55 protein-coding genes, 1 tRNA gene and 1 riboswitch (2 of these 57 running past the window's edge) are annotated in these 56146 nt (G+C 58.1%); of the genes, 32 read left to right on the top strand and 24 right to left on the bottom strand.

Features of this window, described 5'->3' with window-relative positions; genetic code table 11:
* Positions 1-269, top strand: partial view of a phosphoribosylamine--glycine ligase gene (purD, locus tag AC2FFD_RS10930; protein WP_496873073.1) — the 3' end only. 1000 nt of this gene lie to the left of the window's left edge; only the last 269 of its 1269 coding nucleotides appear in the window; its start codon lies off the left edge, out of view; its stop codon occupies positions 267-269.
* Between the two features lie 133 nt (positions 270-402).
* On the opposite strand, the gene AC2FFD_RS10925 is transcribed toward purD, so the two are convergent.
* Positions 403-1146 carry an FG-GAP repeat domain-containing protein gene (locus AC2FFD_RS10925; RefSeq protein ID WP_496873072.1) on the bottom strand — a complete coding sequence of 248 codons (744 nt, stop codon included), beginning with the start codon at positions 1144-1146 and terminating at the stop codon, positions 403-405.
* Positions 1146-1469 carry a 2Fe-2S iron-sulfur cluster-binding protein gene (locus tag AC2FFD_RS10920; protein ID WP_170346586.1) on the bottom strand — a complete coding sequence of 108 codons (324 nt, stop codon included), beginning with the start codon at positions 1467-1469 and terminating at the stop codon, positions 1146-1148. The genes AC2FFD_RS10925 and AC2FFD_RS10920 overlap by 1 nt, the downstream gene beginning before the upstream one ends.
* Positions 1470-1596: 127 nt before the next feature.
* Between AC2FFD_RS10920 and AC2FFD_RS10915 the strand changes: the two genes are divergently transcribed.
* A complete protein-coding gene (locus AC2FFD_RS10915; RefSeq protein ID WP_496873071.1) occupies positions 1597-1968 on the top strand; it encodes an OB-fold nucleic acid binding domain-containing protein in 372 nt (123 codons plus the stop codon).
* A 246-nt stretch (positions 1969-2214) separates the two neighbouring features.
* Positions 2215-2601 carry a hypothetical protein gene (locus AC2FFD_RS10910; protein ID WP_496873070.1) on the top strand — a complete coding sequence of 129 codons (387 nt, stop codon included), beginning with the start codon at positions 2215-2217 and terminating at the stop codon, positions 2599-2601.
* Positions 2602-2670: 69 nt separating this feature from the next.
* On the opposite strand, the gene AC2FFD_RS10905 is transcribed toward AC2FFD_RS10910, so the two are convergent.
* Positions 2671-3369 carry a glutathione S-transferase N-terminal domain-containing protein gene (locus AC2FFD_RS10905; protein WP_496873069.1) on the bottom strand — a complete coding sequence of 233 codons (699 nt, stop codon included), beginning with the start codon at positions 3367-3369 and terminating at the stop codon, positions 2671-2673.
* 121 nt (positions 3370-3490) lie between these two features.
* A riboswitch (SAM riboswitch) is annotated at positions 3491-3568 on the top strand.
* A gap of 62 nt (positions 3569-3630) precedes the next feature.
* Here AC2FFD_RS10905 and metZ point away from each other — a divergent pair.
* The gene (metZ, locus tag AC2FFD_RS10900) at positions 3631-4821 is read left to right on the top strand and encodes an O-succinylhomoserine sulfhydrylase (RefSeq protein WP_496873068.1); all 1191 of its coding nucleotides are present in this window, start codon (positions 3631-3633) and stop codon (positions 4819-4821) included.
* A 246-nt stretch (positions 4822-5067) separates the two neighbouring features.
* Positions 5068-6171 (top strand): GTP cyclohydrolase FolE2, encoded by a 1104-nt coding sequence (gene folE2, locus AC2FFD_RS10895; protein WP_496873067.1) that lies wholly within the window; start codon positions 5068-5070, stop codon positions 6169-6171.
* Between the two features lie 340 nt (positions 6172-6511).
* Here the strand turns inward: folE2 and AC2FFD_RS10890 are convergent, their stop codons facing one another.
* Positions 6512-7147, bottom strand: coding sequence for a hypothetical protein (locus tag AC2FFD_RS10890; RefSeq protein ID WP_496873066.1), 636 nt, complete (start codon positions 7145-7147; stop codon positions 6512-6514).
* An 11-nt stretch (positions 7148-7158) separates the two neighbouring features.
* Between AC2FFD_RS10890 and AC2FFD_RS10885 the strand changes: the two genes are divergently transcribed.
* On the top strand, positions 7159-8607 hold the full coding sequence (locus AC2FFD_RS10885; RefSeq protein WP_257600475.1) for a TrkH family potassium uptake protein: 1449 nt from the start codon (positions 7159-7161) through the stop codon (positions 8605-8607).
* On the top strand, positions 8607-10181 hold the full coding sequence (locus AC2FFD_RS10880) for a 5-guanidino-2-oxopentanoate decarboxylase (protein WP_496873065.1): 1575 nt from the start codon (positions 8607-8609) through the stop codon (positions 10179-10181). Before AC2FFD_RS10885 ends, AC2FFD_RS10880 begins: the two co-directional genes overlap by 1 nt.
* A gap of 53 nt (positions 10182-10234) precedes the next feature.
* On the opposite strand, the gene AC2FFD_RS10875 is transcribed toward AC2FFD_RS10880, so the two are convergent.
* Positions 10235-11974 carry a serine protease gene (locus AC2FFD_RS10875; protein ID WP_496873064.1) on the bottom strand — a complete coding sequence of 580 codons (1740 nt, stop codon included), beginning with the start codon at positions 11972-11974 and terminating at the stop codon, positions 10235-10237.
* 206 nt (positions 11975-12180) lie between these two features.
* Here AC2FFD_RS10875 and AC2FFD_RS10870 point away from each other — a divergent pair, with 206 nt between their 5' ends.
* The gene (locus AC2FFD_RS10870; protein WP_480684599.1) at positions 12181-13110 is read left to right on the top strand and encodes a glycine--tRNA ligase subunit alpha; all 930 of its coding nucleotides are present in this window, start codon (positions 12181-12183) and stop codon (positions 13108-13110) included.
* Positions 13111-13118: 8 nt separating this feature from the next.
* On the opposite strand, the gene AC2FFD_RS10865 is transcribed toward AC2FFD_RS10870, so the two are convergent.
* Positions 13119-13751, bottom strand: coding sequence for a MarC family protein (locus AC2FFD_RS10865; RefSeq protein WP_170346597.1), 633 nt, complete (start codon positions 13749-13751; stop codon positions 13119-13121).
* Positions 13752-13829: 78 nt separating this feature from the next.
* On the opposite strand from AC2FFD_RS10865, the gene AC2FFD_RS10860 reads away from it, so the two are divergent.
* From AC2FFD_RS10860 to glmM, 9 genes are all read left to right on the top strand, one after another.
* Entirely contained in the window at positions 13830-14351 is a 522-nt protein-coding gene (locus AC2FFD_RS10860; RefSeq protein ID WP_496873063.1) for a DUF6446 family protein, read from the top strand.
* 8 nt (positions 14352-14359) lie between these two features.
* Entirely contained in the window at positions 14360-15568 is a 1209-nt protein-coding gene (gene gltS / locus AC2FFD_RS10855) for a sodium/glutamate symporter (RefSeq protein WP_496873062.1), read from the top strand.
* A 9-nt stretch (positions 15569-15577) separates the two neighbouring features.
* Positions 15578-17812: a glycine--tRNA ligase subunit beta gene (gene glyS, locus AC2FFD_RS10850; RefSeq protein WP_496873061.1), complete on the top strand. Its 2235-nt coding sequence runs from the start codon at positions 15578-15580 to the stop codon at positions 17810-17812.
* An 89-nt stretch (positions 17813-17901) separates the two neighbouring features.
* Positions 17902-20442 carry a putative PEP-binding protein gene (locus tag AC2FFD_RS10845; RefSeq protein WP_425078043.1) on the top strand — a complete coding sequence of 847 codons (2541 nt, stop codon included), beginning with the start codon at positions 17902-17904 and terminating at the stop codon, positions 20440-20442.
* 187 nt (positions 20443-20629) lie between these two features.
* Positions 20630-21271, top strand: coding sequence for a cell wall hydrolase (locus AC2FFD_RS10840; protein ID WP_170346602.1), 642 nt, complete (start codon positions 20630-20632; stop codon positions 21269-21271).
* Between the two features lie 74 nt (positions 21272-21345).
* Entirely contained in the window at positions 21346-22719 is a 1374-nt protein-coding gene (locus AC2FFD_RS10835; protein WP_496873060.1) for a multicopper oxidase family protein, read from the top strand.
* 101 nt (positions 22720-22820) lie between these two features.
* On the top strand, positions 22821-23741 hold the full coding sequence (locus tag AC2FFD_RS10830) for a dihydroneopterin aldolase (RefSeq protein ID WP_170346604.1): 921 nt from the start codon (positions 22821-22823) through the stop codon (positions 23739-23741).
* Positions 23738-24736, top strand: coding sequence for a dihydropteroate synthase (folP, locus tag AC2FFD_RS10825; protein WP_496873059.1), 999 nt, complete (start codon positions 23738-23740; stop codon positions 24734-24736). The genes AC2FFD_RS10830 and folP overlap by 4 nt, the downstream gene beginning before the upstream one ends.
* 33 nt (positions 24737-24769) lie before the next feature.
* The gene (glmM, locus tag AC2FFD_RS10820; RefSeq protein WP_257600487.1) at positions 24770-26113 is read left to right on the top strand and encodes a phosphoglucosamine mutase; all 1344 of its coding nucleotides are present in this window, start codon (positions 24770-24772) and stop codon (positions 26111-26113) included.
* On the opposite strand, the gene AC2FFD_RS10815 is transcribed toward glmM, so the two are convergent.
* Both AC2FFD_RS10815 and ilvC read right to left on the bottom strand, forming a co-directional pair.
* A complete protein-coding gene (locus AC2FFD_RS10815; protein ID WP_496873058.1) occupies positions 26110-27012 on the bottom strand; it encodes a DMT family transporter in 903 nt (300 codons plus the stop codon). The genes glmM and AC2FFD_RS10815 overlap by 4 nt on opposite strands.
* A 134-nt stretch (positions 27013-27146) precedes the next feature.
* Positions 27147-28169, bottom strand: a complete 1023-nt coding sequence (gene ilvC, locus AC2FFD_RS10810) for a ketol-acid reductoisomerase (RefSeq protein WP_170346608.1) — start codon at positions 28167-28169, stop codon at positions 27147-27149.
* Between the two features lie 131 nt (positions 28170-28300).
* Here ilvC and AC2FFD_RS10805 point away from each other — a divergent pair, with 131 nt between their 5' ends.
* Both AC2FFD_RS10805 and AC2FFD_RS10800 read left to right on the top strand, forming a co-directional pair.
* Positions 28301-28756 (top strand): Lrp/AsnC family transcriptional regulator, encoded by a 456-nt coding sequence (locus tag AC2FFD_RS10805; RefSeq protein ID WP_496873057.1) that lies wholly within the window; start codon positions 28301-28303, stop codon positions 28754-28756.
* A complete protein-coding gene (locus AC2FFD_RS10800; protein ID WP_496873056.1) occupies positions 28753-29211 on the top strand; it encodes an Lrp/AsnC family transcriptional regulator in 459 nt (152 codons plus the stop codon). Before AC2FFD_RS10805 ends, AC2FFD_RS10800 begins: the two co-directional genes overlap by 4 nt.
* A gap of 6 nt (positions 29212-29217) precedes the next feature.
* On the opposite strand, the gene hutC is transcribed toward AC2FFD_RS10800, so the two are convergent.
* Positions 29218-29919, bottom strand: a complete 702-nt coding sequence (hutC, locus tag AC2FFD_RS10795) for a histidine utilization transcriptional repressor HutC (RefSeq protein ID WP_496873055.1) — start codon at positions 29917-29919, stop codon at positions 29218-29220.
* A 229-nt stretch (positions 29920-30148) separates the two neighbouring features.
* Here hutC and AC2FFD_RS10790 point away from each other — a divergent pair, with 229 nt between their 5' ends.
* The gene (locus tag AC2FFD_RS10790; RefSeq protein WP_496873054.1) at positions 30149-31276 is read left to right on the top strand and encodes an aminotransferase class V-fold PLP-dependent enzyme; all 1128 of its coding nucleotides are present in this window, start codon (positions 30149-30151) and stop codon (positions 31274-31276) included.
* A gap of 12 nt (positions 31277-31288) precedes the next feature.
* Here the strand turns inward: AC2FFD_RS10790 and AC2FFD_RS10785 are convergent, their stop codons facing one another.
* From AC2FFD_RS10785 to AC2FFD_RS10775, 3 genes are all read right to left on the bottom strand, one after another.
* Complete coding sequence (locus AC2FFD_RS10785; protein ID WP_496873053.1) at positions 31289-32485, bottom strand: UbiH/UbiF family hydroxylase; 1197 nt, start codon at positions 32483-32485, stop codon at positions 31289-31291.
* Between the two features lie 74 nt (positions 32486-32559).
* Positions 32560-32808, bottom strand: coding sequence for a hypothetical protein (locus tag AC2FFD_RS10780; RefSeq protein WP_496873052.1), 249 nt, complete (start codon positions 32806-32808; stop codon positions 32560-32562).
* Positions 32809-32893: 85 nt separating this feature from the next.
* The gene (locus tag AC2FFD_RS10775; RefSeq protein WP_170346615.1) at positions 32894-33538 is read right to left on the bottom strand and encodes a pyrimidine 5'-nucleotidase; all 645 of its coding nucleotides are present in this window, start codon (positions 33536-33538) and stop codon (positions 32894-32896) included.
* 100 nt (positions 33539-33638) lie between these two features.
* Here AC2FFD_RS10775 and AC2FFD_RS10770 point away from each other — a divergent pair, with 100 nt between their 5' ends.
* Positions 33639-34286 carry a GntR family transcriptional regulator gene (locus AC2FFD_RS10770; RefSeq protein WP_117869320.1) on the top strand — a complete coding sequence of 216 codons (648 nt, stop codon included), beginning with the start codon at positions 33639-33641 and terminating at the stop codon, positions 34284-34286.
* A 3-nt stretch (positions 34287-34289) separates the two neighbouring features.
* On the opposite strand, the gene AC2FFD_RS10765 is transcribed toward AC2FFD_RS10770, so the two are convergent.
* A complete protein-coding gene (locus tag AC2FFD_RS10765) occupies positions 34290-36167 on the bottom strand; it encodes a glycosyltransferase (RefSeq protein ID WP_496873051.1) in 1878 nt (625 codons plus the stop codon).
* A gap of 81 nt (positions 36168-36248) precedes the next feature.
* Positions 36249-37415 carry a glutamine-hydrolyzing carbamoyl-phosphate synthase small subunit gene (carA, locus tag AC2FFD_RS10760; protein ID WP_257600496.1) on the bottom strand — a complete coding sequence of 389 codons (1167 nt, stop codon included), beginning with the start codon at positions 37413-37415 and terminating at the stop codon, positions 36249-36251.
* Positions 37416-37598: 183 nt separating this feature from the next.
* On the opposite strand from carA, the gene AC2FFD_RS10755 reads away from it, so the two are divergent.
* A complete protein-coding gene (locus AC2FFD_RS10755) occupies positions 37599-38084 on the top strand; it encodes a GatB/YqeY domain-containing protein (RefSeq protein ID WP_170346618.1) in 486 nt (161 codons plus the stop codon).
* Between the two features lie 18 nt (positions 38085-38102).
* Here the strand turns inward: AC2FFD_RS10755 and AC2FFD_RS10750 are convergent, their stop codons facing one another.
* The 3 genes from AC2FFD_RS10750 to ctaD form a co-directional block, all read right to left on the bottom strand.
* Positions 38103-38594 (bottom strand): DUF2244 domain-containing protein, encoded by a 492-nt coding sequence (locus AC2FFD_RS10750; RefSeq protein ID WP_496873050.1) that lies wholly within the window; start codon positions 38592-38594, stop codon positions 38103-38105.
* A 44-nt stretch (positions 38595-38638) separates the two neighbouring features.
* Positions 38639-39238, bottom strand: coding sequence for a 2-hydroxychromene-2-carboxylate isomerase (locus AC2FFD_RS10745; protein ID WP_170346620.1), 600 nt, complete (start codon positions 39236-39238; stop codon positions 38639-38641).
* A gap of 122 nt (positions 39239-39360) precedes the next feature.
* A complete protein-coding gene (ctaD, locus tag AC2FFD_RS10740) occupies positions 39361-41019 on the bottom strand; it encodes a cytochrome c oxidase subunit I (protein WP_257600497.1) in 1659 nt (552 codons plus the stop codon).
* A gap of 305 nt (positions 41020-41324) precedes the next feature.
* On the opposite strand from ctaD, the gene AC2FFD_RS10735 reads away from it, so the two are divergent.
* Complete coding sequence (locus AC2FFD_RS10735; protein ID WP_496873049.1) at positions 41325-41744, top strand: HIT family protein; 420 nt, start codon at positions 41325-41327, stop codon at positions 41742-41744.
* On the opposite strand, the gene AC2FFD_RS10730 is transcribed toward AC2FFD_RS10735, so the two are convergent.
* On the bottom strand, positions 41745-42167 hold the full coding sequence (locus tag AC2FFD_RS10730; RefSeq protein WP_496873048.1) for a MerR family transcriptional regulator: 423 nt from the start codon (positions 42165-42167) through the stop codon (positions 41745-41747).
* Positions 42168-42249: 82 nt separating this feature from the next.
* Here AC2FFD_RS10730 and AC2FFD_RS10725 point away from each other — a divergent pair, with 82 nt between their 5' ends.
* Complete coding sequence (locus AC2FFD_RS10725; RefSeq protein WP_496873047.1) at positions 42250-43191, top strand: cation diffusion facilitator family transporter; 942 nt, start codon at positions 42250-42252, stop codon at positions 43189-43191.
* A 315-nt stretch (positions 43192-43506) separates the two neighbouring features.
* Here the strand turns inward: AC2FFD_RS10725 and lipB are convergent, their stop codons facing one another.
* Together lipB and AC2FFD_RS10715 are read right to left on the bottom strand one after the other, a co-directional pair.
* Complete coding sequence (lipB, locus tag AC2FFD_RS10720; RefSeq protein WP_170346625.1) at positions 43507-44163, bottom strand: lipoyl(octanoyl) transferase LipB; 657 nt, start codon at positions 44161-44163, stop codon at positions 43507-43509.
* A gap of 39 nt (positions 44164-44202) precedes the next feature.
* Positions 44203-44862: a DsbA family oxidoreductase gene (locus AC2FFD_RS10715; protein WP_170346626.1), complete on the bottom strand. Its 660-nt coding sequence runs from the start codon at positions 44860-44862 to the stop codon at positions 44203-44205.
* A gap of 141 nt (positions 44863-45003) precedes the next feature.
* Here AC2FFD_RS10715 and AC2FFD_RS10710 point away from each other — a divergent pair.
* Positions 45004-45090 (top strand) — tRNA-Leu (locus AC2FFD_RS10710).
* A 4-nt stretch (positions 45091-45094) separates the two neighbouring features.
* Here the strand turns inward: AC2FFD_RS10710 and AC2FFD_RS10705 are convergent.
* Positions 45095-45232, bottom strand: coding sequence for a hypothetical protein (locus tag AC2FFD_RS10705; RefSeq protein ID WP_170346627.1), 138 nt, complete (start codon positions 45230-45232; stop codon positions 45095-45097).
* Between the two features lie 210 nt (positions 45233-45442).
* Positions 45443-46195 carry a TylF/MycF/NovP-related O-methyltransferase gene (locus AC2FFD_RS10700; protein ID WP_257600501.1) on the bottom strand — a complete coding sequence of 251 codons (753 nt, stop codon included), beginning with the start codon at positions 46193-46195 and terminating at the stop codon, positions 45443-45445.
* A gap of 366 nt (positions 46196-46561) precedes the next feature.
* On the opposite strand from AC2FFD_RS10700, the gene AC2FFD_RS10695 reads away from it, so the two are divergent.
* Positions 46562-47392: a class I SAM-dependent methyltransferase gene (locus AC2FFD_RS10695; RefSeq protein WP_480684579.1), complete on the top strand. Its 831-nt coding sequence runs from the start codon at positions 46562-46564 to the stop codon at positions 47390-47392.
* A 32-nt stretch (positions 47393-47424) separates the two neighbouring features.
* On the opposite strand, the gene AC2FFD_RS10690 is transcribed toward AC2FFD_RS10695, so the two are convergent.
* Complete coding sequence (locus tag AC2FFD_RS10690; protein WP_496873046.1) at positions 47425-48522, bottom strand: acyltransferase family protein; 1098 nt, start codon at positions 48520-48522, stop codon at positions 47425-47427.
* Positions 48523-48839: 317 nt separating this feature from the next.
* Here AC2FFD_RS10690 and AC2FFD_RS10685 point away from each other — a divergent pair, with 317 nt between their 5' ends.
* From AC2FFD_RS10685 to AC2FFD_RS10670, 4 genes are all read left to right on the top strand, one after another.
* Positions 48840-50723, top strand: coding sequence for a glycosyltransferase family 2 protein (locus AC2FFD_RS10685; RefSeq protein WP_496873045.1), 1884 nt, complete (start codon positions 48840-48842; stop codon positions 50721-50723).
* Between the two features lie 94 nt (positions 50724-50817).
* Positions 50818-51489 carry a class I SAM-dependent methyltransferase gene (locus AC2FFD_RS10680; protein ID WP_170346632.1) on the top strand — a complete coding sequence of 224 codons (672 nt, stop codon included), beginning with the start codon at positions 50818-50820 and terminating at the stop codon, positions 51487-51489.
* Positions 51490-51511: 22 nt separating this feature from the next.
* Positions 51512-52564, top strand: coding sequence for a glycosyltransferase family 2 protein (locus AC2FFD_RS10675; protein WP_496873044.1), 1053 nt, complete (start codon positions 51512-51514; stop codon positions 52562-52564).
* Between the two features lie 27 nt (positions 52565-52591).
* Positions 52592-54487 carry an ATP-grasp domain-containing protein gene (locus AC2FFD_RS10670; RefSeq protein WP_496873043.1) on the top strand — a complete coding sequence of 632 codons (1896 nt, stop codon included), beginning with the start codon at positions 52592-52594 and terminating at the stop codon, positions 54485-54487.
* Between the two features lie 49 nt (positions 54488-54536).
* Here AC2FFD_RS10670 and AC2FFD_RS10665 read toward each other — a convergent pair whose 3' ends face one another.
* Positions 54537-54839 (bottom strand): DUF6476 family protein, encoded by a 303-nt coding sequence (locus AC2FFD_RS10665; RefSeq protein WP_224855318.1) that lies wholly within the window; start codon positions 54837-54839, stop codon positions 54537-54539.
* On the opposite strand from AC2FFD_RS10665, the gene AC2FFD_RS10660 reads away from it, so the two are divergent.
* Together AC2FFD_RS10660 and rpoH are read left to right on the top strand one after the other, a co-directional pair.
* Positions 54838-55872: an RluA family pseudouridine synthase gene (locus tag AC2FFD_RS10660; protein ID WP_257600506.1), complete on the top strand. Its 1035-nt coding sequence runs from the start codon at positions 54838-54840 to the stop codon at positions 55870-55872. The genes AC2FFD_RS10665 and AC2FFD_RS10660 overlap by 2 nt on opposite strands.
* Positions 55873-56017: 145 nt before the next feature.
* On the top strand, positions 56018-56146 hold the beginning of the coding sequence (gene rpoH, locus AC2FFD_RS10655) for an RNA polymerase sigma factor RpoH (protein WP_170346637.1). The gene runs 768 nt beyond the window's last position; the window shows 129 of its 897 coding nt (coding positions 1-129); its start codon is at positions 56018-56020; the stop codon falls past the right edge of the window.

Here is a 56146-nt window from a genome sequence, read left to right as displayed (position 1 = left end):
CCAATGGCTATCCGGGTACTTACAAGAAAGGCACTGCGATCAAAGGGCTTGAAGGCCTGCCGGAAGACAGCCGGAACATGGTGTTTCACGCTGGTACAAAGAGTGCCGATGGGCAGGTGGTTGCATCGGGCGGGCGCGTGCTGAACGTGACCGCCCGTGGGAGCACACTGAAGGAGGCGCGCGACCGGGCCTATGAAATGGTTGAAGCCGTGGATTGGCCTGACGGGTTTTACCGGCGCGATATCGGATGGCGTGCATTGGATGGTTGATCGGGCAGGGGGTTTGCCCCTCGGCCTTGCGGCCTCCCGGCGCTGCGCGCGTTCGCGGTCGAAATCGTCCACTGGACGATTTCCTTTCAACCGCTCATCCCTCAGGATTTTTTTGGCCAGATGAAGAGGCGGATCAGCAGTTCAGGGCTTGGGCTAGGCTTTTGCGGCCGTTGAACGGGCCCCGGTCGGATGTGATCCAGCCGTTGTCGTAAGAGACGCTGACGATCCGCGTCCAGTCGGCGCTGGCCACGATCAGTTCCGGGCGGTCGCCGCAGGTGCGCAGGCCGCCGGAGATGAAATCTTCACCGATCCTGTGGTTGGTCAATCCGGGCAGAGCCGCGATTTCGCTCAGGGCGTTGTCTTTGTAGCGCCAGATGCGCAGTGTTTTGGCCAGATGAGGACGGTCGATATAAGCGATTTCGATATGCCCGTCGCCGTCCAGGTCGGCGGCCCCGATCGGGGCAAGCCAGCGGAAGCGGGTGCCGATATGAGGCGTGGCCGCGATCTTGTCTCCGGCGGCGTCGTAAATCGCAAGTTGAGCCCCTGTTTTGTCGTGGGATTCAACGGCAATTGCTTCGCGTGCGCCGTCCAGGGTGACGTCTGCCAAGCGCGGGGCGATGTCTTCGAACACACGATCCTGCGGCAGACGAATAGTTACGACCGTACTGTCGGTCGTGAATTCCAGCGCGCCATATTCGATCGTGTCACCCAAAACGCCATGGGCGTAACGAGTGGTTGGTTCTGTGAAGCGGGCGTCGTTTATGGTATCTGCCGTGCCAGCTTGTGGCAGCGCGAGCCAAAGTCCGAAAGATAGCAAAGCGCCGCGTGCCCGACGTTGCCAAAAGCGGCGGGGCAGGCGCGGCGCCTTGTTGTGCATCAGATCTGCTTTTCGGGCATCTGAACGACCAGCCCGTCCAGCGCATCGGTGACCTTGATCTGGCATGTCAGGCGCGAGCGGGCCGGATCGGGCTCGAACGCAAAGTCCAGCATGTCTTCTTCCATGTCATCCTTGGCCGGAATTTTCTCGACCCAGTCGGGGTGGATGTAAACATGGCAGGTCGAGCAGGCGCAGGCGCCGCCGCAATCGGCCTCGATGCCGGGGATGTTGTTGTCACGGGCCCCTTCCATGACGGTCAGTCCGTTGGCGACCTCGACTGTGTGTTCGGTACCGCCGTGCTCGACATAGGTGATCTTTGCCATTGCGTGCGTCTTCCTTTTGCGATGTTCGATTTCTTCCTTAGTGAAGGCATTTAGGTCTTTCCAGCCTCATTTGCGACTCAGCGCGCCATGTCTGGACTTTCTTGTTGTTTGTTCTATTTTTGTTCTCATGCTTGTCGCACCCATTCGCCCTGTGGTTTCAAACCGGGATTGGCCGCGCCCGCCGTCCTGTCTGCCTTCCAGCCAACTGGTTTCCCCGCCCGAGGGCGCGCGCGTGGCTGTGGCCGGGCTTGTGATCCTGCGGCAGAGGCCGGGAACGGCCAAGGGCGTGATCTTTCTGACGCTTGAAGACGAGACCGGGATCGTGAATGTGGTGGTCTGGCGCAAAATCTACGAACGGTTCCGCCGTGCGGTGATTTCGGGGCGGTTGCTGAAGGTGACGGGCCGGATGCAGCGGGCGCATTCAGTGACCCATGTGATTGCGGAAGAAATCGAGGATATTTCGGGGATGCTGGATATGCTGGTGCGGGGCGAGGGGTAGGCCTGCTGTGACGGACAATAGCGGGCGGCTGCCTTGTTGCCTTGCGCGCAACAAGACCTGTACGCCGATGAATGTCGGTAAGTTTCCGCATATCACGCTGGGTCAAAGGCGCTTTTCCGCCAATTCGGCATTGGTCGGTCGACTCTTCGATGCCGTGTTAGTACTGCGGGCATCTCTATGCGTCGGCCTGTGTCTGAACGCAGGCGCGACGGCACGCCACTCAACATCTTCTCAGAGTCAGTTCAGATGCCTGAAGTAACACGAAATGGATCGTTCGAAAAAGCCGTCCAGATGGATGAGAGCCAGATTGCCGGTCGCCTTGGCGAACTGTTGGAGCATACGCGTTCAAAAGGATACGTGCATACCGCCAGAATGATCGAGGAAGCATTGAGTGCCCACTCTTTCGAGCGCAGACACCTTGGGAACACCCAAAAATACCTCTCGGAATTGCAGCGTCTAAAGCGCAAAGAGATGACACGCTTGGTGCGGGAAACGGATGGGAAGAAGCAGGCGGCTTTTGTCCTGACGCCCCGGATGCGCGTTGACCACAGAAATCCTGCCGCGCTGCGCAGTGGGGTTTGGAGGAACACCCCGATGCCTTTCCTGGCGGAACCCGAATTCAAGTTTCGCTAGCCGAACCTGCCGTGGCCAAGCCAGCCAGGGCTGATGATCAGCGTCAATCCAGATGGGTTTTCAACGCAGTCATCGTTTGAACAAGACCTCCTGCGCCTGCTTGTCACGATTGTCTCCTCGTAGCTCTGCGTGCAGAGCGCGCCCGGCCTGAACACCGGGGCGGGCGCCGACGGCCTTCAGCCAGCGCGCAAAGTGGGGTTTGTCCTCCAGCACTTGCTGCTGCCCTTCCCACAGGCTGGCCCAGCCCCAGATCGACATGTCTGCAATCGAATAGAAGTCTCCGGCAACGTATTCGTTCTCGGCCAGCCGTCTGTCGAGCACCCCGTACAGACGACCGACCTCGGCCCGGTAACGATCTTTGGCATAGGGCAGGTCCTGTGGCGGGTTCAGTTGCGGGGCGTATTTCAGGAAGTGATGCGCCTGACCGGCCATCGGGCCAACACCGCCCATCTGCCACATCAGCCATTCTTCGACGGCGATCCGATCACGCTCGGTCTTGCCATAGAACTGCCCGGTCTTGCGGGCCAGATACATCAGAATTGCCCCGCTTTCAAAAACCGAGATCGGTGCACCATCCGGCCCGTCAGGGTCCACGATTGCGGGCATACGGTTGTTCGGGGCGATCTTCAGGAACTGCGGGTCGAACTGATCACCTTTTCCAATATTGACCAGACGCGTGGTGTAGGGCAGCCCCATCTCCTCCAGGGCGATGGACACTTTCCAGCCGTTTGGCGTGGGCCAGAAATACAGATCAATCGGGTCAGCCATGTGTTCTCCTGATGTTGGGGGGATCATGCGGGTTTCTGCCGGTTCGGCAAGGGCCGCTTACGAAAGCGTGACCGAATGCAAGCCGGGCTTGACCGCAAACCGCCCGAGGCGTATTGCCATCCCAAAGCTACGTGGCGATTTGTTACCGGATTGCGGGCCACGCTAAACAACACCGCTAAAAGGTCAGGATGAAAGACCCCTTTCGCTTGGCCGCGTCTGGGGTTTTTTGTTTGCCTCCGCCGGAGGCTGAAAGGGAATGAGATGAGCGAGAACTGGAACAAGCGCACACAAGCCGTCCATGGCGGTATCCGCCGCAGTCAGTACAACGAGGTGAGCGAGGCGATTTTCCTGACGCAGGGCTTTGTGTACGAAACTGCCGAACAGGCCGAAGCCCGGTTTCTGGAATGCGGCCCCGATGAGTTCATCTATGCCCGCTATGGCAACCCGACCGTGTCTATGTTCGAACAGCGCATCGCGGCCCTTGAAGGTGGCGAGGATGCGTTCGCGACGGCCTCGGGCATGGCGGCGGTCAACGGTGCGCTGACCTCGATGCTGAAGGCCGGGGACCATGTTGTTTCAGCAAAGGCATTGTTCGGGTCCTGCCTGTATATTCTCGAGAACATCCTGTCCCGATTTGGCGTCGAAGTGACCTTTGTGGACGGCACGGACCTGAATCAGTGGCAGGCAGCGATCCGCCCGGATACCAAGGCGGTCTTTTTCGAATCGATGTCGAACCCGACACTTGAAGTGATCGACATCGCATCCGTGTCCAAGTTGGCCCATGCCGTTGGGGCGATTGTGGTGGTGGACAATGTGTTTTCGACGCCCGTCTTTTCGCGCGCGATGGAACAGGGCGCGGATGTGGTCGTTTATTCGGCAACCAAGCACATTGACGGGCAGGGCCGTGCGCTGGGCGGTGTGATCATCGGCACCAGGGACTTCATCCGCGGAACCGTTGAGCCCTATCTGAAGCATACCGGCGGCGCGCTTAGCCCGTTCAACGCCTGGGTCATGCTCAAAGGTCTGGAAACCATGGCGCTGCGCGTCAATGCGCAGGCCGACAGCGCGCAAAAGATCGCAGAGGCGCTTGAAGGGCATCCCGCGCTGGAGCGTACCCTTTACCCAGGTTTGAAGACTCACGCGCAAAATGCTCTGGTTCAATCGCAACTTGGCGGAAAAGGCGGAACCGTATTGTCCCTGGATATCAAGGGCGGCAAGGACGCGGCTTTTGCGTTCCTGAATGCGATGACCATTCCTGTGATCTCGAACAATCTGGGCGATGCCAAGTCGATCGCGACGCACCCGGCGACCACAACGCACCAGCGTCTGAGCGATGCGCAGAAAGACGAGCTTGGCATTACGCCGGGGCTGATCCGTTTTTCCGTTGGCCTGGAAGACGTCGGGGACCTGCTGGCGGACATCCAGCAGGCATTGGAGGCTTCGCAGAAATAAACTGGAGCACAGTAAAGAACCTCTTGCCGCTGGGGGCATCGCGTTGTCTGTGAACGCGGCGTCTTTTCGGGCGGTATTCGCGGTTGAAGCCTGGTCTTTGTGCCTGCAAAAGGCGTATTTCGTTGCAGAATGACGGTTTTGCGCCGGTTTTTTCAATCCGGACTGCTATTGCCTGCGTATTGGGTTAAACTGGTAAATCACCTGTAGTCGTATATATTCCTACGACCAATCGAGGAACCGCAGCCGATGAACATTCACCCGCGCGACATTGATGAGACCCCGGATCAGGAACAAGCCGCCGAGGCCCTGAAAGTTCTGCGGCAATGGGCGGAATCTGCGACGGCATCCGAGATCAGCCAGCTGGATCCGGCCATTGCGCGGCTGGTGCCCGGCCTGACGCAGGTGAACTATCCTTCACTTTCGCGCGAGTACCCGGAGGGTTTCTCGGTTGACGCGGATTACCGCGCGTCATTGCCCGACTTGCAAAACGGTCCGTCCAGCCTGATCCGCGGTGCCAAACAGCAGATTCAGCATGTTGGCATCTCGAATTTCCGCCTGCCGATCCGTTTCCACCGGAAAGATGGGGAAGACCTGACGCTTGAGACGTCTGTTACGGGCACCGTCAGCCTTGAGGCCGAGAAAAAGGGCATCAACATGTCCCGGATCATGCGGTCATTCTACAAACATGCCGAGCGTACTTTCAGCTTTGAAGTCATGCAGGCGGCGCTTGACGACTACATGACTGATCTGGACAGCTTTGACGCACGTATCCAGATGCGGTTTTCCTACCCCGACAAGATCAAGAGCCTGAGATCGGGTCTGGAAGGGTACCAGTATTACGACATCGCTCTGGAACTGGTGGAATCCAACGGTGTACGCCAGAAGATCATGCATCTGGACTATGTCTATTCCTCGACCTGCCCATGCTCTCTGGAGTTGAGCGAGCATGCCCGCGTCATGCGGGGACAATTGGCGACACCGCATTCACAACGTTCCGTCGCGCGAATTTCCGTGGTCGTGGATTGCGATGCCGATTGTCTTTGGTTTGAAGACCTGATCGGGCTGTGCCGACGCGCGGTTCCGACCGAAACGCAGGTCATGGTCAAACGTGAAGATGAACAGGCTTTTGCCGAGCTGAACGCCGCCAATCCGATTTTTGTCGAAGATGCGGCGCGCTTGTTCTGCGCTGAATTGCTGGCAGATCATCACGTCGGTGATTTTCGGGTTGTCGCCAGCCATCAGGAAAGCCTGCACAGCCACGACGCCGTGTCGATTCTGACCGAAGGTCCAACCTTTGCGGCCTCCAGCCTGGATCCAAGACTGTTCACCACCCTGTTTCACGTTGGGTGAATACACCTGCGTAAGCGGCTAGAAATTAATCAGAGATTTCATCTGTAAGCGTTCTTTTGCCGCAACGCAGCAAAAATGCTGCATCTGCGCTGTTCTTGTTGTATATCCATAGGGAATGCAGCAGCCGTTTGTATGCCAATTGAATGGTGAACGGCCCCGAAAGGAAGCCGAGACGTGAGACGCCTTGGACTGCAAGACCGCGATCACCGTTCGAGAAATCGAAGCGGACAAGCCACTTTAGTCACAAATCTCGGGCTGCATCGTTTTTACAGGAGAAACATGTAATGAATCCGATTACCCAACCGCTGGAGTTTCAAGCTGCGGCAATTCGCATGGCTGGTTACGCAATGGTCAACCAGATGAAGATCATGCAGATCGTGACCCGTTCAGCGTTTGAATTGCCGATGGCGCCTGTGCACGCGTTGCACGTGGCTGCGGCGTCTCCGGAAAAGCCGGTGGAAAAGGCGCCGGTCAAGGTAAAAGCCACCGCGCCGCGTGTGCCAAAACCTGCCGTCAAAAAGACCGCAGCAGTGAAAAAAACCGTAAAGAAGGTTGCCGTCGTTGAACCCAAACCGGCGGAGTTCTCCGCGAAGCCACGCGCTGCTGTCACGCCACGGGCTGAACCTGCGGCGAAAGCAAAGCCTGCACCCAAGCCGGCGTCGCAGCCAAAAACCCATGCGAAACCGGTTGCAACTGTAGCCAAGAACGCCAAACCGGTTGCGCGGAATACAGCCCCCGCCGCGTCTTCCACTGCTGCGGCGACCCCGCCGAAGAAATCTCGGGCCCGTCCGGCGGCTTCGGCGACCAAGGCGTCTTCTGCTGCGCAGTCAAAACCTGCGGCAGCGGCAGAACAAACAAAATCGCAGGCGCGCAAAACGCGACCGCCGTCGAAACCGCCCGCAATGCCGGGGGCAGATACCAAAACAGACACGTAAACCGAGATCATCTGCTTGACACGGTCGGGCTGGCGCGCCAACGCTGCGCGTCATGATGGATCTTCGCCCGGTCGGATATGTGATTGGCTTGCTGGTCGCCATTCTTGGGGCGACCATGCTGTTTCCTATGCTTGCGGACATCATCGAGGGTCGCGGCGAATGGAATGTCTTCCTGGAAAGCGCGATCATCACGATACTGACCGGATCCGTTCTGGCGATGAGCTGTTCCAACGGCGTGGGCGAGGGCTTGACCATTCGGCAGACCTTTCTGTTGACAACAGGGGTCTGGGTTGCGCTGCCGGTCTTCGGGGCAATTCCGTTTCTGTTCGGTGAAACCGAGCTGCGCTTTGTCGATGCGTATTTCGAGGCGATGTCAGGTCTGACGACCACAGGTTCGACCGTGATATCAGGGTTGGACACGCTGCCAAAGGGTCTTTTGTTGTGGCGGGGCATCCTGCAATGGCTGGGGGGCATCGGTATCATCGTTGTTGCGATGGTGTTCCTGCCGGAATTGCGGGTTGGCGGCATGCAAATCTTCCGTTCGGAAGGGTTTGAGACCATGGGGAAAATCCTGCCTCGCGCGCAGGAGATTGCGGGGCAGATTTCCCTGATCTACGTCTTCCTGACAGTTGTATGCGTGCTGGTCTATGCCGCGTTTGGGATGAGCTTTTTTGACGCGTTGGTCCATGCTTTCACGACGGTGTCCACGGGCGGTTTCTCGAACTATGATGCCTCGTTTGGTACATTTTCAGGCCCGGCCGAATATGCTGCATCCGTCTTCATGATCTTGGCGGCTCTTCCCTTTGTGCGTTATGTGCAATTGGCCAATGGTCATACATCTTCACTGTTGAAAGACAGTCAAATTCGGGCGTTTCTGGCGACCATTCTGGTTCTGGTTGTCATCATGTCAGTCTTTCTGACCTCGGTCTTTCCCCATCACTGGGAACAGGCGTTCCGCGAGTCGTTGTTCAATATTACCTCGATCATCTCGGGGACAGGATATGCCAGTGTCGATTACATGGGGTGGGGCAGCTTTCCGATCATGCTGTTTTTCCTGATCGGATTGATCGGTGGATGCGCGGGGTCGACGGCGTGTTCGATCAAGGTTTTCCGGTATCAGTTGCTGTTTGCCTCGATCAAAAGCCAGATCAAACGGATCCGGTCCCCACATGGCGTGTTCATGCCGCTCTATGATGGAAGGCCGGTCGGACGGGACGTTCTGACCTCGGTGATGAGTTTCTTCATGTTCTTCGTTCTGTCGATGGGCGTATTGTCCTGGGCGTTGGCACTGACAGGTCTGGACTTCATTACTTCGGTGTCCGGGGCCGCGACAGCGCTGGCCAACGTTGGCCCGGGTCTTGGCGATCAGATCGGACCGGCGGGTAATTTCGCAGGTCTCAACGATACGGCCAAATGGCTGCTGACAACCGGAATGCTGGTCGGGCGGCTCGAGCTTTTAGCGGTATACGCGATCTTCACCGTTCAATTCTGGAGAGGCTGATGAAAAGACCCCTTGGCGCGCAAATTTCGCATATGCTCAAGGATCGTGGCGTGGATGTGATTTTCGGCATTCCCGGTGTCCACAATCAGGAAATGTATCGTGGTATCGAAGAGGCCGGGATCACGCATGTTCTGGCCCGGCACGAGCAGGGGGCTGGATTCATGGCTGATGGTTACGCGCGCGCGACCGGCCGCCCTGGCGTCGCCTATGTGATCACCGGTCCCGGTTTGTGCAACATCATGACCCCGATCGGACAGGCCTACAGCGACTCGGTTCCGATGCTGGTTCTGTCTTCCTGTCTGGATGAAACGCAGGCTTTACGGGGGCAGTTGCACCAGATGAAAGATCAACGTGCCGCCGCCGGTACGGTTGCGGATTGGTCTGTACAGGCCAACTCCGCCGAAGCTGCCTATGGGCTGATAGAACGGGCGTTTGAAGAATTCGAGCTTTCGCGCCCGCGCCCCAAGCACATTCAGGTGCCCATCGCGCAGTTGCAGGCCGAGGCCGACCCGGCGCCGTTCCCCAACCAGCCCGCGCTGCGCACCAAAGCCTTGCCGCCTGACGTGTCATCGGTCGTGTCCATGTTGAACCTGGCCCGAAGGCCGCTGTTCATTCTGGGTGGGGGCTGCAAATCCAATGAATGGCGGCAGATTCTGACGCAGCTGGGGGCGGCGTGCTTTACCACCTATGCCGGGCGCGGGCTGCCGGGCGCTAACTATCCGCTGGATTTCGGGTCCATGTTGCCGCGTCCCGGCAGTGCCGAGGTAATCGCCTCGGCGGATCTGGTAATCGCTGTCGGGGCCGAGCTGGGCGAGGTCGATTTATGGCGGCAGGATTTGGGGCACAAGGCGACCTTGATACGCGTTGATCTCGACCCCGAGGTTCTGTCTGATCGCCACCGCGCCGCCATCAAGCTGCAAGTCGACAGCCAGAGCTTTGCCCGCGCCCTGTGGCACGCAACCCAGGAGATGAAACCGGCAACAGGCTGGTCACCCGAGGAAGTGGCCGATGCGCGCGCGCGCTGGCATGCTGACGTGGATGCCGAGCGGCCCGGAATCGTACCGATCGCAGATGCCCTGCGCGCGGCCATGCCGGCCGATACGATGATCTATTCGGACATGACCCAATTTGCTTATGTTGCAAAAGAGGTCTGGGACATGGCCTACCCCCATCATTGGCACCACCCGACGGGGTTTGGCACTCTTGGCTACGGGTTGCCCGCCGGTATTGGCGGGGCGGTTGCCCGACGCGGCAAACCCACGGCGGTTATCGCCGGGGATTACGGGTTCCATTACACGATGCAGGAACTGGGCGTGGCGGTTGAACTGGGATTGTCGCTTCCGATCATTCTTTGGGACAATGGCAAGCTGAAGGAAATCGAAGACAGTATGGTGCGCAGCCAGATCGCCCCCAATGCGGTCATGGCCCACAATCCTGATTTCTGCAAACTCGCCCAAGCCTTCGGTGCGCGCTCTTCAGCACCTTCGAATGTGGCAGAGATGCAAAGTGCCGTCCGAGCCGCATTCGATGCGCCTGTGCCGACCTTGATCCACGTGACACCTGACATTCTGTAACGAAAAAGCGCCGCATTTTCATGCGGCGCTTTTTTTGTTGATGTGCTGTCGGATCAATCCCAGCAGTGAACCAGAACCGTCATGCCGGTTGCGCGCCGGTTCAACTCATTGGGTGAGATCCGTGTGGTTTCCTCGCTCGACTGACCGGACACTCCGGCCTCTGCCAGAATTTCCGTCAACCGATCAACGGTGGCCGCAAGGCTGACCGAAGCGGGCAGGGTGCGCCCTTCGGACGGTGTGGGCAACAACATTCCGACGACGTTGCCGCTGTCGTTGAAGACGGGGCCGCCTGCATCGCCGGGTTGGGCATTCAGCGCCAGACGTTTTACGCCGGTCTCACCGTTCAGCCCACGAACGTCCGCGACCTGCCCGTAGGTCAGAGAGGGGCCGCCCAATGCGCCCTGATAGGAAAAGCCGGACACGGCCACCTCTGACTGGATGCGCGGCTTGGCGGCACTGAACGCGGCGACGCTCATGGGGGCGAGAGTCTTTGCAGGGCGCAGGACTGACACGCCAAGTTCAGGGTCCGTCAGGGCCAGTTGAACCTCGTGATCACCATCCAGAGTGATCCGCGTGCAGCTGTCCGCGGCCTCGGAAACCGTCAGTACTGTCCCATTCTCATCCGCAAAGAAACCAGAGCGCGTCAGTCGGGGCTTGCGGACCTGAAGGCCCGACACCAGATCGATGCGCTGTTCTGCGGATGCACCGGCGGAGGCATCCAGAACCGCATCCGTCGTGCTGAAGCTGGAGGTCATCGCTGACAGAACCCGCAGGCGACGTGCTTCGTCTCCTTCGGGCCAGACAAGGGTGAAGCCCTTGATTTTTCCATCCGCCAATTGCGCTTGCGTAAAGGACACTATGCCGTTGCCGCGCCCTTCAAGGGTAAACCGGTCGCGGCCCAGTTCACGAGGGCCATTCAGCGGAACGATCTCAAGCGATTGCATCACCTCGTAAAGCGCGCGGAGCGTGTTCTTGTCCCCCTCCTGGCTGATCAGGAGCGCCTTGGCGTTCAGGTCAGAGATGCTTTTGAAATGTGCAAACGGGGCTTGATAGCGATCAAGGCTCACAGCGCCCAGAGGCATGTCGAGCACAATCCCGGCCTTGTCGTCGGAATACCGCTCCATTCCGACAGAGATCAGCGGCGCGTTGTACTCATCCATCAGGGCCTTGCGCTGCAACGTGGTCAGAACACCCGTGGCGTCAAACCCGTTATAGCGCTGCCAATCGCTCATTGATCGGCGGGTGCCTTGCCCGAACGCACCATCAATGGTCGAGTTGTAAAACCCCGCCGCGCGCAGAGCCGTTTGCAGATCCTTGCGTTCCTGCGCGGTCAACAGACGTTCGGACTGAAGCGCCTGTGCACGGGTTTCATCGGAATCCTGTGGTGTGGCGACTGCCGGAGCCTCTTCCGGTTGTGCCACAGGTTCAATGGGTGCCGCGACGGCGCCGCGGTTCAGCACGTTTGCCCCGACGGGCCAGAACTGTTGCCCCATCGCGCTGGAAAACGCGATGTAACTGTCGCGCGGGATCTGGCCTTCGGCCCGATAGACGCGCAGCACCTGTTCGGCGTCGGTACGAGCATAGGGGCCGATCACGATCGCGTACCAGCCGCTGTTCAGACGAAACCCGTTCACGTCCGGCAAGGTGCCGGCATAGGCCTGTGCCCGTTCCTGCGCTTCGCGCAGTGATGGCTGGGCCTCGACCTGGACCCAGACGCCGGGATCTTGTTGTGCGGTTGCGGCGCGCAGGCCGACTAGAAGAAACAATAGGATTGCTGAAAATACGCGTGTCATAGTCTGCCCGTCTTATGCAGTGTTTGTGCTTTGGTGCAGAATACGCGAATTCATTTGCGAAACGCCATGCCGCGAATGCGGGGAATTTCCGGTGTGGCTCCGCAGATACAGGCTTGGACCCAAGCCCCGTTGACGCCCCTTGGCCCCTTGCATAGGAAGGGCAAAACCGACCGGAACCGGGCGCAGAGGCGCCCAGAGGGAATGCCATGACCGAACCGACCAGCGCACCGCGTTCATTTCAGGAGATCATCCTGCGGCTTCAGACTTATTGGGCGTCGAAAGGCTGTGCGATTCTACAGCCCTACGACATGGAAGTCGGGGCCGGAACGTTCCATCCCGCGACGACCCTGCGCGCGCTGGGGTCCAAGGCTTGGGCCGCGGCTTACGTTCAGCCGTCGCGCCGCCCGACGGATGGGCGTTATGGCGAAAACCCGAACCGGTTGCAGCACTACTATCAGTATCAGGTACTAATCAAACCCAGCCCACCGGATTTGCAGGAACTGTATCTGGGAAGCCTTGAAGCCATCGGCATCGACATGGACCTGCACGACATCCGGTTCGTCGAGGATGACTGGGAAAGCCCGACACTCGGCGCGTGGGGTCTGGGTTGGGAAGTCTGGTGTGACGGAATGGAAGTCAGCCAGTTCACCTATTTCCAACAGGTCGGCGGGCATGACTGCGCGCCGGTATCAGGCGAGCTGACATATGGGCTTGAGCGTCTGGCCATGTATGTTCTGGGCATCGATCACGTGATGGACATGCCGTTCAACGATCCCCAGTCGCCCAGTCCTTTGACATACGGCGATATCTTCAAGCAGACCGAAGAGGAATATGCCCGCTGGAACTTCGACGTGGCCAACACCGAGGTTCTGCTGCGCCACTTCGAAGAGGCCGAGGCCGAGTGCGCCGCAATTCTGAGCCAGGAGCATGTGGATCCGAAGACGGGCAAGCGCATCATCATGGCGCACCCGGCCTATGACCAGTGCATCAAGGCCAGTCACATCTTCAACCTGCTGGACGCGCGCGGCGTGATCTCGGTGACCGAACGGCAGGCCTATATCGGGCGTGTTCGGGCGCTGGCCAAACAATGTGCGGATGCGTTCATGCAGACCGAGGCCGCCGGGTTTCAGGCCTGATGAGGCAATCAGGCCAGTCCGGGCAAAAGTGCTTTGAGTCCGTCTGCGATCATGCTGACGGCAATGGCCGCAAGGATCATGCCCATGAAGCGGCTCATGATCACGCGCGCGTTGCTGGACAGGCGTTCAGCCAGCCATGCGGCGTTCCAGAAGGTGATCAGAAGCAGACCAACTACGGTGAGGAATACTGCTGCATAAACAAAGGCTTCGACCGGAGTTTTGACCTGATGTGCATACAGGATCAGGGTGGTTATCGTGCCAGGGCCGACCAGGATGGGAAAGGCCAGCGGGTAAAAGGCCACAGTGTCTGGTTCGGGGTAAGCTTCCTTTTCGCCTTTCGTTCCGTGGTGAGAGGTGCTTTCATTCCCGTTCAGCATATTGAGGCCGATCATCATGACCACAAGGCCACCGGCGACGCGCAGGTGATTGACGCTGATGCCAAAAAGGCCAAGCGCCTGACTTCCGACCAGCGCAAAGGCTCCACCAAGGATCAGGCAATAGATCACCGTCTTCACCGCGATCTTGCGCTGGTCGGCGGCAGGCAGATCCTGAGTGACGCTCAGAAACACCGGCAGGTTGGAAACCGGGTTCATGATCGCAAACAACGCGCCGAAAAAACCGACAGCAAGCGTGGAATCCATGGTGTTGACCTCATTGATGCCTGTACCCGGATGAAACCTGTCCTATTTTACAAGAACTTGAAAGAGGCGGCTTAAGAGATGACGGGAAAACTGCTGGCAATTGTCCTGTTGCTGTCGGCCCTGGCGGCCGGGGCCGGAATGTATTATTTGCAGATTTACGGTTTCTACTATGAGGTCGAACCGCAACCCGGTCAGGACGTGGTCCTGATGACGGAAAAAGGCGATATGCCCGTCCCGATCCCCTATTCAGAATTTCAGGCGATCGATGCAGACAGTTCTCCGATCCGCTACCGTGGCTGTTTCGAAACGGATCTGAAACCGGATCAGATGGACGGGTTTATGCCTGTCGAAAACCCCGAACCCTTGACCGCGCCGGGTTGGTTTGACTGTTACGATGCCGTGTCGCTGGGCGATGCACTGAAATCGGGGCAGGCGCAGGCGTTTTTGAGTGAGAAGAACATCCATTTCGGCGTCGACCGGATCGTGGCGATTACCAGGGATGGCAAGGGATATGTCTGGCACGCGTTGAACAACTGCGGTGAAAAAGCCTATGACGGTACGGTGGTGGGTGAGGAGTGCCCGAAACGCCCTGAAAACTGAGGAAAACCATGGCTGATGCCGTTTTGATCCCGGACTTCATTACCGCGACTCTGGGATTTGCGGTGTATTTGCTGGGTGCCCGGATCAACGGCAAAGTCGCAGTTCTGAGGCAGTTCAACATTCCTGAACCGGTCACAGGCGGCCTTTTGGCCTCGCTCGTGGTTTTGCTGCTCTATCTCGTTGCCGATGTAGAGCTGTCATTCGAGTTGCAGACCCGGGACGCTCTGCTGGTTCTGTTCTTTGCCGGGATCGGACTGAACGCGCGGCTTTCTGACTTGATTGCCGGTGGTAAGCCTTTGTTGATCCTGCTGATTTTGACGTTTGTTACGATTGTTGCGCAGAACGTTATCGGCGCGGCAGGTGCGTCCTTGTTTGGCTATCCTGCGCAAGCTGGCGTTCTGTTCGGTTCGGCCGCGTTGATTGGTGGGCACGGTACCGCAATCGCATGGGCACCCGAAGTTGCCAGCGCAACGGGTCTGGACGGTGCAACCGAACTTGGCGTTGCTGTGGCGACGCTCGGACTGGTGCTTGCCGCGCTGGTAGGTGGTCCTATTGCACGTCTTCTGGTGGAAACACGAGACCTTTCGCCGAACCGACCTGACGAAGAACACACGGTCGGACTGCCGGAAAAAGCGACCGTGGCCACGGAAATTGACCATGTGACCATTATGCGCGTGCTGCTGCATCTGAACCTTGCCATCATTCTGGGCTATGCGCTGGGCGAGGCGATTTCGGCCGCGGGGCTGAAGCTGCCGCTGTTTGTGCCCTGTCTGATCATGGGCATCGTGATCTCGAATGTCCGAACGGCCATTGCTCCGTCCGCGCCGCCGGTTGCGCGTACACCGTCGCTGGCATTGCTGTCTGAATTTGCTCTTGGTGCCTTTCTGGCAATGTCACTGATGAGTTTGCAGTTGTGGACCATAGCGGAACTGGGTGTGGCAATTGCCGTGATCATGTCGGCGCAAACTCTGTTCACGGTCGTTTTCGTGATATGGGTGCTGTTTCCCCTGATGGGCTCGAATTATCGCGGAGCGGTGCTGGCCGCGGGCTTCGGAGGCTTTGCCCTGGGCGCCACACCCACGGCGATTGCAAATATGACGGCAGTAACCAAGCGATATGGGCCTTCGCCTATTGCCTTTATCGTGCTGCCCCTTGTATCCGCCTTCTTTGTGGATATCGCCAATGCCATCGTCATTCAGACGATTGTGAACTTCTAAGGACCGACTATGCCCGACCTGCTGATCGAACTGTTTTCCGAAGAAATTCCTGCGCGGATGCAAACCCGTGCCGGTGAGGATCTGAAAAAGCGGATTACCGATGGTCTGGTCGAGGCCGGCTTGACCTATTCAAACGCTGCCGCACTGACCACACCCCGCCGCCTGACATTGGCGGTGGAAGGTCTGCTGGCGCAAAGTCCGACAATCCGGGAAGAGCGCAAGGGACCCAAGGTCGGCGCGCCGGACAAGGCGATCGAAGGTTTCCTGCGGGGCGCGGGCCTGACCCGCGACCAACTGGAAGAGCGTGAGACCCCCAAGGGCGCCGTTTACTTCGCCACCATCGAGAAACCGGGCCGTCCGGCCGCCGAGATCATTGCCGAAGTGCTGGAGGCCACCATTCGCAATTTCCCATGGCCCAAATCCATGCGTTGGGGCAGTGGCAGCCTGCGGTGGGTCCGTCCGTTGCATTCCATTCTGTGCATCCTGTCGGATGATTCCGGGGCGCAGGTTGTTCCGATGGATGTCGACGGCATCCGTTCCGGAGACACCACAGCCGGTCATCTTTTCATGGCCCCCAACCGGTTCCCGGTTACGTCTTTCGAGGACTATGCCGCCAAGCTGAAACGCGCATTCGTGATTCTCTCGCCGGATGAACGTGCTGAACACATCTGGAATGATGCACAGAACATGGCTTTTGCCGCAGGTCTGGAAATCGTCGAAGACAAGGGCCTGTTGGCCGAGGTTGCCGGGCTGGTGGAATGGCCCGTGGTTTTGATGGGCCAGATCGATGACGAGTTTCTGGAACTGCCGCCCGAAGTGTTGCAGACCTCGATGAAAGAGCATCAGAAGTTCTTTTCGGTGAAGAACCCCAAGACAGGTCGGATCGAACGGTTCATCACCGTCGCCAACCGCGAAACCGCCGACAACGGCGCAACCATTCTGGCGGGGAACCAAAAGGTGCTGTCGGCACGTCTGGCCGATGCCAAGTTCTTTTGGGAGAACGACCTGCGCATTGCCAAGTCGGACATCACCCAATGGACCCGCGCGCTGGAGAATGTGACCTTCCACAACAAGCTGGGCACTCAGGCCCAACGTATCGAGCGCATCGCCGCGCTGGCCCGCGAACTGGCCCCGGTGACGGGCGCCGACCCGGATCAGGCCGAGAAAGCCGCGCGCCTGGCCAAGGCCGATCTGAGTTCAGAGATGGTCTATGAATTCCCCGAACTTCAGGGGCTCATGGGGCGGTATTACATCGAAGCCGCCGGCGAGGATGCCGCGGTGGCAGCTGTGGCGCAAGAACACTACTCGCCGCTGGGGCCGACGGATGATGTGCCTGCGGCACCTCTGTCGGTCGCCGTGGCGCTTGCGGACAAACTTGATACTCTGGCCGGGTTCTGGGCGATCGATGAAAAGCCCACCGGGTCGAAGGACCCGTTCGCGCTGCGTCGCGCGGCCTTGGGGGTGATCCGGTTGATCCTGAACAATGATCTGCGGCTGAAGCTCGACCGTTTCTTCGACGCGCAACTCGTTCGGGCCGAAGCGGCTTCGAACGAAGCCTTGCACGACGGGCATGTCGCAGAGCTGTTGGATGAGATTGCCGACCACGGTGTTTTCGGAGCAGCGTTCCGTACGGTGAAGGAGAAGCTTGCGGGCGACAAGGCCGGGACGCACCAAATGGCGGACTTTCTGCATCTTGAACGGAAGGTACCCGATACGTCAGATGACCTTTTGTCCTTCTTCCACGACCGGCTCAAAGTCTTCCTCCGAGACGAGGGCATCCGCCATGACATCATCGACGCCTGCATCGCGATGGAGGGCAATGACGACCTCAACCTGCTGGTCAAACGTGCGCGCGCGCTGAATGCGGTGATCGCGACCGAGGATGGGGAAAACCTCGTGCAGGGGTTCAAGCGGGCCAACAACATCCTGACCCAGGCCGAGGAAAAGGACGGCGTGGAATACTCTTACGGTGCGGATGTGAAATTCGCCGAGACCGAAAGCGAGAAGGCGCTTTTCGCGGCTTTGGACAGGGCTCAGTCGCAGATCGATGTGGCTCTGAAGTCCGAAGACTTCGCAGCTGCCGTGGCCGCCATGGCCGCGCTGCGCGGCCCTGTGGATGGTTTTTTTGAGGACGTGCAGGTCAACACCGACAATGATGTGATCCGCCGCAACCGGCTGAACCTGCTCAGTCAGATCAGGCAGGTTTGTTCCAGCGTGGCCGATCTTTCGCGGATCGAAGGTTAAAACCTCGGGCACGCAGCGATGCGTGCCCACAACGCCCTTGCACGAAGGGCGCAAGCGCTTATGCTGCACGCAAATCAAAAGGTGCTGCAGTGCAGAATAATCCGCATACCACGCTCATTACGCCCGATGCTCCGGTCACGGCCCATACCCATGGCGGGCGGGCCAAGTGTCTGCAACGACTGGTTCGACTGGACCTGCCGGTGCCCCGGACCGTCGCGTTGTCGTTTGATGCGGTCCATCAGATTGCGGAAGGCGAAGTTCCGAACCTTGACGCGATCCTTGAGCAATTCGATCCGGCGACCTTGCTGTGCGTCCGACCAAGTTCCGAAGATCCCGACTGGGGCGGGCCCGGTGCGGTTCTGAACATTGGCATGAATGATGCACGCTATGTGGACCTGTCCGATACGATGGGGGCAGAGGCCGCTGCAGCGCTGTATCTCAGGTTCGTTCAAAGCTATGCGATCCACGTGGCGCGGCTGGACGCGGACGTGTTCGATGACATCGACATGGATGGCAGCGAAGGTCTGCGCCATTCCCTGCGCGCGTACGAAGATGAAACGGACGAAGCCTTTCCGCAGGACCGCGGTGAACAGCTGATCGGTGTTTTGCGCTCGATGGCCCGCGCATGGGACGGGACATCCGCTCGGCTGTTGCGGCAGGCCAAGGGCGCCCCGGCAGATGCCGGTCTTGGGCTTGTCATTCAAGAGATGATCCCGGGGGTCGGGCAGGGTGAATGCGGATCAGGTGTGCTTCAACTGGTCGACTCGACCACAGGAATGCCGCAGATCACGGGGCGCTACCTGAGCCAGAGCCAGGGCCGTGATGCGCTGGGCGAAGATGTGGCGGCGCTGTTTCTTGAAAAAGACCCGCGTGGACCGTCGCTTGAAGAAGTCGCACCCAAAGCCTTTGCCGAGTTGAAGCAACAAGCTGCGCTGATGCGTGAAAAACTGCGCGAAGAAATGCAGGTCGAGTTCGTCATTCAAAACGGCAACGTGCATATTCTGGACGGCGTCCGGGTTCAGAGAACGTCGCGCGCGGCGATGCGGATCGCCGTTCGTCTGGCCGAAGACGGGATCATACCGCCGCAAGAGGCGGTGATGCGCGTGGACCCCCACGCGCTGAATGAACTTTTGCACCGGCAGGTCCATCCGGAAGCGCGGCGTGACGTGCTGACGACGGCCATCGGTGCCAGCCCGGGCGCTTCAACGGGAAAGATCGTGTTTACATCCGCAGAAGCGCAGGCCAGTGCCGCGCGCGGCGAGGCCTGCGTTCTGGTCCGCCGCGAAACCTCGCCCGAGGATGTGCGCGGGATGCATGCGGCCGTTGCGGTTCTGACGGAAAAAGGCGGGATGACCAGCCACGCCGCCGTGATTGGCCGTGGACTTGGCTTGCCCTGTATCGTTGGTGCCTCAGACATGCGGTTCCAGACCAAAAAGAAGATGCTGACCGCACCCGATGGTCGAGTTTTCAAGACCGGCGATATTCTGACCATCGATGGCAGTTCCGGTCAGGTGCTGGCAGGGCAGCCCGCCATGCTTGAGGCCGCGTTGGATGATTGTTTTCAGACCTTGATGGCGTGGGCCGATGCCGAGCGTGATATTGACATCCGCGCCAATGCCGACACACCGGCCGATGCGCAAACGGCGCGCAATTTTCAGGCGCAAGGGATCGGCTTGTGCCGGACAGAGCATATGTTCTTTGAACCCGGTCGCCTGATCGTGATGCGCGAGATGATTTTTGCGCAAACGTCTTCGGGCAGGGCGGCTGTGCTGGAACGTTTGCTTCCGATGCAGCGTGAAGACTTTGTTCAGCTGTTCAGAATCATGGAAGGGCAGCCCGTCTGCATTCGCCTGTTCGACCCGCCCTTGCACGAATTCCTGCCAACCACACGCAGCGGCCAACGGGAATTGGCCGAGGCGCTGGATTTGCCGGTTTCCGATGTCGAGCGTCGGGTTGATGCGATGACGGAATACAATCCGATGCTGGGCCTGCGCGGTGTTCGTCTGGGCGTGACCGTTCCCGAAATCTATGACATGCAGGCGCGGGCGATCTTCGAAGCCACGCTGGATGCCAGAAAGAACGGCGCCCCCGTCGTGCCCGAAGTGATGATACCGCTGGTATCCGCGAAACGAGAGGTCGAACTGGTCAAGTCCCGCATCGATACGGTGGCGGCGGCGGTCGCGTCAGAACGCGGGCAGGAGTTTGAATATCGGCTGGGTGTGATGGTCGAAACCCCGCGCGCCTGTCTGCGCGCAGAAGAGATCGCCCCGCAGACCGCGTTCATGAGTTTCGGAACGAATGACCTGACGCAGATGACCTATGGTCTGTCCCGCGACGATGCCGGCCGTTTCATGTCCGCCTATGTTCGCCAGGGTGTCTTCGGCGAAGATCCGTTCCACGTTCTTGATCCGGATGGGGTCGGGGAACTGCTGAAGCTGGGAGCCGAGCGGGGACGAGCCGCGAAACCGGATGTGACCCTGTCTGTTTGCGGAGAACACGGCGGAAACCCCGAATCAATCGCCATTTGCAGGGATTTGGGGTTCGACTATGTTTCGTGTTCGCCGTTCCGGGTTCCGGTCGCTCGGCTGGCTGCCGCTCAACTGGCGATTTCCTCCAGACTTGGGGGTTGACAGGGCCTGAAAACCCAAGGATTAGTGGGTTATCTGGACACTCGTAGGCGAAATTTATCTTCGCTACGGGCAAGATTCCACTTGCATTTTCCGAAAGACTGGACCTTTGCGCTCGATTGCGCTAAATGCCTCGTCGCGCCCGCCGGGGGAGGGTATGGCGCGTGAAGTGCCTGTGCGAGGTTATCTGATGCTACGTTACATAATGGCTGTTGCCACAATGGCGGCAACCGTGCTGCCCAGTGCGTCCTTCGCCGAGAGGGAAGCAATTGATACTGCAAAGAAAGAGCTTGTCGCCCGCAGCGAATTGCCGGCGCAAAGCTTTCGCGACTATTTCAAACTGTTCCAACCGCGTAAGGCGGCCAAACCAGTTGAAGTAACATACTCCAAGGACTGGCTTGACCAGCAACCCAAGGCAACCGGTGACGAAAACTGGAAGTGCCTGTCCGAGGCATTGTACTTCGAAGCCCGTGGCGAAAGCGTGCGTGGCCAGTTTGCGGTGGCCGAGGTCATCTTGAACCGGGTCAAAAGCAGCCGCTTTCCAAGCTCTCTGTGTGGTGTGATCCGCCAGGGCACCGGCAAGAAATACCAGTGCCAGTTCACCTATACATGTGACGGTCGCAAAGAGGTCATCCACGAGAAGAAGGCTTATGAGCGCGTATCCAAGGTCGCTCGGGCAGCCATTGATGGTATTGGCCAAGAGCTGACCGAAGGGGCGACCCACTACCACACGACGGCGGTTCGGCCATCTTGGTCGCGGGTCTATAAACAGACCGCGCGGATCGGTGTGCACATTTTCTACCGCCACAACTATCGGACAGCGAGCAACTGATTGACGCACCCGCGCTGGAAGCTTGGTGGCGCGCGGCAGGTTGCAGTCTATATTGCGGGCCCAGGAGGCCCGTAATGCTTTTCACTCGACGACACATTCTGAAAACAGCCGCCGCCGCCACAATTCTGCCGGTCGCGGCCCGCGCCGGTTATCCGCCGCTCAAGGCGCATCTGAGCCGGCAGCGCGTTGCACCCGAAGGGTTTCCTGACACAACGGTCTGGAGTTACGGTGACACTGTCCCCGGAACGGTCCTAAGGGTCGAACAGGGCGCACGCGTTCAGCGCAAACTGGTGAATGACCTTCCGCAACCAACATCGGTCCACTGGCACGGGATCCGCATTGACAACGCCATGGACGGTGTACCCGGTCTGACGCAGGATGCCGTCGCACCGGGCAGTTCTTTCGACTATGACTTCGTTGCCCCGGATGCGGGCACCTATTGGTACCACGCGCACAATCGGTCGATGGAACAGGTGGCCCGCGGGCTTTACGGGCCGCTGATCGTCGCAGAGGCCACGGCACCGGATGTCGATCAGGATCTGGTGCTGATGTTGGATGATTGGCGGTTGAACCCTGAGACCGCGCAGATAACGGATGATTTCGACAATGGCCATGATCTGAGCCATGCAGGCCGGCTTGGAAACATCCTGACCGTCAACGGATCATTCGATCCTGCGTTTGCGGTGCGAAGAAACGAGCGACTGCGACTGCGATTGGTCAACGCCTCCAATGCCCGGATATTTGATCTGGATCTTGATGGTCTTGCGGGGTGGATCGTTGCCTTGGATGGAATGCCCTTGGAAACACCACTGAGGCTGTCGGGCTCTTTCCCGCTGGCACCTGCGCAGCGCGCGGACCTGATTTTGGATGTCATCACCGAGGATGAAACGGCAAGCCTGGTCAGTGTCGAAAGAGATGGCTCCTATGGGCTGGCGCGGTTCGAAGTCGGTGGAACCGCTGCCGGGGCGCGCAGGCAGGGCGTGTCAGCATTGCCGCCTAACCCCTTTCCTGAGATCGGAAATATTCAAGAAGCACAAACGCACCAGATGCGTCTGCATGGTGGTGCAATGCGCTGGCTGGAAAGTGCCCGGCTGGGTGAAACGGAACTGTCTGGCCGCGAGTTGGCGCAGTTGGGCAAGTTCTGGGCACTGAACGGGTACGCCGAGCGCCCCGAAGACCCTTTTCTGGATGCAGCCGTCGGCAGTTTGCACAGGATCGAGTTCGTGAATGAATCCGCGTTTGCGCACGCGATGCATCTGCACGGGCATCACTTCCGATTGATCCTGGGTGATGGTTCTCTTGGCCCCTGGCGTGATACCGTTCTGGTCGGGCGGGGACAGACACGCCAAATCGCATTGCTCGCGGACAATCCGGGGAACTGGTTGCTGCATTGCCATATGCTGGGGCACGCCGCGTCCGGGATGATGAGCTGGTTTCGGGTCTCGTGACGCCGCATTCGGCGGTTGGAATGGCGCTTGTTTGAATGCTATAGGCCCTCGCAACGCCTATAGTGGGCGAACTTTGAAACGAGCCCGAAAAGGCCTGACCCATGAGTTCTGAAATCCGTCTGGCATTCGCACACCCGTCCGAACGGTCCGAGGCGACGTCTCCTCGGGGGCCGTTGGATCGTATTTCGTTGCGCGACCATATCGTCGAAGTCGAAATCGGTGCCTTCCAGGCCGAGCGGGGAACAACCCAGCGGATCTGTTTCAACATCGTGGTCGAAGTCCGGCCTCTGACGGACCCGATTGATGATGATGTGGATCGCATCCTGTCATATGACCGGGTAACGGAATCCATCGCCTATGAGCTGGCGGCCGAACGCCTGAACCTGCTTGAGACATTGGCCGAACGCGTTGCGGAACGCATACTGCTTGAGCCTCAGGCTGTAAGGGTCTTTGTCCGCATCGAAAAACTGGATCGAGGCCCGGGTGCGTTGGGGGTTGAGATCGTGCGCGGAAAAGACTCGGTCCATCATGAGGTGGCCGAAGAAGAACGCCCGCATCCCCGCCTTGTCTTCCTGTCGAATGACGCCATCGCCTCGGAAAACCTGAAGGGTTGGATCGATCAGTTGGAGAACCGCCAGCGCCCGCTGATCCTGTGTGTCGGGGCGTCGGAACTGGCGGCTCCGCAAACGGGTCATGCGATGACACAACGCCGAATTGACCTGTTGGCAATTGAACAGAATGCCTGGGTTCTGGCGGCACGGGATCATCGCTGTGTGGTAGTCTCAACGCGGACCGAATTGGATTGGGCGATGAAGAATGGCCAGATCTGTGTCTGGGCGCCATCCAAGATCGTACTGGACGCCGTTGACGGCCCGTCTGCCGCCCCGTCGGATGCCGTGGCGCTGGCTGCATGGTTCGCGGCGACCTTTGAAGCGAGCGAAATGATGGTGATCGGCGGCGCATTGCCGACGGAACCCAAAACGCCCTTGCGCGCTGTTGCGGTGGATCAGGCCCAGCTGTGAGAACCTATTTCAGACCACTAGTCCAGCATGGAGCGACCCGTCCCGCAGGCGCTGTGCCGCTGGCGGGGCAACCCCTTTGGTTCACCCATGTCGAGGCCCTGCGGCGCGGATCTGAACCTGAAATCGTCGCGGCCTCGGACGTTCCGTCAGATCACCTGAGCCGTTTGAGCCAACCGCGGGCTGACATGGCGGGCCTTGATATGCAGGTGCCTCATATCATGGGGATTCTGAATGCCACGCCGGACAGCTTCTCGGATGGCGGTGTTCACAGCTCGGTAGATGCTGCTCGCGAGGCTGCGGTGAATATGGTGGCGCAGGGTGCCGCGATTCTGGATATCGGCGGAGAGTCCACCCGTCCGGGTGCGGATTTTGTCCCGGCCGAGGAAGAAATCGCCCGAACCCGTCCGTTGATCGAAGCGATCCGGTCGGAAACAGGCGCATTGATTTCCATCGATACACGCAAGGCAGATGTCGCCAAGGCTGCCTGCGAGGCAGGGGCAGGTTTGGTCAACGATGTCTCGGGCTTCACCTTCGATCCCGAATTGGCGCCGTTCTGTGCCGCGCAGGGTGTGCCTGTCTGTGTCATGCACATGCAGGGTGATCCGGCGACGATGCAGATCAATCCGCGGTACGACAATGTTCTGCTGGATGTTTACGATTTTCTCGAAGGCCAGATTGCGCTGCTGGAACGTCTTGGCCTGAGCCGCGATCAGATCGTCGTGGATCCCGGGATCGGGTTCGGGAAGACCGAGGATCACAATTTGACCCTTCTGCGCAATATCAGCCTGTTCCACGGATTGGGCTGCCCGATCCTGTTGGGCGTGTCGCGCAAGGGCTTTATTGGTACCATCGGAAAAGAGCCTTGCAAGACTGCCCGCGCGCCGGGATCAATTGCGGTGGCTCTGGCGGGATTGTCTCAGGGCGTGCAGATCATTCGCGTTCATGACGTGGCCGAGACCTCTCAGGCCTTGCGCCTATGGGCTGCTGTCCGGTAATCCGGTCGCACGACAAATCACGGAGTGACACCTATGCGCAAGCTGTTCGGAACCGACGGGGTGCGGGGCACCGCCAACACGCATCCGATGACGGCAGAGATGGCGTTGCGCATCGGGGCTGCGGTCGGGCGGTATTTCCGACGCGACGCGACAGGGGTGCACCGGGTTGTCATCGGTAAGGATACGCGCCTGTCCGGCTATATGCTGGAAAACGCGCTGACGGCCGGTTTGACGTCCACGGGAATGAATGTGTTGCTGCTGGGGCCCGTTCCGACACCCGCCGTTGGTCTCATGACCCGGTCCATGCGGGCTGATCTGGGCGTCATGATCTCGGCCAGCCACAACCCTGCCGAAGACAACGGGATCAAGTTCTTTGGGCCCGACGGCTACAAACTGTCCGATCAGGCCGAGGTCGAGATCGAAAAGCTGATCGACGAAGGCGTCAGACCCGCCCAGGCGCAGAATATCGGCCGGGCGCGCCGGGTTGATGACGCCCGGTTTCGCTATGGTGAACGTGTAAAATCGTCGTTGCCGCGGAACGTGAGTCTGGATGGTTTGAAAGTGGTGATCGATTGTGCAAACGGCGCAGCCCACCGCACCGCGCCGGAAGTTCTGTGGGAGCTGGGCGCAGAAGTGATCCCCGTGGGAATCGCGCCCAACGGCAAGAACATCAATCTCAACTGCGGATCGACCAAGCCTCAACTGGCCGCTGAAACCGTTGTCGCGCATGGTGCCGACGTGGGTATTTGTCTGGATGGCGACGCGGACAGGGTGGTTGTGGTCGACGAAACCGGCCAGGTGGCTGACGGCGATCAGCTTATGGCTTTGCTGGCGACGGCATGGAAGAAATCGGGCCAGTTGAAGGGCGACGCTCTGGTCGCGACCGTCATGTCCAACCTGGGTCTGGAACGCCACCTGACAGCGCAGGGTTTGCGCCTCGAGCGAACGGCCGTCGGCGATCGCTACGTGGTCGAACGGATGCGTGAAGGTGGGTTCAACCTTGGCGGGGAACAGTCCGGCCATATCGTGATGAGCGATTATGCTACCACCGGTGACGGGTTGATGGCTGGCCTGCATTTCCTGGCGGAAATGGTTCTGTCGGGGCGCAAGGCGTCGGATCTGTCCAAACAATTCGAAACCGTGCCGCAGTTGCTGAAGAATGTACGTTATTCCAGCGATCAAACCCCGTTGGAGGTGCAAAGTGTACAGGCGGCCATTGCCGATGCCGAGGCACGGTTGAATGGGCAGGGCCGGTTGTTGATCCGCAAATCCGGGACCGAACCGTTGATCCGCGTGATGGCTGAATGCGAAGATGATGGGTTGCTGACCCAAGTCGTTGACAGCATCGTCGCCGAGGTCGAGGCCGCCACAAGCTAGTGCCCGAACAGAACCTTGCGCAGGCTGAACCATTGACTGATGGCCATGCCTGTCAGGATCAGCGCAAGGGCGATGAAAAAGCGCAGGGGCAGGGCCTCGGACAGAATCCAGGCGCCGAATACCATTGACCAAATGGGCACCTGATAGTTCACCAGTGTCAGAAACACGGAACCTGCGCTGCGGGTGATGGACACGCGCAGCAGGGTGGCGAACGCCGTTGGCACCAAGCCCAGCACGATCAGAGCAAGTGTGGGGCGCGTGCCTTGCCATTTGGGCAAGCCTTCGGTCATCAGCATGATGGGCACCAACAACGCAGCCCCAACCAGCAGGGTCAGCGCAGCAAGCGCCAACGGGTCGACAGGCGGACAGCGACGGGTCAAAATCGACGAAGACGCATAGCTCAATGCGGCAGTGATACAGGCCAATTGGGCCAGAGGCTCGGCCCCTTGGCCAAGCTGTGCCAGACCGGGGCCGATCAATACCAAAGCTCCCGAGAAGCCCAGACACACGCCCAGCAGGCGACGTAGATTGAGCGGCTCGTCAGAAAAGAAATGCGCAAGTGGCAATACCATCAGCGGAATGGCGGCCATGGACAGCCCCGCAAAGGCTGATGGCACGAATTGCTGCCCCCAGCTGAGCAGCATGAAGGGTACGGCAGTAGACAGCACGCCGATAAGGACAATCGAAACACTCAGCGCCGGCGTCAGAACCGGCAGCTTGCGACCGGTCACCGTCATCATCAGCAACAGGGTAACAGCGCCCAGCGTGGTTCGTGAGGTGGCGACCGTGATCGGCCCATAGCCTTCCAGCGCCATGGTGACGACCATGAAGGTCGCGCCCCAGATCAGGCCCAGCGTGAAGACGCCGCTCCAGTCCTGTCTTGTCGGCTGTTGCACCATTGGTTTGTCCTGTCGGGAAGCGCAAGTTCGCGAAATAGATTGGTCTGATCGGGCGTTTATGTGCCGCGCCACTTTTTTGTGCAAACGAAAAAGGGCGACCGCCGTGGCCGCCCTTATGCTGACTAAGGTCAGGCTTAGTTCTTTTCTTTGTCGACCATCTTTCCGGCCGAGATCCACGGCATCATGCCGCGCAGCTTGGCGCCGGTTTCCTCGATCATATGCTCGTCATTGGCACGGCGCGCCGCTTTGATGGTCGGCTGGCCTACGGCGTTTTCCAGCATGAAGTCACGAACGAATTTACCCTGCTGGATGTCGTTCAGGACCTCTTTCATACGCGCTTTGGTCTCGTCGTATTTCAGGATACGCGGTCCGGTGACGTACTGGCCGTATTCGGCGGTGTTCGAGATCGAGTAATCCATGTTGGCGATGCCGCCTTCGTAGATCAGATCGACGATCAGTTTCACTTCGTGCAGACACTCGAAATAGGCCATTTCAGGGGCGTAACCGGCTTCGACCAGAGTTTCAAAGCCGCAGCGGATCAGTTCGACCAGACCACCGCACAGAACGGCCTGTTCGCCGAACAGGTCGGTTTCACATTCTTCACGGAAGTTGGTTTCGATGATGCCCGAGCGGCCGCCGCCGATGGCCGAGCAGTAGGACAAGCCGATTTCCAGCGCTTTGCCGGTTGCATCGTTGTGGACAGCGACCAGGCAGGGCACGCCGCCGCCCTTGGTGTATTCGCCGCGCACGGTGTGGCCGGGGCCCTTGGGGGCCATCATGATGACGTCGACGCCGTCTTTCGGCTCGATCAGGCCGAAATGTACGTTCAGGCCGTGGGCAAACGCGATGGCCGCACCGGGCTTGATGTTGTCGTGGACGTATTTTTTGTAGGTCTCGGCCTGAAGCTCGTCGGGCATGGTGAACATGATCACGTCACACCAGGCCGCCGCTTCGGCGATGCCCATGACTTGCAAACCTTCGGCTTCGGCCTTCTTGGCGGAAGGCGATCCTTCGCGCAGGGCGACGACCAGGTTCTTTGCGCCCGAGTCGCGCAGGTTCAGCGCGTGAGCGTGACCTTGCGAGCCATAGCCGAGAATGGCAACTTTCTTGTCTTTGATCAGGTTGATATCGCAATCGCGATCGTAATAGACGCGCATTTCGCCGGTCCTTTCTGGTTAGGTTGCGGCGGTTGTATCTGCCTGTTCGCCCAATGGCGATAGGGTTGGGCTTGAGTATTTGCAAAAAAGATGAAGAATAATTCGCGATAACAGGAGAAAATAAAAAAATCATGCTTGATGATATTGATCGACGCATTCTGCGCCACTTTCAAGCAGACCCGAGCCTGACAACAGCGGAACTGGCCGATCTTTGCCGGATCAGCGCGGGTGTCTGCTGGCGGCGGATCGAAAAGATGCAGGCCGCAGGGATCATCCAAGGGCAGGAGGCCGTGATAGACTGGGCCGCGATGGGATATGCAGTCGAGGTCTCGCTTCGGATCACGCTTGACAAAACGCAGGCCCGAGCTTTCGACGATTTCACGCAGTCGGCGCGTGACGTGGCAGAGGTGATCGAGATCCAGACCTTTCTGGGTCGGGTCGATGTTCGTCTTTCCGTCATTGCAAGAGATATGAAGCACTATCAACAGCTCTATCGCGACCGGATTCTGACCCTGCCTCACATCGCCGATATCGAGGCCCTGATGCATATCGCGAGGGTCAAGCGGGACGAGGTGCTGCCGGTATGATCGATCTGGATGAGATTGATCGTCGTCTTCTTCGCGCACTGCAACAGGATTCCACGCAAAGTGCGGGAGCATTGGGGCGCAGGTTCGGGTTATCCCAACCCGCCACGTGGCGTCGCATTCGCCGGTTGGAAGAGGCAGGAATAATCAAGGGCCGTCGGCTGCGTCTGAATGCCGAAGCGCTGGGGTTCGGTGTTACCGTCTTTCTGGGCATCAAGCTGGGGCGCAAGGGCCAAGTCAGTCTTGAAGATTTTGAGCGCGCTGTCAGTGCCATTCCCGAGGTGCAGACAGTCGAGCATGTGCTTGGACTGTATGACTATCGACTGCGTGTGGTGGCCCGAGACCTGGCCGATTTCGAGCGTGTATTGCGGCGCCGGATCATGACATTGCCGGGTGCGGGCGATGTCGAGGCAAACGTGCTGCTGAGCGAAGAACGCCTATCTGGACCGATCGGTTGAAAACGCTCAGTATTTGGTGCGGATGCAATAGCCCGGATGATGCGTCATGCGCGCAAAAGTAAGCGGCCTGTCTTCTTTCCAGGTGGTGCGCTCCATTTGAATCATGGACGTTCCCGCCGTGGTGCCCATGAATTCTGCCAGTCGCGCATCTGCGGATATGGCGCAGAAAGCGACCTCGGCGTCGGTGAAAGGTGCGGCCGTCAACAGCCACTCGTGTGGCCCCTGTTCGACCAGGTCCGCGTCCTCTACATCTGGAACAGCCTCGATGTTGATCCACCGTTCTTCCATCTGGAAGGGCCGATTGTCTGCATAGTGCATACAGATTACATGTAGAACACGCGCATCCGGTGCCACGTTGATCTGCGAGGAAAGCCATCCAGGGCTGGTGACCACATGTCTTTCAACAAGCGCATAACGATAATTTGCATTCTGGTTTTCGACCACTTGCCGCGCCAGTGACAATTCGAGTTTGGCGTGTTTGCTGGGCTCTTTCTTGACGCGTGTGCCGCTTTTGCGTTTGCGCTCGACAAAGCCTTGGTCGGCCAGTTCTCTCAAGGCTCTGTTCACAGTGGCCCGGGCGCAATTGAACTCCTCTGCCAGCTGGGTCTCCGTCGGCAAAAGCGATCCTTGTGGCCAGACACGGCTTTCAATGCGTCGTTTTACTTCGTCTCGAACGAACTGGAAGCTGATCCGCTTTTGTATCGTCACGGGTGAATCTATCCCTTCAAGTATAAAGTGTGCGCATCTGTTCAGAAGCAAGTAGAAGTGTAAAGGGGAAGTGACACTGGTTGGCGTCATTTTCCTGTTCTCAGGAAACTAAGTGAGAAAAATTAAGTGTTTGTTAAGCTTTACGTCAGGTCAAATTTCGCCGCGAAAAGGCTTTACCCGCACTGACAAAGCGGACAAGACTTCGAAAACGCTTTGGAAAGGATGCGCCATGCCAGGCTTGCTGGAAACCGTTGACCCGGACGGGCTCGAAGAATTCTCGGTCGTATTTACCGACCGTTCGTTGAACCATATGTCGCAGAAGTTTCAGCAGGTGATGCGCGACATTTCGGACATGCTGAAAGACGTGTACAACGCGGATGGCGTTGCCGTTATTCCCGGCGGTGGAACCTATGCCATGGAAGCGGTCGCCCGACAGTTCGCACGCGGCGCGGATGTGCTGGTGGTTCGCAACGGATGGTTCTCGTACCGGTGGAGCCAGATCATTGAGAGCGGTTCCCTGACAAACTCGACCACGGTCATGAAAGCGCGAGAGACTGGCAATGCCAGCCCATCGCCTTTTGCGCCTGCTCCGATCGAAGAGGTCGTCGCCGCGATTCGCGAACAAAAGCCCGGCGTTGTTTTTGCGCCGCATGTCGAAACCTCGGCGGGGGTCATTCTGCCGGATGATTATGTGACCGCGCTGGCAAGCGCGGCGCACGAGGTGGGTGCATTGATGGTGTTGGATTGCATTGCGTCGGGTTGCGCCTGGGTGGATATGAAAGCCACCGGTGTCGATGTTCTGATCTCGGCGCCGCAGAAAGGGTGGAGCGCGTCGCCATGTGCCGGTCTGGTCATGTTGTCTGAACGGGGCGAGGCACGTCTGGAGCAGACCAGTTCCGACAGTTTCGCCATTGATCTGAAGAAATGGCGGCAGATCATGCAAGCCTATGAAAACGGCGGCCACGCCTATCACGCCACGATGCCGACCGATGCTTTGCTGGCTTTCCGCGACACCATGGCAGAGACGCGTGAATACGGGTTCGAAAAGTTGCGTGCGGCGCAATGGGCGCTGGGTGACGGTGTGCGGTCGATGCTGAAGGACAAGGGCGTCGTTTCGGTCGCGGCCGACGGCTTTGGCGCGCCTGGAGTTGTGGTCAGCTACACCTCGGATCCCGAAATTCAGAACGGCAGGAAATTTGCGGCGCTGGGTATGCAGATTGCCGCTGGTGTCCCGTTGCAATGCGATGAGCCAGAAGGGTTCAGCACGTTTCGGTTGGGTCTGTTCGGGCTCGACAAGCTGTACGACGTGGACGGCACCATCGCGCGTTTGAAACGAGTGCTGGATCAGGTTCTGTAAGCGGACCGGGCCTTAGTGAACGCCGAGGCCCATCTGCATCAACGTCTTGCGCACTGGTGGCAGGGAATAAAGTGCGCTCAGCCCCATCGCCCGTGCATCCCGCAGCGGGCGTGCCTCGATCATCGAGGCGCGGTTCAGCAGATCAATGCCTTTGACACGCATCTCGACCTCGGTGTGACGGGCCTTGTGATAGGCGTCCAGCATCTGTGCGTCTCCCAGACTTTCGGGCCGGGCCTGCGCCAAATCCAGCAGGCAACGCAGATCGCCCAGCGACATGTTCAATCCCTGTGCTCCGATAGGTGGCACCACATGCGCGGCCTCAGCCATCAGGGCGATGCGTTCCCCCGCCAGCCGTTCCGCCGATTGGCTGATGATCGGCCAGATCGTTCTGCGGGATGCCAGTTTCAGCGGGCCGAACAAACCGCAGGACCGAGAGGTCATTGCGGCCTCGAATGCCTCGGGTTCCAGGTTCAGGAGTTCAACGGCTTTCGGTCCGCGTTCCATCCAGACGATGGCGGACGAGGGCTGCCCTTCCCAGTCCGGCAGAGGCACCAGCGTGAACGGTCCACCCGACCTGTGAATCTCGGTCGAGACATTCTCGTGTGGAATTGGGTGTGTCACCGCAAAGGCCAGAGCCTTCTGCCCATATCGTGTCGTGTGCACTTTGATTCCGGCGGCCTCGCGCATAGGTGAGTTGCGACCATCGGCGGCAAGCACCAGTTTGCACAGGACGCGGCTTCCATCGCTCAGGCCCACGCGGGCCTCGGCGGTTCGGGTGAACAGGCTGGTGGTTCCGGTGCCGGTGCGGAAATCGACATTGGGCAATTCAGCCAGTCGCGCCACCATTTCTCGGCGCAGCAACCAGTTGGGCAGGTTCCAACCGAAAGGGTGGTCAGAAATGTCGGCTGCGTTGAAGTCGCGGACAACGCGCGGCTCGGGCACGTCGCCCCCCGCGTCAACGATCCGCATGATTTGCAGCGGAGCCGCGTGGGCATCCAGCCTGGCCCACAGACCGCATTGTTCCAGCAGGCCGCGCGCAGGCTGCAAAAAAGCCGTGGTGCGCAGGTCCGACCCGTCCACGTCCCGCTCGGTGATCGGAGGGCTCGGATCAACGCAGATCACTTGAAAACCTGCCGTTCCGAATACCGCCGCAGCGGTCAGGCCGGCGATCCCGCCACCGGAAATCAGGATGTCACAGCTGTCGGTCATGGCGCCTCTCATCATTCCGGGCAGAACCTAATTCGGATCTGCCCCGAGTGCCAAGTGACATCCTGTCCCGTATTTCAGCCGCGCGAAATCAGCACGAGGATCAGAAACATCACCGGCACCATCATAAGGGCAGGGATGTAGAGACCGGGAAGGCCGAACAACATGATGGAACAGCCCCACATGCTGAAAATCGCAGCGGTGGTGTAATACAAGTCTTCTGACTTGGCGTTGACCGCGTCGCGCGCCAGCCATCCAAAAACGGGAATTGCAAAGAAAATGCGCTGCCAAATCGGCAGGCGCAGCGGCATGTCAATCGCGCTCATCGGGGTCTCCATCTGTTCGTCGCTGACGCGCATATAGGTATGCAGATGCAGGTGCGGAACGTGCAGATCGTCGCACTGTGACAGGCTATCGCAGGCGGGCCAAAAACGCGGTCAGATCGTCCGTATGGTGATGAATGTGATCGGCTTCATGCGGGTCGGGGGCAACATGCACCGTACGCATTCCCATCTCGTGCGGGGCCGCGAGATTGCGTGGGTCATCTTCGAACATGGCCGCCATTTCGGTCTGGAGGCCATCCTTTTCAAAGATCGCTTCGAATGCAGCTTTTTCCGGCTTTGGTCGATACCCTGCGTGTTCGACACCGTAAATCGCGTCGAACAGGCCTGTCAGGCCGCGTGCTTCCAATACACGTTCCGCGTAAGGCGCGCTGCCGTTGGTGTAGACGATCCTCCGACCTGGAAGGGCGCGTATATGGTCGGCCAGTTCCGCATCCGGGTCCATGTGGCTCATGTCAACCTGATGTACCGCATGCAGATAAGGGTCGGGGTCCAGATCATGCTCGGCCATCAACCCGGCCAGCGTGGTTCCGTATTCGCGCCAGTAATGCGCGCGTAACCTGTCGGCCTCGGCCCGGTCGACACCGATGGCTTGCACCACATAGTCCGTCATCAGAACTTCGATCTGATCGAACAGCCGCATCTGCGGCGGATACAGGGTGTTATCCAGATCGAACACCCATTGGGTGACATGACTAAAGGAAGGTTTGACCATGGCTTGGGTTTAGGGCGCAGTCGGGCGGTTTTCAATGCCGTACTTGATCGCCGCCCCCTGACACGGCTAGACATGTCCGAACGAGGAGACAAACGATCCCATGAGCCAGACCCGATCCCCGACCAAGGACGCCTACAGCCTTATCCTGGAAGCCATCGATGTGGGCGTCTACAAGCCCGGTGATCGGTTGGTCGAAAGCGAACTGGCTGAACGGTTCGGCGTGTCGCGCACTCCGATCCGTGAAGCGCTGCAACGCCTGGAAACCCAATCCTTGCTGGAACGGGACGGGAGGTCATTGATCGTGGCGTCTCTGGACCACAACCAGATGGCCGAGCTTTACATCGTGCGCCGGGAACTTGAAGGTCTTGCCGCACGGCTGGCCGCAAAACACGCCACCGAAGAAGAAATCAAGGTTCTTCAGGACATGGTCGTCGAAGACGACAAGCTGATCGATGACCCAACGGCTTTGTCGCGCGCCAATCGACGGTTTCACGAACAGATTCATCTGGCGTCACACAACCGCTACCTGGTTCAGCAGCTTGATCTGGTCCATCGGACCATGGCTTTGATGGCGACCACTTCGCTGGCTGTTCAGGGGCGTGGCGAGATTGCGCAAAGTGAGCATAAGGGAATCGTCGAGGCCATCGCCGCCCGAGACGAGGAAGCCGCAGGGCGGGCGCTGAAGGAACATATTTCAATCGCCTTCATGACACGTCTGAAACAGGATGCCAGTCGTCGCGATAAATGAACGTCAGGCCAGCGGAACGTCTTCGCTGGCCTGTCCGTGTTGGGTTTTGTCCCAAAAAAACGGATTTGTCGCCAGTTCCCACAGCGCTTTGTAACCGGCAACCACCCCCAGAGGGAAATACAGACACATCGTCGGGACCCACGGCAGCAAAAACCGACGTTCACGCGCGGAAACGGCGATGACCCCAACGCATATGTTCAGCGCCTCGGTTGCCAGAAACAGGCAGATCAGCGCCGTCGTGATCTGTTGCGGCAGGATTTGCTCCATCGGATTGGGCATGCCCAGGGCGAATAGCCAGAAAATCCATAGAACAGGGGCCAGCAGGAACTGACCCAGAGTGCCCAGAAAGAACGCCTGTAGGCCGAAAAACTTCGCCGCACCCAAATCAGCATACAATTTCCGCGGGTCGCGCATGTGCACAAGATAGGTGACCATGAACCCCTTGAGCCAGCGTGAGCGTTGCTTGACCCACGGCCAGGCGCGGAAATTCGCCTCTTCGAATGTCGTGGTATCCACCATCTCGGTCCGATAACCGGCCCGGCAAAGCCGCACACCCAAATCGGCATCTTCGGTGACATTGTGGGCGTCCCAGCCGCCCAGTTCCAACAGCTTTTCGCGGCGGAAAAAGAACGTCGTTCCTCCAAGCGGGACGACCAGCCCCATACGTGCGATGCCCGGCAGGATCACGCGAAACCAGCTGTTGTATTCGATGGTAAAACAGCGTGACCGCCAGTTCGTGCGGGGGTTGTAGTAATCCAAAATACCTTGCAGGCATACCACCTCGGGCGAAGCTTGGGTAAAATGCGCAACGACACGTTCCATCTGATCTGGCTGTGGTGCGTCTTCGGCATCCCAAACGCCAACGATGTCACCACGACAAAAATCCAGCGCGTAATTCATGGCGCGCGGTTTGGTGGTCAACCCGTTCAGTTCCGGGACTTCAACAACACGCATCCAACTGGGCAGCGCCACCCGCGCAAGGGCGTCGCGCGTCACGTCATCGGTTTCCTCAAGCACGAGAATGACGTCCAGCAGCGCTTTGGGATAGGTCAGCCTTTGAAGCCGTTGCACCAGAGCACTCGCGATTTCTCGTTCCTTGTACAGCGGCACCATGATGGACACGCAGGGGTGCCGAAGTGCGATTGCCGCCTCGGGTGGCTCGGTCGGCTTTTTCATGTGGTCGCTGAGACAGGCCAGCGCGCCAATTATCCGAAAGGCGGCAAAAAGAACCAAACTGCCTAGGGCTGCGCCCAACAAAACCATCAATCCAAACGAAGGGAACAGGGCGAAAAGAAACAGCACACCCAGCGTTGTTGCAGATGATACGAGCCGGGGCCCGGCGGTCCAGTTGCGGCAGCTTTGAGCGGCGTTCACCCGGGTTTCGGCCGCTTTTGCAAGTGTCCGCGAGAAGTGCTGTGCAATGACCCGGTCGATCTGATGAGAATCCGCAAGAACCGGCAGGATGGCATAGTCGCAATCCTGCATCTCGGCAACCACGGTTGCAAAACGATCGGGCCGGGCAGTGGCGACCAAAACCAGAGGGCCGATGCGCATCCAGGGAATGACATTGTGCTCAAGCCAGAAATCCACCGGCTTCAGGTTGCACAATCCGGGCATCGGTGGAATTTGTTCGAGGTCTGCGATCTGCCACCCGAACTGCGTGGATAGGGCCTTCAGTACGTCCTGCCTGGTGGCATAGCCCTCGCCAACCAGAATTTCGCCAAGCGGCGCTTTCTGCCTGGTCTGTAAGCTCAACGCATGGTCCAGTTGCGAGCGCGTGATGACCTCGGTTTCCAGCAGGCAAGTTCCCAGCGGTTTGCGAAATCCGGGCGCCGGGATCGGGGCAGCGGTTGTAAAGTCCTGGAGATTAAGTTCAACCATAAAGAAACCCTGGCACAGTTACCTGCGCTCAGGGTTGATCAAACAAGGTTAATGTGCCGTTAACTCTGGTAACTTAAGGGTTTATGCCTGCTCTTTTTTCTTTTCCATCGCATCGGCGAAACGCTCGAACAGATAGAAACTGTCCTGGGGTCCGGGTGACGCTTCGGGGTGGTATTGTACCGAGTATACAGGTCTGTCAGTCATTCGGATACCGCAGTTCGAGCCGTCAAACAGCGATCTGTGTGTCTCGACCACGCCTTCCGGCAAAGACTGCGCGTCCACGGCAAAACCGTGATTCATCGAAGTGATTTCGACCTTGCCGGTTTCCAGATCCTTGACCGGGTGGTTCGCGCCGTGGTGACCGTGGTTCATCTTGACTGTCTGACCGCCCAACGCCAGCGCCAGCATCTGGTGGCCAAGGCAGATACCAAAGACGGGCAGATCGGTTGTGTCCAGAATTTCCTTGATCATCGGCACAGCATAGGCACCCGTTGCAGCCGGGTCTCCGGGACCGTTCGACAGGAAAACGCCATCCGGCTGATGGGCCAGCACTTCGGCAGCGGTCGCCGTCGCTGGCAACACGGTTACATCACATCCAGCCGAGGCGAGACAGCGCAGAATGTTGCGCTTGGCGCCGTAATCGACAGCCACGACTTTATGGGCAGGGGCCTCTTGTCGCTTGTACCCGTCAGGCCACGCCCACCGCATTTCATCCCAGCGATAGCTTTGGGCACAGGTGACTTCCCTGGCCAAGTCCATACCTTCTAGACCGGCAAAACCGCGGGCCGCAGCAACCAAGGCTTCGATATCGAAATTGCCCTCCGGGTCATGCGCCAGCGCCACATGCGGCGCGCCCTGCTGGCGGATGGCGCGGGTCAGTCGGCGGGTATCAACGCCGCCGATGGCGATGCGTCCACGGCGGGCAAGCCAGCCCTTGAGTTCCTCGGCCGAGCGCCAGTTTGACGGCTCGGTCGGATCCCATTTGACAACCATGCCAGCGGCGACCGGATCGCCGGTTTCGTCATCCTCCGGGTTCACGCCGACATTGCCGATATGGGGGAAGGTAAAGGTGACGATCTGCCCGGCATAGGATGGATCGGTCATGATTTCCTGATATCCGGTCATGGCTGTGTTGAAGCAGAGTTCAGCCACGGTCTGTCCGGTTGCACCGAAACCGAGGCCGTAAAACAGCGTTCCGTCGGCCAAAGCCAGACATGCGGTGGGCTTGGACGGGGCGTTCTGGGCCATGGCGCGACTCTCCTGCAAGGTAAACCGGCGCATACCTAAGGGGGTTAAGCGCCTGGGTCAAGTCTGTTCAATTTTTGGGCTATCGTTATTTTTCAATGGGTTAAGCCTGATCGCCCCCGGTTGTATCACGCTTTTTGTTTAGATATGTTCGGGGTTCCGTTGTCATGGGGATGGACAAGCCAAATGGATATGCGATCACGGGTGAATGCCGCCCTGAAGCAAGCTATGAAAGACAAAGCAGCCGAGCGTCTGTCGACACTGCGGTTGATCAACGCGGCCATCAAGGACCGCGACATCGCCGCGCGCGCCTCGGACAATGAAGAGGTCAAGGGCTGCGGTGATGCAGAGGTGCTTGAAATTCTTGGCAAAATGACCAAGCAACGCAAGGAAAGTGCGCGCGCCTATGAAGAGGGCGGTCGCCTGGACCTGGCCGAACGCGAGATGCAGGAGGTCGCCGTCATCGAAGAGTTTCTGCCCAAGCAGCTGGATGATGAAGAAGTGTCAAAGGCGATTCAGGCCGCGATCACTTCAACCGGTGCCGGTTCCATTCGGGACATGGGCAAGGTCATGGGCGAGCTGAAGACCCGCTATACCGGGCAGATGGACTTCGGCAGGGTCGGACCCATGGTCAAAGACCAACTCTGTGCCGCATCAAACGGCGATTGCTGAGACATCAGGCTGAAACACCTACTGCGCGACAGGATCGCGCAGTTTCCTGGCCAGGTCGTCGTAGAGCGTGATACGCTCGTCTTCCGACAGAAACGCCCCGATTTCCACCTCACGCCCGTCTCCGACGAGCGTGACGTAATGTGGAACCGGGCCGCCTTTTTCGTACATTTCAGGTCGAGCCCAATAGCGATTGCACGACCATTCCTGTTGGTCCTTGCCAGGGGTGTGATGCACCAGGCGGGCTTGTGAATCGGACAAGGTAAAAACCTCAAACGTACTGCGCGCGCGATAGTTCGCCTGAATCGCCAGCCAAAGCCCAAGCACCGTCAACAGCAGAAACGGTAACAGACCCCACAACACGACCGACCCAAGCACGGCCAACAATGGGATCAAACCGAACAGAAACACGGACAGGATGGCAATCATCGCCCCACGTCGCGGCAGTGAGTTATGCGGCCAGAGGCGCAGCTCGTGTACGGTTTCGGATGTCTGATTCCATTTGTAGGGCATACCGGAAACATATCGCAGTGCCGCGTCATGTCGACGGGTTTTGATCAGACCACGTGGCCCACCCGCGCCCACGACAAGGCGTCATCCAAACGGTCGTCGCCCCAGAACACCTCTTGCCTCACCACGAAGCTGGGGGCGCCGAAAACACCCAGTTTCACTGCGATGTCTGTTTCAGCTTCCAGTGCCGCGACGATATCCGGGCTGCGCGCACGTGCCAGTGTCAGACGGGGATCCTGCTGGCACCGCAGCAGAGCTTCGGACAGGGCGCTTTCGCTGCCCGCTTCGACGCCATCCTCGAACCAGATGCGGTAAAGGTTTTGGGTAAATGACTTGCCCCATCCATCCATCATACCAAGCAGAGCGACCTGATTGGCCAGGGCAAGATCGGAAATCGGATAGGGTGCGGGCAGGCTGGCGTGGATGTGATACTTGGCACAGCGCCTTTCGATATCGCGCCACATATATGCGGATTTTTCCGGTTTTCCGGCAAACGGGATATTCTGCTGTGCTGACATGACCGTGCGCACATTGAAGGGCCGCCAATTCACGGTGGCGTCATGTTCAGCGCACCAGTCGTCCAGACGCATCACGGTAAGGAAGCTGTAAGTGCTGCCGATTGAATACCAAAAGTCGATTTCCGGCATTGCCGATCCTCCGACTGTTCTGTGGGGGTATCATAGCGGATTTTGGTACACTTGGCGAACCGGCAAAGGTGAAAACGAAAAACCCCGCCACTTGGGCGGGGTTTCCTTGGATCAGATCGGGATCAGTGGGCGTGGCCTTTGTCCCAGTCTTCCTGCTTGGGCAGCTGCTCGAACGTGTGCTCGGGCGGCGGCGAGGGCAGGGTCCATTCCAGCGTGTCCGCGTATTCGTTCCACGGGTTCGGGCGTGTCTCTTTCGCGCCACGCATCAGGGCGTAGATCACGATGCCGAAGAACAGCAGGAACGAGGCGAACGAAATGAACGCGCCAATCGACGATACAAAGTTCCACTGGGCAAATGCCTCGGGGTAGTCGATGTAGCGACGCGGCATGCCCTGACGGCCCAGGAAGTGCTGCGGGAAGAAGGTCAGGTTGGCGCCGATGAAGAACATCCAGAAGTGAACCTTGCCCCAGAACTCGGAATACTGACGACCTGTCATCTTGCTGAAGTAGAAGTAGACGCCCGCGAAGATCGCAAAGACAGCACCAAGCGACATCACATAGTGGAAGTGCGCAACCACGTAGTAGGTGTCGTGATAGGCGCGGTCTACGCCAGCCTGGCTCAGAACCACACCGGTCACACCGCCGACGGTGAACAGGAACAGGAAGCCGAAGGCGAACAGCATCGGTGTCTTGAACTCGATCGAGCCGCCCCACATGGTGGCGATCCACGAGAACACCTTGACCCCCGTCGGAACCGCGATGACCATCGTGGCCAGCATGAAGTAGGCTTGCTGACGCAGCGACATGCCGACGGTGTACATGTGGTGCGCCCACACGACAAAGCCCAGCACGCCGATCGCGATGATCGCCCAGACCATCGGCAGGTAACCGAAGATCGGCTTGCGCGAGAAGGTGGCGATGACATGGCTGATGATGCCGAATCCGGGCAGGATCACGATATACACTTCCGGGTGGCCGAAGAACCACAGGATGTGCTGATACAGGATCGGATCGCCGCCACCGGCCGGATCAAAGAAGGTGAAGCCGAAGTTGCGGTCCATCAGCAGCATGGTGATCGCGCCCGCCAGAACCGGCAGCGACAGCAGAATCAGCCACGAGGTGACGAAGATCGACCAGCTGAACAGCGGCACCTTGAACAGGGTCATGCCCGGGGCACGCATGTTCAGGAAGGTGGTAATCATGTTGATCGCGCCGAGGATCGAGGAGGCGCCCGATACGTGCACGGCAAAGATCGCAAGATCCATGGACATGCCGCCTTCGGTCGTCGACAGCGGCGGATACAGAACCCAGCCCACGCCCGAGCCGGCCTGGTCGTTGCCTCCAGGCGCCAGCAGCGACGCGACACCCAGCGAGGTGCCGGCGACATACAGCCAGAAGGACAGGTTGTTCATCCGCGGAAACGCCATATCCGGCGCGCCGATCTGCAACGGCATGAAATAGTTGCCAAATCCGCCGAACAGGGCCGGGATGACAACGAAGAACATCATCAGAACACCGTGATAGGTGATCATGACGTTCCACAGATGCCCGTTGGGTGTACATGGGTCGGCCATGAAGCCTTCCAGACACATGTACTGAACGCCCGGGTGCATCAGCTCGAGCCGCATGTATACGGTCATCAGAACCGAGATCAGACCGGCCAGCGCCGAAACGACCAGGTACAGAATCCCGATGTCCTTGTGGTTGGTCGACATGAACCAGCGCTGGAAAAAGCTGCGCTGATCTTCATGGTCGTGACCGTGAATGGCTGCGTCTGCCATTATAGGTGCCTCCTGTTGCAACTGCACCGCGCAGTCGGACCTCTCCAACGCGCGGGATTCCTGCTGTTTTTAGAATGTGACGAGGGCACCTTCAATGGCCGAGTTTGATCTGGATCAAGATTAATTGTCGCGGGCAGGCGGGTGCCGCACGATTTTCCGGCCTTGAACGTGGGTTATCTGGGCATGGCGGATGAGAATTCAAGCCCGGCCTGTCGATGCGGCACGGGCGCTGGCAGAGTTCCGCCTTGACCGTTGCCCGCACGCGTCTCAGAACTGTGCCAACACCCGCAATCCAGAGGTTTGAGATGGCTGATTACGACCCCGACAATATCTTTGCGAAAATCCTGCGCGGAGAAATCCCGTACACGCGCGTGTACGAGGATGATGAAACGCTGGCTTTCATGGATATCATGCCGCGCACGGACGGGCATCTGTTGGTGATCCCCAAAACACCGTGCCGCAACGTACTGGATGCTACGCCCGAGCAACTGACGGCGGTTGTGAAAACGGTGCAGAAGATGGCCCGGGCGGTCAAGTCCGCCTTTGACGCGGACGGGTTGACGATTCAGCAATTCAACGAGGCGGCAGGCGGGCAGGAAGTCTTTCACCTGCATTTTCACGTCCTGCCGCGCCACGAAGGGGTTTCCATGCGCCCGCCGGGCAAGATGGGGGATTTTGACCTTATCGGAGAGCACGCGAAAAAGATCAGCGCCGCACTCGCCTGATCATTCGGCGCCATGTGGCCCCATGCATTCGCCGTGATCCTGAAACGCGTGCAGCACGGCACAGACATGGTCGTGCTTCCCGTCGCAGGCCGCTGAAATTCGGGTCAGTTCCGCCTCGAGGTTTTGCAGGCGGGCAATACGATCCCGGAGGTCGGCCAGTTGCTTTTCGGCAATTTCGTGCGCCCGGTTAAGATCGCTGCCAGATGCGCCCTCAAGGGACAGCAAGCCCACGACGTCGGCCAGTGGCAATCCCAGATCACGGCAATGGCGAATGAAGATCAGCCGTTTTAAAGCGGCATCGTCATACCGGCGTTGATTGCCTCCGGTTCGCTCTGGCTTGGGCAACAGGCCTTTGTCTTCGTAGAACCGGATTGTGGGAATTTTCACTCCGGTTCGGTGCGATAAGTCCCCGATCGAGTACATTTTTCCGTTGCGACCTCTTGAACCTCTAGTGACTAGAGAAATTACATGCTCTGGGAAGCCGTAACAAGGGACATGAAACGATATGGCACACCAGCATCCCCACACCGGGCATGGTCACAAGCACAACCACATCGATCCGGACGCAGGTGATGCGCGCGTCGCCTGGGCGATTGCGGTGAACATGTTCCTGACTGTGGCTCAGGTCATCGGTGGCATCATTTCGGGTTCTCTGGCCCTGATCGCCGACGCATTGCACAATTTTTCGGACGCAGTCGCGCTGATCATCGCCTTTGTCGCCCGCAAGATCGCCCGCCGTCCGGCAGATCCCCGGATGAGTTTTGGCTATGGCCGTGCCGAGGTGGTTGCCGCACTGGTCAATTACACCACGTTGATCGTGCTGTCGGTTTATCTGTTCTACGAAGGTGTGATGCGGTTTTTTGAACCCGAGCCGATCAACGGGTGGATTATGGTCTGGGTCGCCGCGCTGGCATTGGTGGTCGATCTCGTAACCGCTGCGCTGACGTATGCTCTGGCCAAGGAGAGCATGAATATCCGGGCCGCATTCATCCATAATGTTGCTGACGCATTGGGATCAGTCGCCGTGATCGTAGCGGGCACCGCAGTGATCCTGCTTGGCTGGACATGGGTGGACCCGGTGGTGACGATCCTGATCTCGATCTACATCATGTGGCATGTCAAAGAAGAGATAGGTGAGACAATCCGTGTTCTGATGCTGGGCGCTCCGCCCGACCTGGAACCAGAGCAGGTTGCGGCGGCTATCGAAGAAACAGAAGGGGTGGCCGAAGTGCATCACGTGCATTTGTGGAGTATGCAGGAACGGCAGCCCGCGTTGACGGCTCATCTGGTCGTCGATGCGAACGCCTGGTCGAATGCCGAAGTGGTTCGGGACAGTGTCAGGCAAACGCTGCAAGTTCGTTTCGGGGTTGGCCACGCGACGCTCGAACTGGAACAGGCCGACCGCGCCTGCGTCGGTTCGTCCCGATTTGGGCACCATGAAGAATAGCGGCGCCGCAAAGAGAATTGCCGTTCCGATTTGGGGTCGGAACGGCAGACTCGTAACCAAACACTTCTCGGATTTCGAGGGCGAGCCCTGGATCACCGGTTAACATACCACTCACTCTTGATTGGCAGTTCCATATTACTCGTTAACGGAGCCTTTGTATCTAGCTGAGTTAAAAAATGCTTAAAGACTTCCCTAAATCCACCGAATTCAGGGTTAATTGCCTTACGCATGGGAAACAGAGCCAGCCGGTCACAGGGATTGTTGTTTGCAACAGTGGCGCGCAGCGATTCGCTGCGCAGTGATCGGCAGATGGAATCAGGGTGCCACAGGGCCAAATACGTCTGCGAATGTCTTTTCCAGTGCGGCATCAAGGTCTGCCATCGTTACCGGCAACCCCAGATCGACCAATGAGGTCACGCCGTATTCGCTGATCCCACAAGGGACGATGCCGGAAAAATGTTCCAGATCAGGTTCGACATTCACCGAGATTCCGTGAAAACTGACCCATTTGCGCAGGCGCAGACCAATGGCGGCGATCTTGTCTTCCGCCGGTTTGCCGGTCGCCGTCAACGGCTTGTCATCACGCCGAACCCAAACCCCCACGCGCCCGTCACGAATCTCACCTTTTACATTGAATTCCGCCAGCGCCGAGATCACCCAGGTTTCAAGCTGCTTCACAAACTGACGCACGTCGCGGCCGCGTTTGTTCAGATCCAGCATGACATAGGCCACACGTTGACCGGGCCCGTGATAGGTGTATTCGCCGCCGCGTTTGCTTTCGTAAACCGGAAATCGATCGGGGTCGGTCAGATCCTCGATTTTGGCCGAAGTGCCGGCCGTATAAAGCGGCGGGTGTTCCAGCAGCCAGACGCATTCCTCGGCTTCGCCATTTGCGATTGCGGCGACGCGCGCCTCCATAAAGGCAACGGCGTCGTCATAGCTGGTCAGACCATCGGTGATTTTCCATTCCATGCCGGTCTCATATCCGTCTGGATCGGTCAAGAAAAGGGGTCAGGCGGCCTCGGACAGGCAACGTTGCAGCACCTGGGCATAGGTTTCAGAACCCTGCGCGCCGGTCAGCAGGTATTTCCCGCCAAAAACCATGGATGGCACGCCTGAAATGCCCCGGCTGGTCCAGAACTGCTGCTTTTCACGTACCGGGTCAATGTGTTTTCCGCTTTCAAGCGCTTGTTGCGCCGTATCCGCGTCCAGCCCGATGGATCGAACAACTTCCAGCAGAACATCCATATCGGAAACATCCCTCTGCTGAGTGAAATACGCGTCGAACAGAGCCAGCTTCAGAGGATGCTGCCGACCCAACTCTTCAGCCCAATCCAGCAACTGATGCGCCGCGAATGTATTCACCATTCTGCTGTCATCGTCGAAGTTGAAGGCAAAGCCGAGCTTGGCCCCGATCGAGGTAAGCCGGTTCCGGGCCTGCTGGCTTTGTTCAGCGGTCGTGCCGTATTTCTCCATGATATGTTCACGCAGATTCTGGCCCTCGGGCGGCATGTTCGGGTTCAACTCGAACGGATGCCAGCGAAGCCGGGCAAGGACATCCTGTTGCTGCAACGCCATGTCAAGCTGTCGAAACCCGACAACGCACCAGGGGCACACAACATCCGAGACGATATCGATCTGAACGATCGGGCGGTTATCGGGCGAGGGCACCTGCGGCTCCTGTCAGGTCAATAGAGTGTTGTCCAGTGGCAGAGATAAGCCCGTGGTGAAGGAATTTAAACCACTGCGTTTTTGCCTCTTCACATCGCGCGCACCAACGTCTATACGCCGCTTTACCAAGTCATTGGCAGTGCGGTCGTGGCGGAATTGGTAGACGCGCAGCGTTGAGGTCGCTGTGGGGTAACTCCCGTGGAAGTTCGAGTCTTCTCGACCGCACCAAATTTCAGTGAAAGAACATGAAGTTGAGGGCGGGTGCGAAGATTGCATCCGGTGTGGCGCCCAGTGTGCGATGTCCGAAAGGGTGGCCGAAGACAGCGGTTCCACGTGAAAGATCCGCTTTCAGAACCTGAATCAGTTCCATGTTTTGGACGCTCATCGGGATGTTGAGGATTCTACCCCGGTAGCACCCACCAAGGGTGTCAGCTTGGTCGGCCATTCTGAAACACGAACAGGCCGCAGCCTTGCTGAGCGTGAGGTTTCAGGTGTTCAGGTGACGGGCGCCGACGTCGGCAGCGCCCGCAAGTGGCGGGCGCAATCTGACCCATGACCTGAACCCAAGGCCTGGTCCTTTCTAGACCTTTTGGAAATAGACGCCCACACCATCGATTTCGTTGATCGCGGGTGGCTGATAACCCACTTCGTCAAGATAGTCATGAACGGCAGCTTTGGCTGCGGGAACCACGTGATAATCGTCAACGATGATCCAGCCGCCTTTCGAGACTTTGCCGAAAAGGTGCCGCAAAGGATCTATGGTTGATTCATACATGTCGCCGTCAAGACGCAGCACTGCAATCTGCTCGCTGGGCACCAGTGGCATGGTGTCTTTGAAGAAGCCCTCGATGAACACGACATTATCGTCCAGAAGCCCGAACTTTTCAAAATTGGCCCTTACAGAATCGGCTGACACGGCCAGAGCGTCGTACTTGTGAAAATCAGACCCCTTGTCGTGAGGATACAGTTCTTCATTCGGCTCGGGCAGCCCCTGGAAAGAGTCACACAGAACGACGCGTCTGTCATTCTGGCCATATGTAAAAAGAACCGCTTTCGCAAAGATGCTGGCACCGCCACGCCATACTCCGGTTTCGACAAAATCGCCGGGAATCTGGTTGCCAATGACGGATTCCACCATGGCGCGAACATTGGCCAATCGCTTGCTGCCTACCATAGTGAACGCAACAGACGGCCAATCCCAGCCGTATTCACGGTTTTTGGAGTTGTAATCCGGTTTGGTGTCTCCAAACAGAATTGGTGGGTCTTCATAGATCGTGCCATCCAGGGCACGGGCAACCGTGGTCAGATATTGTTCCCGAAGTTCCGCGAGCATAGAAAAAAACCTTGCATAGATGTCGGGCTGGTTCTGGCCTTTCTACTGTAAAGATTCAACAAGAATCGCGGGAAATGGCCTGGGGGCATGGCTAATCAGAGTCACATTTTCGGCAAAATGTGCCCTGTTCAACTCAGGCATGCGGTTTTATTCAGCTTCGGCGTGCAGAATGAAACATATCTTTTTCAACGCTGGGCAATACATGAAAGCTTGCAGCGATTTCGGCGATTATGCTCTGGCCCAGCCCATTTTCGGGGCCGTGCAACGCCTGCCTCGCGCTTCTTTCTGCGTTTGATGTAAAGGAAGCTTGTAAACCCGTGCCTTTCAGGAGATGAAGCACGCAAGCCATCAGGTAAGGGCATAGTGGTGAGCAGATTTACGGAAATTGTCTCGACTGTCTTGCGCTCGGTTTCGGGCGGTTCAAAAAAGAAGATAATTCAACCGGTAGTCTGGTCGGAGCGGAACAGATGTACCGTTGACGGTGTCAATTTTTTCGCCACGGTCGACATCGCGGAATACCACGAAATCACATCGAACGATAGCGAGTTTCTGCTGGTGAAAACCCGCGAAATGATCGAGGCCGAACTGGATTGCACCTCGAGGATAGATGTTCGCAATATCGTCGATATCGGAGTATGGCAGGGCGGGAGCGTCGTGCTCCTCGATCGTGTTTTTCGACCTGACAAACTGGTTGCTGTTGAGTATTCGACGCGCGAACTGCCTCACCTTGACGCCTATATCGAAAGGCATTCTCGACAGGACAACGTGCGTCTTTACAAGGGGGTAAGTCAGGCTGACGTCAATCGGTTCGGGGAATTGCTGGATGCAGAGTTCGGCAACGAGAAGATTGACCTCGTCATAGATGACGCTTCGCACCAGTATTTGGAAACCTTGTTGTCGTTCAACCTCGTTTTTCCGCGCATGTCTGAAGGGGGCGTCTTCGTCATTGAAGACTGGCAATGGTCCACGATGGACGAACATTACAACTCCGACTATTTCGACGGGAAAAAGGCGCTGGCGAACCTGGTGCTTCAGTGCGTCATGTCCTGCGCCTGCCGGCCAGATATCGTTCGCGAAGTCATCGTGAAAAATCACTCAGCTATGATTGTTCGGGGCGAGGCTGAACTGCAAAGCGGTGTTTTTGACATTACCGAGATCGCCCGCAATCGAGGCGAGATTATTCCCCTGGTACTATAGATCCGCATTGTGTCGGTGGGCGCGCTCTGCCGTCACGACGCCAGTCGTTGTGACACTGTATCTCTCAGTTCTGGTTTGGTTATCCGGCGGGCCAGACGCATGAACGGAACTTCGACGGCATAATAGATAACAGTTGCAATGGGTACTGCCACGGCAAGGGTAACTGCGCAGACCACGGGCACCACAAGATCCGGGTTGCCCGTAAGCGTTGCGGCCCATCTGGTCAGATGTGTCTTATAGATCAAAAACGGATGCATCAGATACAGGCTGTAACTGATCTTTCCCAGAAAACGCGTTGCAGAGTTGTACAGTGCAGAGACAGGTCGAAGCGCTTGCGATAGCACGAGACTTGCAGAGGCAACGCCCCAGCCCAATACAAACTCGAGCGGGACCGGCTTGTACAGTTTCTGTGCCTCATCAGGGATCGGCCCGAACAGAAACATGAAAACCAACCCGGCCAGACCCGCGACGAGGGTGGCATAGCCAAGAAGGCCCGCGTGCGAAGTCGGTGTCAAACGGTAGAAGCACCAGACGATCAGGCCCAACGCAAAATACGGGGCGTTCGTGAAAAAGCTGGTCCAATAGTAGTAATCGGGAACTTCGCCCTGACCAGACAAGTTTACAGACGCCCATCCCAAGCAGGCGAGCAAGAAGAGAATTATCGCTGACCAAATATTCCGCCAAATCCAAAGGAAGGGGAACAGAAGATAGAAGATGACTTCGACGCCGATTGACCAACCCGCCGGAACAAGACTGGTTTGTTCACTGGGGACAAACCCGAACAGAAATGTCATATTCCTGATGATCGTACCCGTTTCGGCTTGGACACCTATATACAGCCAGGCGAAAAGCATCAGGTAAAAGAGCGGGGCAATTCGAAAAAACCTGCGCAAGGCATAGGCCCAGCTTCGATCAATGGAAACTCCATTTGGATAAGCCAGCGACATGGACATCGCGCTGATTATGAAAAACAGCGGCACCCCCATCGAAAAATAGTCGACGCCCCAGTCTGTGTAATCGACTCCAAGTGGATGAATGAGCACTGCGTGTACAAACACGACCGCAGCCGCTGCGATACCGCGCAGAGCATCAAGGCCATGCGCCCTTTGGTCTTTGAGATTACCTGTCATGATCTACTCGAGATGCCGCAACCTTGCCGCCAAATGACTTCGGCAGCAGTGAACACCAGCTATAGATGTCTGGCGCGCGAAGGCAATCCGAATGACGGTTTCAAGGCAGAGGCACGCTGCGGGATCGCTGTCTGCGGCGTCGTGGCCGTCTGCGGAGTTTTGCAGTTGCCAGTCACTGAACCGGCGGGCTCGTCCACTTGCAATGCAATTCCGGGGCCCGTAACAAAGCCGCAGGCAGGGATGCGCGCTATACATCTGCAAAGATGCGTTTTTTCCCGCTATCCTGAATTTGCGGGCCACGGGTACAGGTAGACGCGATGAGACTTGTCATATCCACGATGAAAGACGAAGGGCCGTTCATCCTGGAATGGATTGCATATTATCTTTCGATCGGCTTCACGCATTTTATCGTCAATTCGAACGATTGTTCCGATGGCACCGACGCGATTCTTCGGCGATGCCAGGAACTGGGGTTTCTGGCGCATATCGACAATCCCGGTCCGTGGGAATTTGGACCTCAGGCTTCAGCTTATGCAAACGCCATGGAACACCCCTGGAGCAAAGAGGCCGAATGGATTTTGGTCTGCGACGTGGATGAATTTCTTGATATTCGCGTCGGCGACGGGACGCTGGACGATTTGTTTCGTGCATTGCCGCATGCGGACGGATTTGCCGCGATCTGGCAGTTGTTCGGGCACAACGGAATCGTCGAGTTCGAAGACAGGTTCATTGTCGAGCAATTCACCCGTGCGGGCGAGCTTGGCGCCGTCAGCCCCCATAACTTGCGGGCGTTCAAATCGCTGTTCCGCAACAACGGATCGTATCGCACGATAAGCACGCATCGACCGCGCGGCCCGATACCCAACAAAGCGGATCGATTTGCCTGGGTCGACGGGGACGGGGATCCGTTGCCGCCGGCCATGCGAAGACGCGGGTGGGCGTATTCATCAACGGGTGCCGGGTTTGGTCGCAGGCTTTTTCGGATGAACCACTATGCGGTGAGGTCCGTGGAAAGCTATCTGATGAAACGGTTGCGTGGGGATGTGAATACCTCGAGCTTTCATCCGAAGATGGAGGCAACCGGTCAGGCTTACTGGAAGCTGCATTGCTATAACGACATCGAAGAAACCTCGATCCTGTCCAAAGTCGCGCGACTGCGGGAGGTTTACGAAAAACTGCGATCCGATCCTGTTCTGGGGCAATTGCATCATCAGGCGGTTGCATTTCACAAGGAACGCATTGCAAGCCTCAGAAAAACCGAGGTGGCGCAGGATTTCGTTGCAAAGTTCAGCCGCTTTCGCAGCGGGCGCTATGTCAAGGCGCTGGACCTCGGCGTGATGGAAGACGGCGATCTGTCCTTCAACGCCGAAATGTACAAGGACCCGGAAACCACATTTGCCCAGGTCGCGAAATGGACGCGGCTTGGCAAGATGTCCAAGCCCGAGAACTCCAGGCCATACAATTTCCCCTGGTTTGTTCGGCTCGACTCCCTCGAAACCTCGTTCGATTACGAAGAGGCCGCCGCGCAGCACGCGCAAATCACGGATGCCAAACAGGTTTCGGTGCCGTTTGATCCAAAGGATCCTGTCTACCTGCCTGCTGTCCCCCCGGAAGTTGAAAGAACAAAAGACCAGCGGCAGAGTTTTCTTCGATCGATCAGTGGCAAGAAGAACTGGGTGCTGATCGGACATGTTGAGACTGAAATCATTGAAGAAATACTTGACCTTGACGCTGTCGAGAGATTGACGGTCATAGGACCGTGGGGGCTGTCATGGGACGGTTTCACCTGCCCGGATGCAACCCAGGATCCCGAGCTACAGGCGTTGGACCGCACGTTCTATGCACTGCTGGAATATTTCCGCGACCCCATTCTTGCCGGACGATTGCGTGTCTACCGGGCGCTGCCCCCCTTGATGCTGAAGCTGTTTGAAGACGAAAGCGTCGGTGTCGTCATCATCCGCGGGGTGCGGGCCGAGCAGGTGATGACCCAGCTGTTGCGCCGCATCGACCGGGTTCTTGCACCCGGGGGCAGTATCGCATTCACTTCTTATCGCCGTCATGGTGGCGGGTCGTATACGGGTATGAATGCGGCAATAAACAGTTTTCTGGGGCGCAATGCTGCGCGGTACCGGGTAACCAGCTTGCAGCCACCGTGGCTTGGTATCGACAAGTTGCCACCACTTGACAAAAAGGATGCATAGCTTCTGGTTCTTGCGCCGACGGCGTGGTAGCCATGTTTCAATAAACAAAACGGGTTCTGCGTGAACAGGATACCCGTCTGCAAGTGAGGTCGAGATGTCAAACGAATCCAAGGTTATCGGTGTTGCGCCCGGCAGCCAGAAGAAACCGAAGGCTGACAAGGCGACCAAGCGCAAGAACAGCAAGGAAGCAATCCGTCGCACATTCCTTTCGCGTTTGCCAAAGGGGGGCTTGGCCGTTGAAATCGGTGTCTGGCAGGGTGAGTTCTCTCCGACCATTCTGAAACTGATCGAGCCCAGTCAGCTTTTTCTGATCGACCCATGGAAGCATATTGGTGAGGAATCGCACACAACCGCGTTTGTGGGCCGGACCGAAGATGAAAAGATGGAGGCCATCTTCCAGAAGGTCGTAAAGTCTTTCGAGGCCGAGATCGAAGAAGGCAAGGTTGGTATCATACGCGATTTTTCGGTACCTGCGTTGGAGCTTTTCGATGATGACAGCATCTCGTTCGCCTATGTTGATGGGGATCATTCATATGAAGGCGTGACCGCCGATCTGGCCGCTTTGTTTCCCAAGATCAAACCCGGTGGGATCATGGCATTCGACGACTACCACCGCCGCGGCTGGTGGGGCGACGGCGTGATCCGTGCGGTCAACGAGTTTCTGGGCCAGCACCCCCGAGAGCTGCGCATCCGCGCGATTGCCGGCGCGCAGATCGCCATCGAAAAGATTGTCCCGCAAGATGACAGCAAAGGTCAGAACGACTAGGCGGCGGGGATAAGTGGCAGCGATGGAAAAGCCTGAAAAAATCCTCATCACTGCGATGAAGAACGAGGGCCCCTATATTCTGGAATGGGTGGCCCATCAAAAGGTGCTGGGGTTTGACCGGATCATTGTCTACACCAATGATTGTACAGACGGCACCAACCAGATTCTGAGACGCTTGCAGGACTTGGGCCATGTGGAGTTTCACAGGAACCGGGTTGGAACCGGTGGGATACATCGATCTGCGCTGAGGCAGGCACGGCGCTTGCCGGTGGTGAAAGAGGCAAAATGGATATATGTCGGCGACGCGGATGAATTCCTGAATATTCACGTTGGAAATCACAGGGTTGATGATCTGATCGAGGCAACGCCCGGCGTTGACGTCATATCCATCCCCTGGAAGATTTTCTCGAACAGTGGTCGGCATGTTATGCGCGATACGCTGGTGACGCGGCAGTTCTACGATTGTGAACTGGATTTCGAACAAGGCGGGGCAGGGCGCCGGTTTGTCAAATCCCTGTTCCGGCAGGGTGATTTCTATCTTCGCTTCGGGTTGCACAACCCGCACCCCCGCCCCGAACTTCAGGCTGGCGTGTTCCGGTCCGTGCCCGGAGGGCATGCCACGGAACCTGCCCCATTCGGCAACCATGTCTCGCCCCCGTTCGGTTTTGAAGTCGCACAGATCAATCACTATGCCGTCAGATCCACGCAGGCCTATCTGGCCAAGCGCAGCCGAGGTCGGGCAAATCATTCCTCGCAGACACTTGGAACCGAATATTGGGACCGCTGGAACCGTGGCGGTGCCAAGGATGAAACAATCCTGCGGTACAAGGACGAAGTGGATGCGGTGCTGGAAGAGTTTCGCGCTGATGACAGGCTTCGACGGCTGCATAGAAGAGCGTTCCGCTGGCACAAGGCGCTGATCAACGATCTGCTGAAACTGCCAGAGTATGATGAGCTGTACCAGAAACTTCTTGAAAAACCGGCTGTGGATTTTGTCGCAAAGGACCGCGGCGTAAGGGAGCGCCTGTCGGCAGGCTCTCCATCTTCTTCTGACGAAAACCGGACAGAGTCCTGACAACACAGCCCCTGGAGAAATAGACGAATGGTTGCGGATCGCTCTCTTCCGACGATTGGGATGCTGTGGATGGAAGGCAGCCTGAGCTTTCTGGAGCAGATGTGCATGCTGTCCTTCGTGGAATGTGGGCACAGGGTCGTTTTGTTCCATTATGGACAAGTCGACAACGTTCCGGATGGTATCGAACTGGTGTCGGCAAACGAAATCCACGAGCCCAAGCAGTTCATCGTAAACAACCAGTTCAAGACGCCCGTGCCCCAATCCGATATCTTCAGATTGCATCTGATGAAGAAAACGGACTTTCTGTGGTGCGACACGGATGTGTTGGCGCTTGCCCCGATGCCAAGGGCAGATCATGTCTTTGGGTATTTCAACCGTGATACCATCTGCAATGCCGTCATGCGGCTGCCATCCGACAGCCCCACGTTGAATGCGTATTCCGAATACTGCCAGGATCCCTATCCGATCCGCCCCTGGGTTGAAGGTGAAGAACGGGAAGAACTGGAACGCCAGAAACGCGCGGGTGAATTGCCGCATGCGTCAGATCAGGAACACAGCGTGTACGGCCCCGGTGTCATGACGTGGTTTCTGCGCCACCACGACGAACTGAAACATGCCAGCCCCATACCGGTCTTTTATCCTTTGCCGTTCAGACGGGCAGGACAAGCCAATGATATTCACGTCCGAGAATTCAGGGACGCGTATATCAAAGAGGAAACGCTTGCCGTACATCTGTGGGGGCGTCGGATGCGATGGTGGATTGCAAACGGGATCAAGCGGCATTCGTTTCTGGATCGACGTTTGCGGAACCTGGGTGTGCGACCCGGCGACGCGCCTTTGCCACGCCACGGCCGAGGGGGCCTGAAACCGGTGGAGTTTCCGGCAAACCTGCCCACGTTGCGCGCTACGACCGAAGAAATCCACGACGCCACCGGCGGCGTTGTTTCCGTTGCTCTGCTCTCTGACCGGGAAGACTATCTCAAGGCGGCGCAGGCTGATCTCGACGCGATTGCAACTGACAATCTGTACGGTGCCAACACCCCGCCACGCGTCGGTTTTTCGCGCGGTTGGGAACATTATGGCAGTGGCCCTGCACGGCTGAATGCGCTTGGCATGTCTCTGTACAATTATGCGGATAGCCATCGGTCTTTGCCTGACCTGCGCGCGCCAAAGACATTCGCCGAAAAACTGGTGGTCATGAAGCTGTTTGGCGAAGTCCCCGATGCGTTGACCTCTGACCGGTCCAAATACGTGGGCAACGCCTCGGAACTGCTTGCCTGCCCACAGCGCATGTGGGAGGCGCATATTCCGGCATTGCCCGAAACACTCGACCTCGGGCCAGGCCAGTATTGGTTGAAAGGAACGATGAGTCCTGGTCACAAGCTGGCCCTGTCGTTTCCGCTGGATGGCACGCAGCGCGACGATGCCAACCAGAAACTGGCCGCGTGGCACAAGACGAAAACGCCCGAAGGGTTCTGGACAGGCGAATGGTGGCGTGCCACGCAGAAGCCCCTCTATTACATCGAAGAAGACTTGTCCGCCGGGGATCGACAGGCCGGCACCTGGAAATTCTGGGTGATCGCCGGACGCGTGCAGCTGGTGCAGGTTGACCGTGACCGGGGGCGAGGCCGGATTCAAATGCTCCATGATCGCGACTACGATTACCTTGCAGATGAGTTGTATTCACCAACCAGCAACACCGTCGAACCCCGACCCGAGCGCTTTGAAGACATGATCCGGATCGCTGAAACCCTGGGGCAAGACCTTGAATGCGCCTGCATAGAGCTTCTCCCGGCCGGTGACAGGATTTGCTTGGGCGACATCATGTTGGCGCCGGTGTCGGGCAAGCACAAGATACGGTCGGATGCGCTGGATCTGCGTCTGGGTGCTGCGTGGACCGGAACTCGGCTGTTTCCCGGCTGAGGCTGGACGATCCCCTGATCTTTCATGCCGCCGGAACAGGCGGCAGGGCCTATTCGACTGCGATTTCCTGGCGCAGTTTTCCTGTTGTTTTGTCAAAGATCAGAATGCGATTGTCATCGGTTGCGACGGCATACCAGTTCGACCCGATGGTCAGGGCCTGCGCCCGGGCGCCGTCGGGCAGCTCGATCTGATCCGGCAAGGTGGGGGTGCGGTCCGATAGGCGGATGACAATCAGGGCGAATGTCACTAGAACCCCGCCAATCATCACCGCGGTCAACAGCATGACCATCCGCCGCAGCAATCGCAGTTGCGGAGTTTCCTGCGGTTCTTGAGGTTCGGAAGGGACAGTCATGGGCACCCGCCAGATTGAGTTTCACATCGCGGCCGATCCGCCGCCTCGCCTTGATAAGGCGCTTTCCCGGGATGTGCCAGACGGGGAAAACCTGTCGCGCACCCGGCTGGCGCGCCTGATCGAAGAAGGGGCGGTTCAGATCGACGGTGCCGAGACACGCGATCCCAAGGCCAAGGTGGTCGAAGGGGCGCGGGTCACGATTGTCGTGGCCGAGGCCGAAGACAGCCATATCGGCCCCGAGGACATCCCGCTCGAGGTCGTATTCGAGGATGCGGACGTAATCGTCGTCAACAAACCCGCAGGCATGGTCGTACACCCTGCGCCGGGATCACCCAGCGGTACTCTGGTGAATGCTTTGCTCCACCATTGCGGAGACGATCTGTCGGGCGTCGGCGGGGTGAAACGCCCCGGAATCGTGCATCGCATCGACAAGGAAACAAGTGGCCTTCTGGTGGTCGCGAAATCAGATGCGGCGCATCACGGTCTGGCCGCGCAGTTCGCGGCGCATAGCGTCGAACGGTATTACCGCGCGGTGTGTTACGGGGTGCCGGATGCCAACGATCCTCGTTTGCGCGGTGTCAAAGGGATCAGCTTTGAACCCGGCAACATCATGCGCGTGACAACGCAACTTGCGCGGCACAAGACCGACCGTCAGAGACAGGCGGTTCTGTTCCACGGTGGGCGCCATGCCGTGACACGTGCGCGTGTTGTCGAAACCTTTGGAACTCCGGCCGGTCTTGCCCTGATCGAATGTTGGCTTGAAACGGGCCGAACCCATCAGATTCGGGTTCATATGGCCCACGCGGGACACGGGCTGGTGGGCGACCCGGTTTATGGCGGCAAACGCAAGCTGTCCGCCAAGGCTTTTTCCGCCGCCGCCGCGGGTTCTGTAAGCGCTTTTCCCCGTCAGGCGCTTCATGCCGCCGTTTTGGGGTTCGAGCACCCTGTCACCGGTGAATCCCTACGGTTCGAGGCTGATTTGCCGCAAGATATGCAATGCCTTGTCGAACGTCTGCGCACACCGCTGTCATAATTAGCAAAGTCCTGTGAATAGGGGCTTTTTACCTTTCCTTAACGCAAGATTAATTTCAGACTGTTAGCAGCACCTCTTGAATGGGAAGGGTTCCTTACCCATATCCTATGTTAAATACCTAAACATTTGTCGGAGGGACACAATAATGGCAAACTACGCAAATCTTCCCGCACCGACGCCCGAGGGCGGCCTGAATCGCTATATGCAGGAAATCCGCAAGTTTCCTCTGCTGGAGCCGGAAGAAGAATACATGCTGGCCAAGCGCTGGGTCGAA

It is taken from the genome of Ruegeria sp. YTSC002 (assembly GCF_059609845.1).
Note: the sequence above shows the minus strand (reverse complement) of the source record. Positions and strands in the feature narration are given on the sequence as shown.

Coding starts and splice junctions, on each gene's coding strand:
- AC2FFD_RS10925 (WP_496873072.1), bottom strand. CDS start 1,146: ATGCACAACAAGGCGCCGCGCCTGCCCCGCCGCTTTTGGCAACGTCGG.
- AC2FFD_RS10920 (WP_170346586.1), bottom strand. CDS start 1,469: ATGGCAAAGATCACCTATGTCGAGCACGGCGGTACCGAACACACAGTC.
- AC2FFD_RS10915 (WP_496873071.1), top strand. CDS start 1,597: ATGCTTGTCGCACCCATTCGCCCTGTGGTTTCAAACCGGGATTGGCCG.
- AC2FFD_RS10910 (WP_496873070.1), top strand. CDS start 2,215: ATGCCTGAAGTAACACGAAATGGATCGTTCGAAAAAGCCGTCCAGATG.
- AC2FFD_RS10905 (WP_496873069.1), bottom strand. CDS start 3,369: ATGGCTGACCCGATTGATCTGTATTTCTGGCCCACGCCAAACGGCTGG.
- metZ (WP_496873068.1), top strand. CDS start 3,631: ATGAGCGAGAACTGGAACAAGCGCACACAAGCCGTCCATGGCGGTATC.
- folE2 (WP_496873067.1), top strand. CDS start 5,068: ATGAACATTCACCCGCGCGACATTGATGAGACCCCGGATCAGGAACAA.
- AC2FFD_RS10885 (WP_257600475.1), top strand. CDS start 7,159: ATGATGGATCTTCGCCCGGTCGGATATGTGATTGGCTTGCTGGTCGCC.
- AC2FFD_RS10880 (WP_496873065.1), top strand. CDS start 8,607: ATGAAAAGACCCCTTGGCGCGCAAATTTCGCATATGCTCAAGGATCGT.
- AC2FFD_RS10875 (WP_496873064.1), bottom strand. CDS start 11,974: ATGACACGCGTATTTTCAGCAATCCTATTGTTTCTTCTAGTCGGCCTG.
- AC2FFD_RS10870 (WP_480684599.1), top strand. CDS start 12,181: ATGACCGAACCGACCAGCGCACCGCGTTCATTTCAGGAGATCATCCTG.
- AC2FFD_RS10865 (WP_170346597.1), bottom strand. CDS start 13,751: ATGGATTCCACGCTTGCTGTCGGTTTTTTCGGCGCGTTGTTTGCGATC.
- AC2FFD_RS10860 (WP_496873063.1), top strand. CDS start 13,830: ATGACGGGAAAACTGCTGGCAATTGTCCTGTTGCTGTCGGCCCTGGCG.
- gltS (WP_496873062.1), top strand. CDS start 14,360: ATGGCTGATGCCGTTTTGATCCCGGACTTCATTACCGCGACTCTGGGA.
- glyS (WP_496873061.1), top strand. CDS start 15,578: ATGCCCGACCTGCTGATCGAACTGTTTTCCGAAGAAATTCCTGCGCGG.
- AC2FFD_RS10840 (WP_170346602.1), top strand. CDS start 20,630: ATGCTACGTTACATAATGGCTGTTGCCACAATGGCGGCAACCGTGCTG.
- AC2FFD_RS10835 (WP_496873060.1), top strand. CDS start 21,346: ATGCTTTTCACTCGACGACACATTCTGAAAACAGCCGCCGCCGCCACA.
- AC2FFD_RS10830 (WP_170346604.1), top strand. CDS start 22,821: ATGAGTTCTGAAATCCGTCTGGCATTCGCACACCCGTCCGAACGGTCC.
- glmM (WP_257600487.1), top strand. CDS start 24,770: ATGCGCAAGCTGTTCGGAACCGACGGGGTGCGGGGCACCGCCAACACG.
- AC2FFD_RS10815 (WP_496873058.1), bottom strand. CDS start 27,012: ATGGTGCAACAGCCGACAAGACAGGACTGGAGCGGCGTCTTCACGCTG.
- ilvC (WP_170346608.1), bottom strand. CDS start 28,169: ATGCGCGTCTATTACGATCGCGATTGCGATATCAACCTGATCAAAGAC.
- AC2FFD_RS10805 (WP_496873057.1), top strand. CDS start 28,301: ATGCTTGATGATATTGATCGACGCATTCTGCGCCACTTTCAAGCAGAC.
- AC2FFD_RS10800 (WP_496873056.1), top strand. CDS start 28,753: ATGATCGATCTGGATGAGATTGATCGTCGTCTTCTTCGCGCACTGCAA.
- AC2FFD_RS10790 (WP_496873054.1), top strand. CDS start 30,149: ATGCCAGGCTTGCTGGAAACCGTTGACCCGGACGGGCTCGAAGAATTC.
- AC2FFD_RS10785 (WP_496873053.1), bottom strand. CDS start 32,485: ATGACCGACAGCTGTGACATCCTGATTTCCGGTGGCGGGATCGCCGGC.
- AC2FFD_RS10780 (WP_496873052.1), bottom strand. CDS start 32,808: ATGAGCGCGATTGACATGCCGCTGCGCCTGCCGATTTGGCAGCGCATT.
- AC2FFD_RS10775 (WP_170346615.1), bottom strand. CDS start 33,538: ATGGTCAAACCTTCCTTTAGTCATGTCACCCAATGGGTGTTCGATCTG.
- AC2FFD_RS10770 (WP_117869320.1), top strand. CDS start 33,639: ATGAGCCAGACCCGATCCCCGACCAAGGACGCCTACAGCCTTATCCTG.
- AC2FFD_RS10765 (WP_496873051.1), bottom strand. CDS start 36,167: ATGGTTGAACTTAATCTCCAGGACTTTACAACCGCTGCCCCGATCCCG.
- carA (WP_257600496.1), bottom strand. CDS start 37,415: ATGGCCCAGAACGCCCCGTCCAAGCCCACCGCATGTCTGGCTTTGGCC.
- AC2FFD_RS10755 (WP_170346618.1), top strand. CDS start 37,599: ATGGATATGCGATCACGGGTGAATGCCGCCCTGAAGCAAGCTATGAAA.
- AC2FFD_RS10750 (WP_496873050.1), bottom strand. CDS start 38,594: ATGCCCTACAAATGGAATCAGACATCCGAAACCGTACACGAGCTGCGC.
- AC2FFD_RS10745 (WP_170346620.1), bottom strand. CDS start 39,238: ATGCCGGAAATCGACTTTTGGTATTCAATCGGCAGCACTTACAGCTTC.
- ctaD (WP_257600497.1), bottom strand. CDS start 41,019: ATGGCAGACGCAGCCATTCACGGTCACGACCATGAAGATCAGCGCAGC.
- AC2FFD_RS10735 (WP_496873049.1), top strand. CDS start 41,325: ATGGCTGATTACGACCCCGACAATATCTTTGCGAAAATCCTGCGCGGA.
- AC2FFD_RS10730 (WP_496873048.1), bottom strand. CDS start 42,167: ATGTACTCGATCGGGGACTTATCGCACCGAACCGGAGTGAAAATTCCC.
- AC2FFD_RS10725 (WP_496873047.1), top strand. CDS start 42,250: ATGGCACACCAGCATCCCCACACCGGGCATGGTCACAAGCACAACCAC.
- lipB (WP_170346625.1), bottom strand. CDS start 44,163: ATGGAATGGAAAATCACCGATGGTCTGACCAGCTATGACGACGCCGTT.
- AC2FFD_RS10705 (WP_170346627.1), bottom strand. CDS start 45,232: ATGGAACTGATTCAGGTTCTGAAAGCGGATCTTTCACGTGGAACCGCT.
- AC2FFD_RS10700 (WP_257600501.1), bottom strand. CDS start 46,195: ATGCTCGCGGAACTTCGGGAACAATATCTGACCACGGTTGCCCGTGCC.
- AC2FFD_RS10690 (WP_496873046.1), bottom strand. CDS start 48,522: ATGACAGGTAATCTCAAAGACCAAAGGGCGCATGGCCTTGATGCTCTG.
- AC2FFD_RS10685 (WP_496873045.1), top strand. CDS start 48,840: ATGAGACTTGTCATATCCACGATGAAAGACGAAGGGCCGTTCATCCTG.
- AC2FFD_RS10680 (WP_170346632.1), top strand. CDS start 50,818: ATGTCAAACGAATCCAAGGTTATCGGTGTTGCGCCCGGCAGCCAGAAG.
- AC2FFD_RS10675 (WP_496873044.1), top strand. CDS start 51,512: ATGGAAAAGCCTGAAAAAATCCTCATCACTGCGATGAAGAACGAGGGC.
- AC2FFD_RS10670 (WP_496873043.1), top strand. CDS start 52,592: ATGGTTGCGGATCGCTCTCTTCCGACGATTGGGATGCTGTGGATGGAA.
- AC2FFD_RS10660 (WP_257600506.1), top strand. CDS start 54,838: ATGGGCACCCGCCAGATTGAGTTTCACATCGCGGCCGATCCGCCGCCT.
- AC2FFD_RS10665 (WP_224855318.1), bottom strand. CDS start 54,839: ATGACTGTCCCTTCCGAACCTCAAGAACCGCAGGAAACTCCGCAACTG.